Genomic DNA, 53,276 nt, shown 5'->3' on the forward strand with positions numbered 1-53,276 from the left:
TGGCGCCACATCGGCCACCTCGTCGAAACAATCGAGGCAGCCGAATGCAAGAACTACTTCGAAAACGCCGGATACGCTTCCGTCAAAACGTGAAAGGCTCTAGATGGAAGCATTGTTCGGTCCGTCTTTGTGGACCCTGAGCTGCAAGGCCGTGGTATCGGCAAACGACTTATGGCGGAGGTCGAGGAAGCGGCGCACGCTGGCGGTGTTAGGGTGCTGACCGTGCCGTCCTCGGTTACCGCAGAGCCATTTTACGCCGGGCTTGGATTCAAGGCAGCTCGAGACAGCTACTATGGCAATGAACGCACCATCATCATGGAACGCTCGCTAAACGATCCCCGTCAACGACGCTAACGCATGTCGCTCAAAAGTGGCTCCGGTTGGGACCACGACATGGATTGAATCCGTGTCGACGCGAACGCGCTTCCGCCCGATGTTGCATTGTTGGCGTATGCTGCAGGACGCCGACTCGCCGACCCCCGCCGCTCGCTGGCGGCTGGGTTTTCCGCTTCTGGCCATTGCTCGATCGCGCCTGATCGGTCAACACTGCCGGCCTGCAAAACAGGAAACCGATCATGCCCAGACTGCTCTATGCGTCCACCTCTCCCTACAGTTCCAAAGTGCGCATGGCCGCAGCCTATGCCGGCATCGACATCGAAACGGTGGCGGTCAAAACCGAGGACAAACCGGCCGAACTGGTCGACGCCAACCCGCTCGGCAAGATCCCGGTTCTGGTGCTCGACGACGGTCGCTCCATCCATGACAGTCGCGCCATCACCCAGCATCTCAACCGTTTGTCGAAGAACGCGCTTTTTCCACGCAATCCCGACAAGCGGCTCGAGGCGGAAGTGCTGGAGGCATTGGCCGACGGCATTTGCGACTGCGCGCTGTCGATGGTCTATGAACGGCGCACGCGGCCCGAGGAGATGGTCTATCAGCCTTGGCTCGATCGCCAGTGGGCGAAGATCACGGCGGCACTCGACCTGCTCAACGCCAACCCGCCGAAGCTGCCGAAGAAGATCACCGCCGGCCAGATGGCGCTGCGCGCCTGCCTTGGCTATCTCTCGCTGCGCTTTGCCGGAAAATGGGAAAAGGGCCGCGCCCGGCTGACACGGTGGGCTGCGCGCTTCGACGAGAAGTTTCCAGAGCTGAAGCCCTGCATTCCCGGTTGATAGCCGATTACCCCGGAATTGATTTCCCGATCACCCGGGAAAATCACTCAGACACAAAAAAAGCCGGGCGCGAGGCCCGGCTTTTTCGTGTCGTGGCTTGAACGACTTAGAACTTCATACCAACGCCGAAGGTGACGCGGTTGTCGGTGGCCTTGACCTTGCCGATGCCGTCGAAGCTCTTGCTGCCAAAGTCGGTGTAGCGGTACTCGACGCGGCCGAAGACATTGTCGGTCAACTTGATGTCGGTGCCAACACCGGCGGTCCAGCCGAGCATCGTTGCGCGATCACTGGCCCCAAGGACGGTGTCTTCCACCTTCAGGCTTCTGCCGGCGAGACCGCCGGTGCCATAGAGCAGGATTTCTGGGCTGACCGCGTAGCCGAGACGGGCACGCAGCGAACCTTCAAAGCCGGCCTTGGAGTCGATGCCGTTGTCGTCGCCCTTGACGCCGTTGTAGCCGAGTTCGGCTTCAGCGCCGTAGACGAAGTTCTCCTGCTGCCACTGATAGCCGCCGAAGACACTGCCGACGAAACCCTTGGTATCGGTTTCAACGTCGAAATCCTTTTCCTTGGTCCGGCCGCTGAAGCCATAGCCGACGTTGAGACCGGCGTAGGGGCCGGCCCACGAAGCGACCGGAAGTTCAGCGATCGGCGCAGGTGCCGGCGGCTCTTCCGAAACCACGTCAGCAGCATAGGCAGTTCCGCTGAGGGCGAAGAGGCCGAGCGCAACGGCCAGCGGCCGTGCGAATTTGAGATTGGCTTGCATTGTTCTTTACTCCTTAAGCCACAGGACACAGGCTTGTTTCTCACGATCGCCATCTACCCGTCCGGGGGGTGAAACGGATCTGGCGTTCGTCGGTTCCAAATGTCGTGTCAAAATGCGGCTGAAGCGAACCTGAACTTGGGTCATTCCCCGGCACGAATGAGGCAGAACCTTGACGTTGCATCTTCGCAACAGCGAAATGGCAGGAACCATCCCGTGCTGCGCTGCACACCGCTTGGTGCAAGGACTCCAGCACCCTATATTGCGGTCGGGCGCGCCCGAGTCCAGGGCGGGCCGGGATGTCCAAACGGCCGTTTCGCCACAATGCTGCCCAAGGTGCGAACACCATTTAACGCATGCCGGGCCATATTTCGCCGGCACCGCTTTTTCGGGCCGAAATTGAGGATTGACACCATATGAGCAAAGCCACTGTCACGGCGCTGGTGACGGGCGGGGCCAGGCGGATCGGCAGGGCGATCGTCGAGGATCTCGCCGCGCACGGTTTTGCCGTCGCCATCCATTGCAACCGCTCGCGCATCGAGGCCGATGCGTTGGCTGCCAAAATCATCGCCGGAGGTGGCCGCGCCGCCGTGGTCGCCGCCGACCTGACCGATATGGACGCCGTCGACGATCTCGTCGGCCAGGCGCAAGCAGCGCTCGGACCGATCCCGTTGCTGGTCAACAATGCGTCGCTGTTCGAGGACGATTCGGTTCTGGATTTCGACTGGCGGGCCTGGGACCGGCACTTTGCCGTCCATGTGAAAGCGCCCGCGCTCCTGGCGCAGAATTTCGCCCGGGCGTTGCCGGCAGGGCAGGAGGGCCTGATCGTCAACATGATCGACCAGCGCGTCTGGCGTCCGACGCCGCGCTACTTCTCCTATGCGCTGTCCAAGTCGACGCTGTGGACGGCCACGCAGATGATGGCGCAAGCGCTCGGCCCCAGCATCCGCGTCAATGCCATCGGCCCGGGGCCGACACTGAAGAACGCGCGTCAGGATGACAGCGATTTTGCAGCCCAAGTCGATGGCTTGGTCCTGAAGCGCGGCCCGGATTTGCCGGAATTCGGCGCCACGATCCGCTATCTCTGGGAAGCGCGCTCGGTCACCGGCCAGATGATCGCGCTTGATGGCGGCCAGCATCTTGCGTGGCAGACGCCCGATGTGACAGGCATGACGGAATGAGTCCTGTAGACCACAAAAGCAAGCCGCGCGGCGGCGCCGACGATCTGCCCCCCGATATCGACGTCGAGGACGAGGCAGTCGAGGAGATCGTTGAAACCGTCGGTCCCGATGTCGCCTTCACCGCCATCGACTGGACGCCGCATGCCGGCGACGCGGAAGGCATGATCGGCGCCGAGGTGATCCAGACGCTGGTCAAGCGGCTGCCCAACGCGCCCGGCGTCTACCGCATGATGAACGCTGCCGGCGATGTGCTCTATGTCGGCAAGGCGCGCAGCCTGAAGAAGCGCGTCACCAACTACGCGCAAGGCCGCTTCCACACCACCCGCATCGGCCGCATGGTGCGCGAAACGTCGACGATGGAGTTCGTCGTCACCCGCACCGAGATCGAAGCGCTGCTGCTCGAAGCCAACCTTATCAAGCGCTTGCGGCCGCGATTCAACGTCCTGATGCGCGACGACAAGTCGTTTCCCTACATTCTCTTGACCGGCGACCATGTCTCGCCGGGCATCTACAAGCATCGCGGCGCGCGCTCGCGCAAAGGCGATTATTTCGGCCCCTTTGCCTCGGCCGGTGCCGTTGGCCGTACCATCAACTCCCTGCAGCGCGCCTTCCTGCTCAGGAGTTGCACCAACTCGTTCTACGAGAACCGCACGCGGCCATGCCTGCTTTATCAGATCAAGCGCTGCGCTGGTCCCTGCACCGGCGAAGTCTCGCATCAGGACTATGCGGAACTGGTCAATGAGGCGAAGGACTTCTTGTCCGGCCGCAGCCAAAAGGTGAAGACGGAAATCTCGGCCGCCATGCAGCAGGCGTCGGAAGCTCTCGATTTCGAGCGCGCCGCGATCTATCGCGATCGACTTGCGGCCCTGTCGCATGTGCAGAGCCACCAGGGCATCAATCCGGCTACCGTCGACGAAGCCGATGTCTTCGCCATCCATCAGGAAGGCGGCCAGGTCTGCATCCAGGTGTTCTTCTTCCGCACCGGCCAGAACTGGGGCAACCGCGCCTATTTCCCCAAGGCCGATCCGGCGTTGGAAGCAGCCGAGGTGTTGGGTTCGTTCCTGGCGCAGTTCTATGACGACAAGCCGACGCCGCGGAACATTCTTCTGTCGCATGGCGTCGAGGATCAGGAACTGTTGGCCGAGGCGCTCTCCACCCGCGCCGGCCGCAAGGTCGCGATCTCCGTGCCGCAGCGTGGCGAGAAGAAGGACCTGACCGACAACGCCCTGCAGAATGCCCGCGAGGCGCTCGGACGCCGGTTGGCTGAAACCTCCACCCAGGGACGCCTGCTTGCCGGTTTCGCCGAGACATTCGGCCTGGCCAAGCCGCCGGTGCGCATCGAGGTCTACGACAATTCGCACATCATGGGCACCAATGCCGTTGGCGCCATGGTCGTCGCCGGGCCGGAAGGTTTTGTGAAGAACCAGTACCGGAAATTCAACATCCGCTCGACCGAGATCACGCCTGGTGACGATTTCGGCATGATGCGCGAGGTGATGGAGCGACGGTTTTCGCGGTTGCTCAAGGAGCATGGCGATGTCCCGGCTGGGGATGCGGTTGATGGTTCGGCAGACGATATGGAGGACGATATCTCCGGCAGCTTCCCGGCCTGGCCCGATGTCATCCTGATCGACGGTGGCCAGGGCCAGATGACCGCGGTGCGCAAGATCCTTTCGGATCTCGGCATCGAGGACCGCGTGGTTGCCATCGGCATCGCCAAGGGCCAGGACCGCGACGCCGGCCGCGAACGGTTCTTCGTCAAAGGCAGGGACTCGTTTTCGCTGCCGGTTCGCGATCCCGTGCTCTATTTCGTCCAGCGGCTGCGCGATGAGGTCCACCGTTTCGCGATCGGTTCCCACCGGGCTCGCCGCAAGAAAGAGATGGTCAAGAGCCCGCTCGACGAGATCAGCGGCATCGGTCCCGGTCGCAAGCGGGCATTGCTGCTGGCATTCGGCACCGCCAAGGCGGTCAGCCGTGCTGCTGTCGAGGATTTGAGGAAAGTCGACGGTATTTCCGAGCAGGTGGCGAAACTGGTCTACAATCATTTCCATGAGAGCTGACAGCAAGGATGCTATTTTCGTCTGGTCAATCGATTCTCGCCTGTTGACCCCCTACATTCGCTTCTGATTTGAGTAGGCAGGCAGAAAGAGTTTTCCAGATATGGCCAAGCGCGCGTTCAACCTGCCCAACATGCTCACCTACGCCCGCATCGTCGCGGTGCCGCTGGTGGTGCTGTGCTTTTTTCTCGAAGGACATCTGAAGTCGAGCGACTTCGCCCGTTGGTCGGCGCTGATCATCTTCCTGCTCGCCTCGATCACCGATTATCTGGACGGCTACCTGGCGCGCGCCTGGCAGCAGACCTCCAACATCGGCAAGATGCTCGACCCGATCGCCGACAAGCTGCTAGTCGCCACCTGCCTGCTGCTGCTGGCCGCCGATACCGATCGCCATGCGGGCATTGCCGGCTGGTCGCTGTGGGCGGCGATCATCATCCTGTGCCGCGAAATCCTCGTCTCGGGCCTGCGCGAATATCTGGCGGCGCTCAAGGTCTCGGTGCCGGTGACGCAGCTGGCAAAATGGAAGACCGCGATCCAGATGGTCGCCATCGCCTTCCTGCTGGCCGGGCCGGCCGGCGACAAGATCTTCCCGCTGACCACCCAGACCGGACTGGTGCTGCTGTGGATCGCGGCGCTGGTGACGCTCTATACGGGCTACGACTATTTCCGCGCCGGCCTCAAGCACATCATGGACGAGTGAGATGACGACCCGGCTCATCTATTTTGCCTGGGTGCGCGAACGCATCGGCATGGCTGAGGAGGATGTCGACCTGCCTGCCGGCATCGAGACGGTGACCGATCTCCTGCGCTGGCTGAAATCGCGCGGCGAGGGCTACGAGCACGCTCTGCAATATCCCGACGTGATCCGCGTCGCCATCAACCAGGAACATGTCGAGCACCGCGAGAAGATCGCGGGCGCCCGCGAAATCGCGCTGTTCCCGCCGATGACCGGGGGCTGACATGAGCGGCGCGGTCTTGCCTGTGGTGCGCATTCAGCGCCAGGATTTTGACGTCGCCGCCGAGATCGCCAGACTGACGCAAAGCCGCGCCGATATCGGCGCCGTGGTGACCTTCTCAGGCCTTTGCCGCGACGAGCAGGGCGCGCTCTCAGCGCTCGAGCTCGAACACTATCCCGGCATGGCCGAAGCGGAAATCGCCCGCATCGCTGCTGAAGCGGTTGAGCGTTGGCCGCTGCAGGGCCTTACCGCCATCCACCGTCACGGCAAGATCGCGCCCGGCGAGAACATCGTGCTGGTCGTGGCAGCCTCGGCGCATCGCCATGCGGCGTTCGAGGCGGCGAACTTTCTCATGGACTATCTCAAATCGCGCGCGCCCTTCTGGAAGAAGGAGCATCGCGCGGACGGTTCCGAGGGCGGCTGGGTCGAGGCCAAGGAGGCCGACGACGAGGCGGCCGGTCGCTGGGAATCGTCAGACTAAAATACCGCCGCAGCCATGTATTGACCGCAATCATTTGGCCAATTGAGCGCGGCTGGTCAGCTTGGGCACTGGCAGCCCGGGAGCATTGGCGGCTCGGGGCCTTGGCCAGCCTGGGCAAGGGAGATGGTCATGCTGGACAGGATCGCGGAGTTCTTCATCTTCGGTTTCGTGCCGCTGGTCGTCGGCATATTGGCCGTTCCGGACCAGTCTGTTGCCGCCGAACAGGCCGTGAGAGGCGAGGTGATCTATCGCGAGCGCATTGCCTTGCCGCCCAGTGCCGTGCTCTCCGTACAACTTGCCGATGTGTCGCTGGCCGATGCGCCTGCCACCATCATCGGCGAGCAGAAAGTGCAGCCGGCCGGCCAGGTGCCGATCAGCTTCGAGATCAAATTCGACCCTTCCGTCATCCGGTCGCGGATGACTTACGCATTGCAAGCCCGCATCACCGTCGATGACAAGCTCCTGTTCATCTCCGATATGCGCCATCAGGTCGATCCGCTGGCCGACGTGCCGCAGACCATCATGCTGAAGATGGTCACCCCGAGCGCCGAGCCCATGGTTTCGGTCTTCGATCAGCTCTGGCTGGTCGACTATGTCGACGGCATCGGCGCCATTGCTGCCCCGCAAGCGACATTCAGGGTCAGCGAGGCCGGCAAGGCGGGCGGCAGCGGCCCCTGCAACACCTATTTCGCCACTGCCAAACTCGATGGCCAAACGATCGTGATCAGAGACATCGGTTCTACCTACAAGGCCTGTGCGCCCGAGGTGATGGCCGAGGAAAAGGCGCTGTTCGATGCGCTGGCCAAGGCGGCGTCATACCGTGTCGATGCCGGCAAGCTCATCATATCGGACAAGGACGGCCGCGAGATCCTGCGCTTTAGCGCGGCGAGCTGACCCCCAACGAAGAAGGCCGGCGAAACGCCGGCCTTCTTTTTACGGGATCCAAGGTCTTGACTATCGGCTCAGCCGACGATCTCGGTGTCCGAGAACCAGTACTTGATCTCTTCTGCCGCGGTCTCCGGTGCGTCGGAGCCGTGCACGGAGTTTTCGCCGATCGACAGCGCATGAACCTTGCGGATGGTGCCTTCGGCGGCGTTGGCCGGGTTCGTGGCGCCCATCACTTCGCGGTTCCTGGCAATGGCGTTCTCGCCTTCCAGCACCTGGACGACCGTCGGTGCCGACGACATGAATTCCACCAATTCGCCGAAGAAAGGGCGGTCCTTGTGGACGGCATAGAAGCCTTCCGCTTCGCGGCGGCTCATCCAGACCCGGCGCGAGGCGATGACGCGCAGGCCTGCCTCTTCCAGCATCCTGGTGATGGCGCCGGTGAGGTTGCGCCGGGTCGCGTCCGGCTTGATCATGGAAAATGTGCGTTCGAGCGCCATGGGTCGTCCTTGTCTGAGAATGGAATTGAGAGTGGCGGGCTCTATACAAGCCGCCCGGCCCATTGCCAAGGGGTGAGGAACGGTCCGCGCGGCGGACGGAAAGCCAACTGCTTGGCTTTCCGAGTGACGAACGGTGAAAGCCCGGTCCGCCTTCGGGCGGATTGAAAGGTCCAGTGGACCTTTCAAAGGGTTTGAACGCCCGAAGGGCAGGGAGCGAGAGCGAAGGGCCGGACGGCTGCGCGTTTCTGCGGCAAGCCGGCCCCGTTCAGACGGCTGCACAGCAACGCTTTGCTTGCTATAGTCGCGTGTCGGCGCCGCGCTGAGGTCGGGCCGTATGGAGACAACATGACCATGACAGACGATCGTCAGGAACGCATTCGCAACCGTGCGCACCAGATCTGGCTGCAGGAGGGCCAGCCGGCTGGCCATCATGAGCGCCATTGGCATCAGGCGGCCACCGATGTCGACCAGGAGGACGCCGCGGGCAAGTCGGCAGCCAAAAAGCCAACCAGGAAGGCAGCTGGCGCAGGCAAGGCAAAGGCAGCCCCCAAGGAAGCAAAGGCTGCCACGAAGGCCGGCAAGCCAAAGAAGGTGGCCAAGTAAGTTACTGCTTTACGGCGTCAAGCCGCGGCGGCGACCTTTCGTCCCAGCCCGTCATGCAGGTCGAGGCAGCGAGCGAACCACTGCGCCACCACGTCGCCGTCGTCGAGCAGTTGGTAGGGAGAGGCTATGCGCGCCCATTGCAAGGCGCCGAAGACGATATAGTCGCCAAACAGCGGCGACGCGCCGCCGATGAATGGCTGATAGCCGAGCATTGAACGCAGCGGCTCCAGCGCGGCGCGGAATGTCGCCAGCCCGGCGTCGCGCGCGGTGACGACGTCCTCCAGCGTCTTGCCAAAGCGTTGCTCGCGGCTCCGGCGGAAATAAGCGGCGTTCTCCTCGTCCTGCATGGTGTGGAGGTCGATGATCGCGGCGGTGGTCACGTAGGGATGGATGGTCAGTTGCGACCAGCGCTCGATGAAACGAGCCATCGCCTTGCCGCCTTCACCGCCAAACAGCGTCGGCCGGTCCGGATAGGCTTCATCGAGATAGAGCGCGATGGCGAAGGAATCCCCGACGACCGTCTCGCCGTCCCGGATCACCGGAACGGTTTTCGAAACGCCGCCCTCGACGGCGGGCACATCGAGAAAGCGCGTCGGCACGGTCGAGATGTCGAGCCCCTTGTGGGCAAGCGCCATCGCCACCTTCCAGCAATGCGGACTGAACGGACGTGTGGTGTCGCGTCCGACGAGGTCATAGAGCAGAATGGTCATTGGCGGCAGGCCCTTCAAGCGTTAGGTGGGCCCCGCATCGACGCGAGCCGAGGGGAAGCCATGAGACAGCATTTCATGATGTTTGCGGCCTACAATCAATGGGCCAATGGCCGCATCTATGAGGCCGCCGCCGAGCTCGATGATGAGGAATTCAACCGCGATGTCGGTGCCTTCTTCGGCTCGATGATGGGCACGCTCAATCACCTTTTGACTGCCGACCGCATCTGGATGAAGCGCTTCACCGGCGAGGGCGACGCGCCGACGACACTGGATGCCATCCTGCATCGGGGGTTGGCCGGCCTGCGGGCGGCGCGTGAAGCCGAGGACAGGAGGATCATCGATTGGGTCGGCGGCCTCAATGACAAGGCGTTGACGGGCCGCTTCACCTATATGACCGTCTCGGATATGCGCACCGTCTCGCAAAGGCTGGCGCCGGCGCTGGACCATGTCTTCAACCACCAGACCCACCATCGCGGCCAGGCGCATACGATCCTGACCATCCTGGGACGGCCAAGCCTGGGGTTGGACCTGATGCTTTTCCAGCGGACCGAGGAGGGCAGGGCTTTCGCCTGATCCGGTGGCGTTTTGCATAGTCAGTCCGAGGTTGAAGAGCCCCGCGCTCATCTCTGCATTTTGTGCTGCAGCATTGTCTTTACATCAGAAATTAACGGGCACACCGGATGCTTGCCCGAGATTCAGGCAGCCGTCGAAGCTTCGCCCCTGATTTCGCTGTCCAGCTGGCACTGCGTCAGAGCCGCTTCCGCCATCACCCACTGCTTGAACAACTGGACCTTGCGTGCGGCAAGGCCTTTCTGCGGAGAGACAAAATACCAGCCAGCCGTGTTGGGATGGTGGACGGCGAAGGGAGCCACCAGCCTTTCGGCGCGGATGTCGCTGGCCATATAGGCACGGTTGGCCACCGCAAATCCCATCCCGGAATTGGCTGCCTCGTAGGACATCATGCACGAGTCGAAATAGATGCTCTTGGTCTCGCTGAGCACGAAGCTGGCGCCGGCGAAACCAAGCCAGGATTGCCAATTCTGGGTGCAGGTGTCGGAATGCAGCAGGGTGAAGTGCTTGAGGTCGTCCGGTGTCACCTTCGACAGCCGCTTATCGCCGAGGACTTCGTGGAACAGCTTGCGGCTGCACACCGGTGTCAGGTCTTCGCGAAACAGCAGATCGGATTGCAGCCCGTGAAAGTGACCGTCGCCATAACGGATTTCGAGATCGAATTCCGAGGCCGTGAACTCATGCGTCGCGTAGGAGGTCGAGACCCGCATCACGATATCGGGATATTGCTGCTGGAACAGCGGCAGGCGCGGAAACAGCCAGCGTGCCGCAAAGGTCGGCAGCACCGATATTTTTAGCACATGCTCCTGCGATTGCCCGGTCGCTTCCATGCTGGCGGCGACGATTCGCTCCAGCGCCTCGCGAACGCGCGAGACATAGGTCTCACCCTCCGGCGTCAACGAGACCGCATTGCCGCCGCGCTGGAAAATCTTGAAACGAAGCTGATCCTCCAGGCTTTTCACCCGCTGGCTGACCGCTGAAGCGGTAATGAACTGTTCTTCGCCGGCACGCGTGAAATTACCGTGCCTTGCAGCACTTTCCACGATTTTAAGCGAATTGAGGTTGACCTGACTGAGCAGACGCACGGTTTCGACCTTAAGCTTGGCTTACACTAGCACCAGCATTCCTAATTTTACAGGGGTGGGTGAATTAATCGACTGTTTACCAAGTGTTGCCCCCATCCTGGAGAAGTACAATGAACGCCCATACCATTCCCGAACTGCGTTATGCGATGAGCCGCGAAGCCATTATAGGCCATGAAACCGCCTGGAAAGTGTCGAGTTTCGGTGTCGCGCAATATCTGCACGGCTATGTCCCGGCACTGCTTGCCGCGATCGAGGAGGCTGCCCTGAAGCTCAAGGCCAGCCATGCCGTGCACAAGCACCTCGATCTGACCTTCATCACCGGGGCCGACCGTTTCATCCCCGAGATCAAGGAATTGCTGCATGACAAGCTGCGGCTGGAGCGGCTGTCCGACATGATGGGCACCAAGCTGGAGCCCTATCCGCTGTCGATCGTCGGCTCGACGGTCACCTTCATGAATCCCAAGGACGGCGCCGTGGAGTGGCATTGCGATGGCGTTCCGGTCACCGAGCTCATTCCATTGTCGATCAGCAATCCGCTGGTCGGCGGCCACCTCGAAATCTACTGCGACGACTCCGAAACCGGCCGCGCCATTCTCGAAGCCGGCCGCGAGATCCCGCGCAACAGTGTCATGCGCATCGATCACAAGATGAACTACGCGACGCTCGGGCAATTCCTGGGCGTCCTGCATCGCACCGCTCCGATCCGGTTCGGCGAGCGCGTCACGCTGGTGCTCAACCAGCGCTCGGTGTCCAAGCCCTATGTCGACGACAACAGAATGTTCTATCTCGCCGCCGACAACGACCACGACCGTGAGTGGGTCAGCGAACTGGCCGAAGATGTCTGGACCAACCAGTTGCCGGCCTATCGTCGGTTCGAGGCAGAGCATCCCGTGCCCGCGGCCGTCGATGCACCGGTTCCGGGCGGCGCCAGGGAATCATGGTAATGAACCAAGATCCCGAAAAGTCGGAACCGGTTTTCGGACAGGATCATGGTCGAACAGCAAAATAGAATCCCATGCCGATTGTTTCGGCAGGGATCCGGCTCGATATCCGCGTTGGTCTTCGCTGCCGGTGCGGTGGCGTTGTGGTCCACCAATGCGCTGGTCGGCAAATCCCTGCTGGCCAGCCACCCGGTGTCGCAGGTCCAGTTCCTGCAATTTGCAGGCGCTGCACTCGTCTTCGCCGCCATCCGATTGATGAGCCGGGAAAGAGTAGCACCGGTCACGCCCGGGGCGGCGCTCATCTCTGTCGCGGTCGGCTTCATCGGTCTGGTCGGCACCATGGTGCTGCAATACATCGCCTTCGCTTCGATGCCGGTCATCGAGGCCAATCTGATGGCCTACACCTGGCCGTTGATGGTCGCGGTGGCAGTCATCGCCTTGGAAAATCCGCGGCGTCCGGCACTGTTGGGCCTCGCCACGGTGGTAGGCTTCATCGGCGTCGCACTGGTGATTTCGGGAGGGCGCAGCCAATCCTGGTTCCAGGGCGATCTGGCCGGCTATCTCGCCGCATTCGGATCCGCACTGTGCATGGCCTTCTACTCGATCATGGTGGGACGGGTCGCCACCCCAGCGGATCGCCTGTTGCTGCCATCGTCTTTGATTGGCGTCGCTTTGACGTTTCTGTGGTGCGCTCGCGACGGTTTCACCTGGCCCGTCGGTACGGATCTGGCTCTCGGCCTCTATCTCGGCGCTGGTCCGATGGGGCTGGGCTACTATTTCTGGTCACGCGCCCTGAAGCTAGAAGGCAGCGGCAAGGTCGCGGTCGTCGCCTATCTCACCCCGATCGCTTCGACCCTGCTTTTGACCCTGTCCGGTGAGCGGCTGACGATGACGGCCATTGTCGGAGCCATCCTCGTCATCGGCAGTTGCGTCGCGGTCGGTGTGGAACGTTCGGAGGCCGAAAACCATGTTTGACGAAAATGAACGTCTGGCCATTCAGGAAGCGCATTGGCTGGTCAAGGAGTTTGGCGCCGAGGCGCCGCTCTACGCCGCGATGAAGGCCGAAAAGGCGATAGAACAAAAGGATTTCGCGCGTTGCGCCCGGTGGAAGCGTATTCTGGAGATATTGGACGAAAGTCCTGCCGCTAAGTCTGCTGGTTCCAAGTATTAGATTTTCTAATTTGCACAGCGTCGATTTTGCATGAATGCTATTTTTGCCGATTCTTGATTCTTTTATGAGGCTTGGCGGTCCGTTGGGGGACGCGGTTAAAGAGATACATCGACACAAGTCTTCGCTGGGGTGGATGATTTTGTCGCAAATAAGGTGAAAGAATTGTCAAATATCGATGATAAGACCGTTATCGAGCTGACGGCCGATATTGTCTCGGCCTATGTAGGCAACAATCCGCTTCCGGCTGCCGGCCTGCCCGAGCTGATTGCCAGCGTCAGCGCCTCGGTTCGCAAGCTCGCCGGTGCGGCTGTCGCGGAAGTCCCAAACCTGGTTCCGGCCGTCAATCCGAAGAAGTCGGTGTTTCCCGACTACATCATCTGCCTTGAGGATGGAAAGAAGTTCAAGTCGCTCAAGCGGCACCTGCGGACCGACTACGGCCTGAGCCCGGACGACTACCGGGCCAAATGGAGCTTGCCGCCGGACTATCCGATGGTAGCGCCAAACTATTCGGCGACGCGATCGGCGCTGGCAAAGTCGACGGGACTTGGCCGCAAGCCGGCAGCAGCGCCGGCCGCTGTCGCCAAGGCAACGAAGCGCAAGGCGACTGCCTGAGAGCAGGCAAGCCACTGTTCGGCTGCTTTGACGACGCCCTCGCGGGCGTCGTTTCGAGGCCTTGTGCGGCCAACTGGCCCGCAAGGCCTTGCGAAGCGTTGATGTCCGGTGCAAAAGCGCGGCCATGCTGATCATCAACGACCTATCGCTCCGCATGGCCGGACGCTTGCTTCTCGACCATGCCTCGCTGACGTTGCCGGCCGGCACCAAGGCCGGGCTTGTCGGCCGCAACGGCACCGGCAAGACGACGCTGTTCAAGGCCATCACCGGCGATTTCCCGTCCGAGACAGGATCGATCAGCCTGCCCAAGAGCACCCGCATCGGCCAGGTGGCGCAGGAAGCGCCAGGCACCGAGGATCCGTTGATCGAGATCGTGCTCAAGGCCGATCTCGAACGCACGGCGCTGCTCGAAGAAGAAAAGACGGCGACCGATCCGCACCGTATCGCCGATATTCATATGCGGCTGGCCGATATTGACGCGCACTCAGCCGAATCCCGCGCCGCCACCATTCTCGCAGGCCTTGGCTTCGATGACGCCGCGCAACGGCGTCCGGCCTCGTCCTTCTCCGGCGGCTGGCGCATGCGCGTGGCGCTCGCTGCGGTGCTGTTTGCCGAGCCCGACCTGCTGCTGCTCGACGAGCCGACCAACTATCTCGATCTCGAAGGCACGCTGTGGCTGGAAAACTATGTGTCGAAATACCCGCACACCGTGCTTTTGATCTCGCATGATCGCGACCTGCTCAATCGCGCCGTCAACTCGATCGTTCACCTCGACCAGAAAAAGCTGACCTTCTGGCGCGGCGGCTACGATCAGTTCGAGCGTCAATATACAGAGCAGAAGGAATTGCAGGAGAAGGGCCGGGTCAAGCAGGAAGCAGCCCGCAAGCATATGGAATCCTTCGTCGAACGCTTCCGCGCCAAGGCCTCCAAGGCGAGACAGGCACAGTCGCGCATCAAGGCGTTGGAAAAGATGAAGCCGATCGCGGCCCTCGTGAACGATTCGGTGCGGCCGTTCTCCTTCCCTGAGCCGGTGAAGACGGTGGCCTCGCCGATCGTGGCGCTGAACAACGTCAATGTCGGCTACACGGACGGGCAGCCGATCCTCAAGAAGATGACGCTGCGCATCGACGCCGACGACCGCATCGCGCTGCTCGGCGCCAACGGCAACGGCAAGTCGACCTTCGCCAAGTTGCTGTCGGGCCGGCTGAAGCAGGAGAGTGGCACCATGACGGTTGCGCCCGGGTTGAAGGTGGCGATCTTTGCCCAGCATCAGCTCGACGATCTCCGGCCGGACGAAAACGCCTACGAGCATGTCCGCCGGCTGATGCCGGAGGCCCCGGAATCGAAGGTACGCGGCCGCGTCGCCCAGTTCGGCCTCACCACCGAGAAGATGAACACCGCCGCCAAGGATCTGTCGGGCGGCGAGAAGGCGCGCCTGCTGATGGGGCTGTCGGCCTTCGAGGGTCCAAACCTGTTCATCCTCGACGAACCGACCAACCACCTCGACATCGACAGCCGCGAATCGCTGATCCATGCGCTGAACGAATTTCCCGGTGCCGTCATCCTGATCTCGCATGATCGCCATCTGCTGGAGGCGACCGCCGACCGGCTGTGGCTGGTCAAGGACGGCGCGGTCAACCCGTATGATGGCGACTTGGAAGACTACAAGACGCTGGTCACCGGCGTGTCCGGCGACCGCCGCGGCAAGCGCGAGGCCGACAAGGCGTCAAAGGCCGATCGCCGCCGCGATGCAGCGGCACGCCGCGCCGCCTTCGAGCCGCTCGCCAAGGAAATCCGCGCCACCGAAGCGCTGATGGACCGCATCCGCAAGCGCATCGACGGAATCGAGGACGAACTGTCCAATCCTGCGGTGTACGAGAAGGATCCCTCGACCGCGACACGGCTGGCCAAGGAGCGCTCGCAACTGGCGCAGACGCTTGCCGGCCACGAGGAGAAATGGCTGACCATGTCGGCCGAATACGAGGAAGGCACGGCGGAGTAAGCAGCCGGCTATGCAAGCGAATTCATCGTGCCAGCCGCACGATGAATTGCCTACGAACGCCGGGACGGTGTAGAGTAGCGGCGGATCCGGCAGATGGCTGAAGGCCTGTGGCACAGATGCACTTGCTGCGGCTTGTCTTGCTCGACCGGACGACGCTGCCCGGCATCTATTGCCGCCTTTGGCGTTTAGAAGCGGACCGCGGATCACAAACTCTTCCGCGACCATGCACGAGTTCCTGCTTTTTTCAGGCGGCTTTCCGCTCGTCTTTCCATGTCTCGTGCCGCTTTCCCCATGCCGACATAGCGGTGACCGCATCGTTCAGACTCATGCCCAGGGTCGTGACCGAGTATTCCACGCGTGGCGGTACCTCGTCATAGGCGCGCCGGCTGACGAGTCCGTCGGCCTCCATCTGTCGCAATTGTTGCGCGAGCATCTTCTCACTGATTCCAGGCAACCGCCGGTGCAGTTCGGCGAAGCGGTGCGGCCGCAGGTGCAATTCCCACAATAGCGAGGTTTTCCACTTTCCGCCGATTGCCTGCATCGCGGCGGCAAAGCCGCAACTGTCGGGCTCCTTGCTCCTCATGTGACAACTCCTGACATGATTCCAATAGCTTACCTCAAGGTGCGTACTTCTCAACACAGCAAGAATATATATCTTTGGATCAGCGCGCCAAACACAAACCAATCCCTCGTCGAGAGGGCTATCGGAGAAGTCACCATGAAATCCAATGTCTGCGTGCTCGGCGCGGGCCGCATGGGCTCGTCCATCGTTCGAACGTTGCTCGACCGAAATTATCCAACATCCGTGTGGAATCGCACTGCGGCCAAGTGCCAGCCCCTGGCTGCTCTTGGCGCGAGGTTGGCCTCTTCAGTAGAGGACGGAATCCGGTCGGCCGATGTCTTGATCATAAACGTTCTGGATTATGCCGCCAGCGATGCACTGCTCAAGCAGGGCAACGTCGCTTCGGCGCTGGCCGGCAAAGCCGTCATACAACTCACCTCCGGCTCAGCGCGTTTGGCGCGGGAGGAGGCGCGCTGGATCGAAGCGCATGGCGCCGGCTATCTGGACGGCGCGATCCTGGCGACTCCGGATTTTATTGGCAAACCGGACACCGCATTGCTGTATTCAGGATCCCACGCCGTCTACGAAGCAAACAAGACCCTGCTTTTTGCCCTTGGTGGCGGCACGAGTTATGTCGGCGAGGTGCCTGGCCAAGCCTCCGCGCTTGACACCGCGCTGCTCACCCAGATGTGGGGCGGGCTGTTCGGCGCGCTCCAGGGCATGGCTGTCGCCGAGGCCGAAGGTCTCGATCTGGATACGTTCGGGAGCCATCTGTCCGCATTCAAGCCGGTTGTCGATGCCGCTTTGTTCGATGTGGTTGACCGGACAAAGGCGCGCCTCTTTGCCGGCGACGACGCAACGCTCGCGTCATTGGGCGCCCACTACAGCGCCTTCCGGCATCTTCTCGAAGCATGCCAGGAGCGAGGTCTTGACGCGGCCATGCCGCGCGCAATGGACGGGATTTTTCAGCAGGCGCTCGCGCGCGGGCGCGCGGATGATGATTTTGCATCTCTCTCACCCCTGTTTGGAAATGGCTCGCCCCGTCCGGGCAGGGAGCCCGCGAATGCGTGATGGCAAGACGGAGCGAAGGGCGACCTGCTCGTGTCGCGGCGCGGAACTGGTTCTCGCCGGAGAGCCTCGGCGCGTCTATGCCTGCAGTTGCCTGGAATGCCAGAGATGCACCGGGGCAGCGTTCTCATACCGAGCCATCTATGCCGACTCCGCCATAGTCGCCCAGAAAGGCGAGACGAAATCCTGGCGACGAACCGGTTCGTCGGGGCAATGGCTGGAGCAGACATTTTGTACCACATGCGGATCGATCGTCTTCATGCGTGCAGAAGGCCTGACGGAAGCGCTGTCGGTATCTGTCGGCTGTCTGGAGGACCTGGAATTTCCGGCTCCGGCAATTCTCCATTGGCCCAACAGGAAGCACAAATGGCTCTGCCTGGAAGGCGTGCCCCTGGCGGAAGTCTCCTGAAGCAATGACGCCCCAGCATTGAGTGGCCGATCGGCTTCTTCCAAAGAGGAGAAGGCAGGGGGCTTGCTCGCCGAGGCAAAACCGTGCGCCGCATCTGGCCCTACACGCGGCGTTCTGAACCCGTTAGTCTTGCAGAATGAACCAGCACGCGCACCTCCGCATCGGCCATTCGGCCTGTCCGCATGATTGCCCCTCGACCTGTGCGCTCGAGGTCGAGCTGCTCGATGACAAGCGCATCGGCCGCGTCCACGGCGCCAAGTCCAACAGCTACACGGCTGGCGTCGTCTGCGCCAAGGTCGCGCGTTATGCCGACCGCGTCCACCATCCCGACCGTTTGCTGAAGCCGCTTCTTCGTGCCGGCGCCAAGGGCGATGGCCTGTGGAAGGAAGCAAGCTGGGAGGCCGCGCTCGACCTCGTCGCCGAAAATTTCATCGCGGCCGAGGCGAGATACGGCTCGGAGACGGTCTGGCCCTACTATTATGCCGGAACGATGGGGCTGGTGCAGCGCGACGGCATCGACCGGCTGCGCCACGCGAAAAAGTATTCCGGCTTCTTCGGTTCGATCTGCACCAACCTCGCCTGGACCGGCTGGATGATGGGAGCCGGCGCGCTGCGCGGCCCCGACCCGCGCGAGATGGCGAAATCCGACTGCGTGGTGATCTGGGGCACCAATGCCGTTGTCACGCAGGTCAACGTCATGACCCACGCCATCAAGGCGCGCAAGGAGCGCGGCGCCAAGATCGTCGTCATCGACGTCTACGAGAACGCGACGATGAAGCAGGCCGATCTCGGCCTGGTGCTGAAGCCCGGCACGGATGGCGCGCTGGCCTGCGCGGTCATGCATGTGTTGTTCAGGGAAGGGATGGCCGATCGCGCCTATCTCTCGAAATACACCGACGACCCGAAGGGGCTGGAAGCGCATCTGCGGACACGCACGCCGGAGTGGGCGGCGGAGATCACCGGCTTGACGGTCGCCGAGATCGAGGCCTTCGCTCGGCTCGTCGGCACGACGAAAAAGACCTATTTCCGGCTCGGCTACGGCTTCGCGCGCCAGCGCAATGGCGCCGTTAACATGCATGCCGCGTCGTGCATCGCGGCCGTCACCGGCAGCTGGCAATATGAGGGCGGCGGCGCCTTCCATTCCAATTCCGGCATCTTCAAGCTCAACCAGGAAGTGCTGGAAGGCACCAGGATGCGCGATCCCTCGATCCGCTATCTCGACCATTCGCGCATCGGCCCGGTGCTGACCGGAGCCAGCGACGCGCTTTATGGCGGCCCGCCGGTGACGGCGATGCTGATCCAGAACACCAACCCGGTAAATGTCGCGCCGGAGCAGCGGCTGGTGAAACAGGGTTTTATGCGCGACGACCTGTTCTCTTGCGTGCACGAGCAGTTCATGACCGACACGGCCAAGCTCGCCGATGTCGTTCTGCCGGCGACGATGTTCCTCGAGCACAACGACGTCTACAAGGGCGGCGGCAACCAGCACATCACGCTCGGCCCGAAGCTGATCGAGCCGCCGGAGGGGCCGCGCACCAACCATTTCGTCATCGAGCAATTGGCTGATCGCCTCGGCGTCGCCGATCGCCCGGGCTTCGGCCTGACCGAGCAGCAGCATATCGACATCATCCTGGGCAAGCGTGGGCTGGGCAGCTTCGACAGCTTGAAGGAAGACAAGTGGATCGACCTGCAGCCGGATTTCGAGGCAGCACACTTCATCAATGGATTTGGCCACGCGGATGGAAAGTTCCGTTTCCGCGCCGATTGGACGGGACAGGCAGCGCCCAATCGGCCGCCGAAAAGCATGGGCCTGTTCGGCCCGGTGGCGCGGCTGCCGGAATTTCCTGATCATGTCGATCTGATCGAGGTTGCCGACGAGGCGCACCCGTTCCGGCTGACGACGTCGCCGGCGCGCAACTTCCTCAATTCGACATTCTCGGAAACGCCGGTGTCGAAGGCCAGGGAGGGCCGCCCGGAACTCCTTCTGCATCCCGACGATGCCGCAGCCCTTGGGCTCGCCGACGGCGATCGCGTCGAGGTCGGCAACACGCGCGGCGAAGTCGTCCTGCATGCAAAGCTGTTTGACGGTATTAAGCGCGGCGTGGTGATCGCCGAAGGCATCTGGCCAAACAGCGCCCATGAGCGCGGCGAGGGGATCAATGTCCTGACCGGTGCCGACGCGCCTGCACCCTATGGGGGGGCTGCCTTCCACGACAACAAGGTGTGGCTGCGCGCGGCAAGCTGAGATAGGTGAGAATTCCGCTCGCCTCGCGCCAGATCACACCGTTCAGGGATACGCTCAGCCGGGCAAGGGCACCGTCAACCCGACCTTGACCCTGTCCATCGCAACAAACGTGCGGAACTTGCGGACATTGTTGCTGTCGAAGAACAGCTTTCGCGTCAGCGTTTCATAGGCGGCCATGTCGCCCACGGTGATGACCAGGATGAAATCGGCCTCGCCGGTGACGTAGTAGCATTGCTGAACCTCGGGGGTTGCCGAGAATTGCCGCTTGGCCGCGTCGATCAGTTCGGCACGTTCGCTCTCGAGTTCCACCTCGACGAAGATGGTGATGGGCTGGCCGACAGCCGCGGGCTCGATGACCGCGACATTGCCGGCAATGACGCCGGTCTGCTCCATGCGCTTGATGCGGCGCTGCACCGCCGGCGCCGACAGGTTCACGGCCTCGCCGATCAGCCGCTGCGGCGTCGTGTTGTCGCGCTGCAGGATGGCAAGGATGGCAAGATCGAAACTGTCGAGCGAGGGTGGCAATACAGGCAATGGAGATATCCTCGGCGAAACAAATTTGCATTTGGGAGGCCATATTACAGCGCTCTTTGCGGTCATCCTGCAATATATTCTCGCCGAACGCCAAGGAGGCCGCCAGTGTTCCTGCTCAACCGCAATGCTTTGCATCGCCTGCCACTCGATCCTACCGATGCCGAAACCCTCGGCGTGGCCGGCGCTGACACGGTCGAGCGTTTTCTTTCCCATCGCGACAATCACCTGAAAACGCCGCTGCATGCGCTGCCGGCGTTTGCCAGCGAACTCGGAATTAGCGCTATCCATATCAAGGATGAAGGTTTTCGCCTCGGCCTCGGCAGCTTCAAGGCTCTGGGCGGCGCCTACGCCGTTTGTCGCGTGGTGCTGGAGGAGGCTGGCAACCGGCTTGGCCGGCCCGTCGATGTTGCCGATCTCGGTCGGCCCGACGTGCGGGCCGTCGCCGCGGCGATGACATTTGCCTGTGCGACCGACGGCAACCATGGCCGCTCCGTCGCGCAAGGCGCGCAACTCCTCGGCGCGCGGGCGGCGATCTTCGTCCACGCCGGCGTCAGCGAGGAGCGCATCGCCGCGATCGCCCGTTATGGCGCCGAGATGATCCGCGTTGACGGCAACTATGATGATTCGGTCAGGCAAGCTGCCCAGGTTTCGGCCGAGAAGGGCTGGACCGTTGTGTCCGACACCTCGTGGCCCGGTTATGAACGGATTCCTGGCCTGGTCATGCAGGGCTATACGGCGATCGTGCGCGAAGCCTTGCGCCAGCTCTCTCGGACGCCAACCCACGTCTTCGTGCAGGCCGGTGTCGGTGGCATTGCCGCCGCGCTGGCCGGCCATCTGGCCATCGTGCTCGGTGACGCCAGGCCGACCTTCATCGTGGTCGAGCCGGCGCGTGCCGGCTGTGTTTTTGCAGCCGCCCAGATTGGGCACCCGGTCAAAGTCGCGCACGGCCAGCCGACGGTGATGGCCATGCTTGAATGCTACGAGGCGTCGCCCGTCGCCTGGCGGGTGCTGGCGCGCGCCGCCGATGCCTTCATGACGGTGGATGAGGACGACGCCGTCGCGGTCATGCGGCGGCTGGCACGGCCGGCCGCCGGCGATCCGGCGATCGTCGCCGGCGAAAGCGGCGGTGTTGGTCTTGCCGGGCTGATCCGGGCGATGGCCGACAACCCGACCGAGCTTGGACTGGACGGCAAATCGCGGGTGCTGGTGATCAACACCGAAGGTGCCACCGACCCGCATCGCTATGCCGAGCTGGTTGGCATGAGCCCGGCCGATGTGCTGGAAGGCAAGATGAAAGCCGAGGCAACGGCATGACCGCGATCGATGCACAGCGCCTGCTTGGCCGTATCCGCGAACTCGGTGCCGTCGGTCGCGACGGCGAGGGCAGGCTGATCCGGCTGGCCGCCTCCGACACCGACAAGCAGGGCCGCGATCTCTTCGTCGGCTGGCTGCGGCAGGTGGGGCTCGATGTCGCCATCGACCGGGTCGGCAATATTTTCGGCATCTGGCAAAGCCCGGACAACAGGGAGCAGGCGCCGCTGCTCATCGGCTCCCACATCGACACTGTCATCGATGCGGGCATCTATGACGGCTGTTATGGCGTGCTTGCCGGGCTGGAGGTGATCGAGACGCTCAAGGCATCAGGCTTTTCGCCGTCGCGTCCGGTCGCGGTCGCCGCTTTCACCAATGAAGAGGGCGTGCGCTACACTCCCGACATGATGGGCTCGCTGGTCCATGCCGGCGGCATCGATGCCGAAACGGTGCTGGCGGCTGTCGGCACCGACGGCAGCGTGCCGGGCCAGGAGCTCGCCCGCATCGGCTATGCCGGCGACCGGGAACCCGGGTTCCTCAAACCGCATGCTTATCTCGAACTGCATATCGAACAGGGGCCGGTGCTGGAGCGTGAAAGCGTGCCGATCGGCGCGGTGGAGAATCTGCAAGGCATCTCCTGGCAGCGTATCACCATAGACGGCGTCGCCAATCATGCCGGCACCACGCCGATGTCGATGCGCAACGATGCCGGCCATGCCGCCGCCCGGACCATCACCTTCCTGCTCGACCGGATCAAAGCCTCGAACGCGCCGACGGTGGCGACCGTGGGTACGATCCGCTTCGAGCCGAATGCCATCAACGTCATTCCCTCACGCGCCGTCTTCACCATCGATCTGCGCGATCCCGACGAACAACGCCTGCAGGCGGAGGAGGCGGCGCTTGCCGCCTATCTCGAGCAGCTTGCCACCGAGAACCTGACGGTCTCGGTCGAGCAACTGGCCCGCTTCGAGCCGGTGATCTTCGACCCCCGCATCGTCGAACGGATCGAGGCCGCCGCGAAAAACCGTGGTCTCGGCGTCAGGCGCATGACATCCGGTGCCGGCCACGATGCACAGATGCTGGCGCGTATCGCACCGGCAGCGATGATCTTCGTGCCGAGCGCCGGCGGCATCAGCCACAGTCCGCGCGAGCACACCGATGACGCCGAGCTTGTTGCCGGTGCCAACATCCTGCTTGATGTGGCCGCGCAACTTGTGAAGTAACAGGGCGAAAAATGTCTGAACTCGATCGCGACGCGCTGAGGCGCGAGATGATTTTCTGGCGGCGCGATTTGCACGCGCACCCCGAATTCGGCTTCGAGGAGAAGCGCACCGCAGCCTTCGTCGCCGCCAAACTGCGTGAGTTCGGCCTCGACGACGTCAGCGAAGGCGTCGGCGGCACCGGCGTCGTCGGCACGTTGAAGCGCGGCAGCGGCAACCGGGCGATCGCGCTCAGGGCCGACATGGATGCGCTGCGCATATCAGAGCGGTCGGACGCATCCTACCGTTCCTGCAACCCTGGCATCATGCATGCCTGCGGCCATGACGGCCACACAACCATGCTGCTCGGCGCGGCAAAGCTGCTGGCAGAGCAGGGCGGTTTCGACGGCACCGTGCGCTTCGTCTTCCAGCCAGCCGAGGAATGGGGCAGGGGCGCGCTCGCCATGCTCGAGGATGGGCTGATGCAGCGCTTTCCCTTCGACGAGATCTTCGGCCTGCACAATATGCCCGGCCTGCCGATCGGGCATTTCGAGACCCGTGCCGGCCCCATAATGTCGGCCGAGGATATCTTCGAGATCGTGCTTAAAGGGCTCGGCGGCCATGCCGCGCGACCGCATGCGGGCAACGAGACGCTGGTCGCCGCCTGCGCGCTGGTCACCAATCTGCAGACCATCGTCTCGCGCCGGCTGAGCCCGGCCGACATATCGGTGGTTTCGGTGACCGAGCTGATCACCGACGGCACCCGCAACGCTCTGCCCGGCCTTGCCCGCATCCTCGGCGATGCGCGCAGCTTCCGCCCCGAGGTCAGCACCGAGATCGAGCGGCAGATGCGCATCATTACGCAGGGCACCGCCGCCGCCTACAATGTCGCGGCCGAGGTCAATTACAGCAGGGAGTTCGTGCCGCTGCGCAACGATGCCGAACTGGTCGATGCGGCATTTGCCGCCGCAAGGCACGTCTTCGAACCCGGCAACATCGCCGTCGCCCGCGAGCCGATGACCGCCTCCGAGGATTTCGCCCGCTTCCTCGACCATGTGCCGGGTTGCTTCGTCTTCCTCGGCAATGGCGAGGCTTCCGCGCCGTTGCACAATTCCAGCTACGACTTCAACGATGAGGGGCTGTTGTTCGGCACGGACTTCCATGTCGCCGTGGTCAGGCAAAGGCTGGGTGGCGAGGCGGGAAGATGATCGCGTTTTGATCGCCAACTCCCGGGTTTATTGAGATTGCGGGGATGATGGTCAAGACAAGCTTGTGACGGATCGGCGACCGATAGGGGCCGTGCGCATCGGTACGTTTTTAACAAAGATATTCCCCCAATGACGCAGGGGAAAGACTCAGCTAGCCTCACCTATGCGGCGGACCTAATTATCCGCTTGGCCGGCGCTTCATTCCTCCTCCCAAGCGGCGCCGGCCTTCTTCCCCAAAAGCCTGTCCGGGACGCCACAGCGGCATGCGGCAGGACACGAGCCCCGCAAACGCCAAGTTCCGCCTCCGGTGCCCCGAGAATGCATCGGGAAAGCGCTGGCGAAACCCATAGCCGTCCTCCAACTTCGACTGCGCGCGTGGACGATTGGCAAGGGAACCAAAGGCGGTTTCCCCGGTTGGTTCTGCTCCAAAGGAGTGTTGCACCATGTTCCGTCTGCTCGTCGTCGGCGCCTTCGCCTATGTCACCTATCGTATCGCCAGGAAGATGGTCGAAAACGTGCCCGATACGGTCGACCCGCTGCTGTTGCCGCCGTCGCAATATGATCGCGAGACCTTGCGGCGGCAGTCGGCCGACATGGGTGTCGATCCGCAACGCTAAAGACACGGACGTCACGCTTCGGCCTGTCGAGCACGAGGCCAGCCTCGCATCGACGTTGCGAACAAAGCAGAAACGATGCTTGATGGGCGATGAACCTCGCCACTGCTGATTCGACCTTTCGGGACCCGACCGTCAAGCCTGCCTATCTCGCCCGGCTCAACGATGCCCAGCGCCAGGCAGTCGAGCACGGCGACGGCCAAATAGCCGGTCCGCTGCTGGTCATTGCCGGCGCGGGTTCGGGCAAGACCAACACGCTGGCTCACCGCGTCGCCCATTTGGTCGTCAAGGGGGCCGACCCGCGCCGCATCCTGCTGATTACTTTCTCGCGCCGCGCCGCGTCCGAAATGGCCAGGCGCGTCGAGCGTATCGCCGGCGAAGTGCTCGGCCGCGATGCAGCTGTCATCACCGATGCGCTGACCTGGGCGGGAACCTTTCACGGCATCGGCGCGCGGCTGCTTCGCGACTATGCGCTGGAGATCGGCCTCGACCCTGCCTTCACCATCCATGATCGCGAGGATTCCGCCGACCTGATGAACCTGGTCCGCCACGAACTCGGCTTCTCGAAGACGGAAGCGCGCTTCCCCACCAAGGGAACCTGCCTTGCCATCTATTCGCGCGCCGTCAACGCACAGGCGCCGCTCAACGAGGTCTTGGGTTCTGCCTTTCCCTGGTGCGCCGGCTGGGCGGAGCAACTGAAAGAATTGTTCGCCGGTTATGTCGAGGCCAAGCAGGCACAGAACGTGCTCGATTACGACGATTTGCTGCTCTACTGGGCGCAGATGGCGGCGGAGCCCGAGATAGCGGCGCATCTGGGCGGGCGTTTCGACCATGTGCTGGTCGACGAATACCAGGACACCAACCGCTTGCAGGCTTCGATCCTGATGGCACTGAAACCCGACGGCGCCGGGCTGACGGTGGTGGGCGACGATGCACAGTCGATCTATTCGTTCCGTGCCGCCGAGGTGCGCAACATCCTCGACTTCCCCAACCAGTTCGCGCAAGCCGCCGACGTCGTGATGCTGGAGCGCAATTACCGCTCCACCGAAACCATCCTGGCGGCCGCCAATGCGGTGATCGGCGAAGCCTCGGAGCGCTTCACCAAAAACCTGTGGTCGGAGCGCAAGTCGACCGACAGGCCAAAACTGGTGAGCGTGCGCGACGAGGTCGAGCAGGCCAATTTCGTCTGCGATACCATCCTGGCCGAGCGCGAGGCCGGCACGGCACTGAAATCTCAGGCGGTGCTGTTTCGCGCCTCGCACCACAGCGGCCCGCTGGAGATCGAGCTGACGCGGCGCAACATTCCCTTCGTCAAGTTCGGCGGGCTGAAATTCCTCGATGCAGCCCATGTCAAGGACGTGCTGGCGGTGCTGCGCTTCGCCGAGAACCCGCGCGACCGCGTCGCCGGCTTCCGCGTGCTGCAGCTGATGCCAGGCATCGGCCCTTCGGCTGCCGCGCAGATCGTCGAGACCATGACGACGGCGCTGGACGAGGCCATGGGGCTGGCCGGCTGGCGTCCGCCGCAACGCGCGGCGGATGACTGGCCGGGCTTTGTCTCGCTCTATTCCGGCCTGCGCGCCGGCGCCAAATGGCCTGCCGACCTCGAACAGATCAGGCTGTGGTATGAGCCGCATCTGGAGCGCATCCACGAAGATGCGACGACGCGGCGCGCCGATCTCTTGCAACTTGAGCAGATCGGTTCGGGCTATGCTTCGCGCGAACGCTTCCTGACAGAATTGACGCTCGATCCGCCCGACGCCACCAGTGACCAGGCCGGGCCGCCGCATCGCGACGAGGACTATCTGATCCTGTCGACCATCCATTCGGCCAAAGGCCAGGAATGGAAGAACGTCTTCGTGCTCAACACGGTCGACGGCTGTATCCCGGCCGATCTCGGCGTCGGCACCAAGGAAGACATCGAGGAGGAGCGCCGGCTGCTCTACGTGGCGATGACGCGGGCCAAGGACAATCTCAACCTGGTCATGCCGCAACGCTTCTTTCCGCACGGCCAGGCGGCGCGCGGCGACCGCCATCTCTATGCCTCGCGCACCCGCTTCATCCCGGCTTCGATCCTTGCCGCGTTCCAGCAGGTGTCGTGGCCGAGCGCACAGGTGGCACAGGGCAGGGCGGCCCGGCCGGAGGTGCGCGTCGACATCGGCGCGCGCATGCGCGGCATGTGGAAATAAACAGCCGCGGGATAGCGCCATGTCGAAACCACCGGTCAGGGTCGCCATCGCGGGTGCGCTGGGCCGCATGGGCCGCGAGATGGCGGCGGCCGTGCAGGGCGACGCGCGGCTGGCGCTCGCCGCCCGCTTCCACCGGCCGGGCAGTATCGGCGAAGGGCTGGTGAGCCGCGACGAGGCGCTTGCCGTGGCCAACGTGGTCATCGACTTTACCACGCCGGCTGCCTCGGCTGATCTGGCCAGCATTTGCGCCGAACGCGGCGGGCCGGCCCTGGTCATCGGCTCAACGGGCTTCGATGCTGATGAATCGGCTGCGATCGCCGACGCCGCGAAAACAATTGCCATCGTGCGCTCCGGCAGCTTTTCGCTCGGGCTCAACATGTTGATCGGACTGGTCGAGCAGGCGGCGCGGGCACTCGATCCCGATGACTGGGACGTGGAGATTGTCGAGGCGCATCATCGCCACAAGGTCGATGCGCCATCGGGGACGGCGTTGATGCTGGGCCATGCCGCAGCCGGCGGACGCGGCATCGATCTGAAGACGGTCGCAAGGCGTGCACGCGATGGCACCATTGGCGCGCGGCCTCCCGGTGAGATCGGCTTTGCGGTGCTGCGTGGCGGCAGCATCATCGGCGAACACAGCGTGAGCTTCTGCGCCGACGGCGAGCTTGTGACCCTGTCGCATGCGGCCGGCGACCGCGTCATGTTCGCCCGTGGCGCCATCGCCGCCGCGCTCTGGCTCGAGGGACGCCCGCCAGGCGAATACGATATGCGCGACGTGCTGGGCCTGAACGGCTCATAGCAGGGCCGATTTGTCGCCCCGGGTGGATGTCCGGACCCATACCTCGTCCACGTTCTCCACCCTAAAAGATCGCCTGACGCGGCCAGACTGCTTCAAACCGAACCGTTCAGTTCGATTTCTGTTGACGCGCTGTGTAGCAGATGGTGAACGCCGGCCTGGTGAATGGTCGCAGCCGGTGATGAGTGTTTTCGGGTAAATATCTGATTTTAAATAGTTAAATTATGACCGCCGAGACCCTGTGTCAAATTTCAAGGCCTGGATTCGAGCCGCGGGGGAACATCTTCGTGATTGGAATCCGCGACAGGGCAAGCCCATCTCGGGGTGGTCCGAGCGACGCGAAATTCCTCCCAAGGGCAGCCACTAGACGGACATGACAAATACTGGAGTAATTAAAATGACCAAGATCGCTCTTACCGCCGCCGCCATCCTCGTTGCCACGGGCACCGCTTTTGCCGGCAGCGACAATTATGGCTCTTACAATGCCAACCAGCCGGTTGCGAACCAGTCCGTGTCCAACATCGACACCACGCACACCGGCTCGATCCCGAAGTCCGTGAAGACGCAGGGTGATGCCAATGCCAACGTGCCGGCTCAGTCGGGCCAAGGCATCTGGGGTCGTTGATTTTCTGAAGTCTGCGACCACAAAGAGCGGTGGGCTTTGCCCGCCGCTCTTGTTTTTATGCATGAGCAGGATTTCGGCCGACGGCGCCAGTGTCGGGCGCCGATCGTAAATCGAACCAACTGGTTCAATTTACGTCGACGAATCGTGAACGGATGGCGAGCGCTGGCTCGACGAACCGCCGCACCATGCGTCAGGTATCCCCTTATAAACGTTTGAGATCGATTGATAAAACAGGGTGAGCTCAACACCTTGGCCCACGTTCGAGGTCCGGATTTCGCGCGTGAGGGAACGTCTTCGTGATTGGAAGTCGGCGCACGAAAAACCCAGATCGAGGCTGTCCGAGCGACGCGAAATTCCTCCCAAGGGCACGCCACTGGACGGACAGGAACAGGAATACCGGAGTAAATAAAATGACCAGGATCGCTCTTACCGCCGCCGCCATCCTCGTTGCCACTGGCACCGCTTATGCCGGCAGCGACAACTATGGTTCGGACAATGTCAATCAGCCGGCCGTCACCTCGCACGCGGTCAATGTCGACCACAGTTACACGGCTTCGACCCACAGGCTGGTCAAGCGCGACCTCACGCTGAGGCCCGATTCGGTCCAGCCGGAATCCGGCCAGGGCAACTGGGGAAACTGACGGCTCAAGCGGGCGTGCGGTGGGCTTGGCCTGCCGCACCTGCCATGGACGCTAGCCCAGGTCCTTCGGCCGCAGGCCCAGGTCCTTCGGCCGCAGGCAATGTGTCAACCGGGCGGGGGACACGACGGACCAATCGCCTTCGAAGACCACCCGGGCCAGGGCTGCCGTCGGGAATTTCTCCTCAAGTCTCTTGAGCGCCTTGGCGTCTGACCCCGGCCCGGCAAGCTGTCTGGCCACAAGTTCCAGGCCCGGATTGTGGCCAATTACCAGCAAGCTGCCGCTTGAAGCGTCGGTTTGACCAATCTGGCTCAGAATGTCCGCCGCTGAAGCATCGTACAGCGCCTTGACGAATGCGATCCGGGGTGGCAAGGGCAGATCCGCCGCCACCAGCCGCCAGGTGTCGCGGCTGCGCAGTGCCGCCGACACCAGCGCCAGGTCCGGCAGCCAGCCGCGCGCCGCAAGCTCGCGTCCCATCAAGCACGCCGCCTTAACCCCGCGTTCGGCCAAAGGCCGGTCGAAATCATCGAGATCAGGGTCGTCCCAGCTCGATTTGGCGTGACGGAGGAGGAGTAGTTGTCTCATCGATGTCGGTCAGGACCAGGGAGACTGGTCAGACGAGTGCGGGCCTTTTGTTTGATCGCTTCAATGTCGAAGGGATCTAACGGGCCGCTTTCCAATCCTTCCAGCCAAGCTCTGCGCAGCCGGTCCGTTTCGGCCTGGCACCGAGTCTGATTTGGCGGTTCCAGGCTAAGTGCCGTTGTCATTCCCGATCTAGGTTCAAGGCGTAATGCGCGCCAGATGTTCGAGGTCGGTTTCTTCGCGCAGCGGGTCGGGGGCCATCACCACCGAAGTGCCGTTGTCGGCATCGTCGGCAAAGTGGGCAAGTACGGTGCGGCCGGCCTCCATGCGCGCCTTGCCCTCGGCGACCAGCCCCAATGCCAGCGGATAAAGCCGGTGCTCGGCCTTCAGCACGCGGGCTGCCAAAGTATCGGCGGTGTCGCCGACCATCACCGGTACGGCTGCCTGCGCGATGATCGGACCGTCATCCATCTCGGAGGTGACGAAGTGCACGGTGCAGCCATGAATGCGGATGCCGGCGGCCAGTGCGCGCACATGGGTGTCGAGCCCCTTGAAAGCCGGCAGCAGGGCAGGGTGGATGTTGATCATGCGGCCCTGCCATCTCTGGACGAAGCCGGGGGTGAGGATGCGCATATAGCCGGCCAGCGCCACGATCTCGGCGTTGAAGGCCGCGAGCGCCGCGTCTATTGCCGCGTCATGCGCCTGCTTGCTGCCATGGTCGGCACGCGAGACGACCTGCGTGGCGATGCCGCGCGCCCTGGCGATGCCGAGCCCGGCGGCATCCGCCTTGTCGGAAATGACACCGACGATCTCGGCCGGGAACGCCGGGTCGCTGGCCGCGGCAATCAGCGCGGTCATGTTGGAGCCGCGTCCCGAGATCAGGACAACGGTGCGTTTCCTCTGCGCGCTCATAGGCCGATCGAGCCCCGATAGATGACCCCGGCGTCGCGGCGCGGCACGATGCGGCCGATCGGCGTCACCGTCTCGCCGGCCTCCTGCAGCACGGCGGCGACCTGTGCTGCCTGGCCGGATGCGACGGCCAGAATCATGCCGATGCCGCAATTGAAAGTGCGCATCATCTCTTCCGGCGCCACGCCGCCGGTCTTGGCCAGCCACGAAAACACGGCAGGAACGTCGATCGCTTCGAGGTCGAGTTCGGCCGAAAAATCCTTGGGCAGCACGCGCGGGATGTTTTCCGGGAAGCCGCCGCCGGTGATGTGGGCGAGCGCCTTGATACCATGCGTGTTGCGGATCGCCTTGAGAATCGACTTGACGTAGATGCGGGTCGGCTCGAGCAGCGCCTCGGCCAGCGTGGCCTCGTCGGCGAACGGCGCCGGATCGCTCCACGACAGACCGCTGACGGCGACGATGCGGCGCACCAGCGAAAATCCGTTCGAATGCAGGCCCGAGGACGCCAGGCCCAGGAGCACATCGCCTTCGACGATGTCGTCGGTGGGCAAGAGCTGGCCGCGTTCGGCTGCGCCCACCGCAAAGCCGGCAAGGTCGTAGTCGTTGCCGTGATACATGCCGGGCATTTCGGCCGTTTCGCCGCCGATCAGCGCGCAGCCGGCCTGGCGGCAGCCCTCGGCAATGCCGCCGACGATCGCGGCACCCTGGTCGGGATCGAGCTTGCCGGTGGCGAAATAGTCGAGGAAGAACAGCGGTTCGGCACCTTGCACGACGATGTCGTTGACGCACATGGCGACGAGGTCGATGCCGATTGTGTCGTGCTTGCCGGCATCGATGGCGATCTTGAGCTTGGTGCCGACGCCGTCATTGGCCGCCACCAGCACCGGGTCGGTAAAGCCCGCGGCCTTGAGGTCGAACAGGCCTCCGAAACCGCCGATCTCGCCGTCGGCGCCCGGCCGGCGCGTCGCGCGCACCAGCGGCTTGATCTTCTCGACCATGAGATTGCCCGCGTCGATATCGACACCGGCCTCGGCATAGGTGAGCCCGTTCTTGCGCTTGTTCACGTCGCGCTTGCTCATTTCTGGTGCCCGTTCAACAATTTTCCTTGTCGCGGGCTCTTCGCATGAACGGTTTCTGTCCGCAAGGATAACGGCCATCTCGGCCCATAAAACCGTGGATGGCGCGCGCGTACAGGCGCTCGTGATTGGCGAAAGCCGGGCTGAAAGCCGCTCTCCCGTGCGGGAGATCGGCAGCTTCTCCCTTGTTGCCACCCGCCATCTTCATCATCTATCTCCGACCAAGAGGAGGTGCCAAGCATTTGACCATCCCCAACCTGATCACCATCCTGCGCCTTATCCTGGTGCCGGCGGTGGTGCTGGCGATGCTGCAGGCGCGCTGGGACTGGGCTTTTGCCGGGTTCCTCGTCGCCGGTATTTCCGACGGCGTCGACGGGTTCATCGCCCGCCGTTTCAACCAGCAATCCACCCTCGGCGCCTATCTCGACCCGGTGGCGGACAAGCTGCTGCTGGTTTCGGTGTTCGTTGTCATGAGCTTCATCGGGCAATTGCCGCTGTGGCTTGTCGTCATCATGGTGTCGCGCGACGCGTTGATCGTCTGCGCGGTGGTGTTGTCCGCCGTCATGACCCATCCGGTCGAGATGAAACCGTTGTTCGTGTCGAAGGCCAACACCGCGATCCAGATCGTGCTGGCCGCGCTTGTGCTGGGAGAACTTGCCCTTGCCGTTCACCTCGACCCGCTGAGGTCAGTTCTCATATTGCTGTCCGGGGTCTTGACCGTGGCTTCGGCCGCAGCCTATCTCGTGACTTGGCTGAGGCACATGAGCGGCTATGGCGAAGGCTCCACTCCGGACATCTGAGACAGAAGCGACAGCGATCGAGGCCGCGGCCGCCGACACCGCCGCGTCCGCGACCTTTCGCCGCCAGATCTTCTTCTGGCTGGCCGGTGCCGCGCTGCTGGCGCTTTTCCTCTATGTTTTCAGCGCCATCCTGCTGCCCTTCGTCGCCGGCATGGTGCTTGCCTATTTCCTCGATCCCGTTGCCGACCGGCTGCAGCGGCTCGGCCTGTCCCGTTTCATGGCGACGGTGGTCATCCTCATCACCTTTCTCATCGTGCTGGTGCTGGCCTTTGTCATCCTCATTCCGGTTCTGGCCACGCAGATGGCCGATTTCGCCGGCAAATTGCCGGAATATCTGACCCGGCTGCAAAGCCTGATCACCTCGTTCGATCCGAAATGGCTTGAACAGAAGTTCGGCGTCAACGCCAATAGCTTGCGCGACGGACTGAATTCGCTGCTGACCTCGGGCTTCGGTCTGATCACCACCGTCTTCACCTCACTGTGGAGTTCCGGCATGGCGCTGGTCTCGGTGGTCAGCCTGTTCGTGGTGACGCCGGTGGTCGCCTTCTACATGCTGCTCGACTGGGACCGCATGGTGGCGGTCATCGACGGTTGGGTGCCGCGCGACAACGTCGCGACCGTGCGCGCCATCGCGCGTGACATCAACACCGCCACAGCCGGCTTCGTGCGTGGCCAAGGCACGCTGTGCCTGGTGCTGGGCGCCATTTATGCCACCGGGCTGACGCTGACCGGACTGAATTTCGGCATCCTCATCGGCCTGTTCGCCGGGCTGATTTCCTTCATCCCCTATGTCGGCTCGCTGACCGGGCTGGTGCTGGCCGTCGGCGTCGCCTTCGTCCAGTTCTGGCCGGACTGGACGATGATCGTCGCCGTCGCGGTCGTGTTCTTCATCGGTCAGTTCATCGAGGGCAACATCCTGCAGCCGCGGCTGGTCGGCAAAAGCGTCGGCCTGCACCCGGTATGGCTGATGTTTTCGCTTTTTGCCTTCGGTGCGCTGTTCGGCTTCGTCGGCTTGTTGATCGCGGTGCCGGCTTCTGCGGCCGTCGCCGTGCTGGTGCGGTTCGCCATTGCCCGCTATCTCGAATCGCCGCTCTACAAGGGCCGCGGCGCGGCACCTGTGCCGCAGCTTCCGGCCGATCGCGGCGGCGGCCACCGCACGCAACCGCGTCGCTGAAGTGACTGCCCAGCCAACCGACCCGCCACGCCAGTTGCCGCTCGATCTCGGCCATGGCACCGGCTATTCGCGCGACGAACTCGTGGTCTCCGGCACCAACAACCAGGCGGTGGCGCTGGTCGACCGCTGGCCGGACTGGCCATCGCCGGTGGTGGTGCTGGCCGGTCCCGCGGGTTCGGGCAAGACGCATCTGGCCTCGATCTGGCGCGCGCGTGCCGATGCGGTGGCGGTCGACGCCAGGCGCATCGGCGACAGCATTGCCAATCTCGGCGCGCGGCCGGCACTGATCGACGATGTCGATACCGGCGCGGTCGATGAACAGGGCCTGTTCCATCTGATCAATGCGGTGCGTGGTGCCGGGTCGGCGCTGCTTCTGACGGCGCGCCGCTTCCCGTCCGCCTGGGGCGTCACGCTGCCTGATCTCGCCTCACGGCTGAAAGCGGCGGCGACAGTGGAAATTCATGAGCCCGACGATCTCCTGCTCGCCGGCGTCATCACAAAACTCTTCGCCGACCGTCAGATCGAGGTCGAACCGCATGTCGTGCAGTATCTGGTCCGCCGTATCGAGCGCTCGCTGGCGACAGCGATGCGCGTGGTTGAGCGGCTCGACCGGACCGCGCTCGAACGCAAGACCCCGATCACCAGGGCGCTGGCAGCCGAAACCGTCAACGCCATGGACGAAGGGCAGGGCGAATTCGAGATTTAGCCTGAGAGGCCAGTCTCAGAGCCACATTCTGGCGAAATGACGCACCGCGAGGTAGACGGCAGAGTGAGCGGCGATATAGCCGGCGGCGACCAGCACAAACATTCCGATACTGATACGCCAGGAGCGGGAGACGACAGCGCCTGGGGCCTGCCTCGCCTGTCTGCGGCTTTCACGGTTGTTCCACATCGCCAGTGCGGCGCAGGCAATTGCCCACGTCACCATGAACGGAACGGTGATGCCGGCATAGGCAAAGTAGGCCGGTCCGAAAAGCGACACCCAGGCATCGATTCCAAGCATCTGAACCCCTGTTTGCCGAACCGGCCCGCGGCTGCCGGATGCACGACCGGAGCCGGAGCAAGTGAGCATATGGCTGCGCCGGGCATTGGGCTGTGAGGGGATGGTCGGAGTGGAGAGATTCGAACTCCCGACCCTCTGGTCCCAAACCAGATGCGCTACCAGGCTGCGCTACACTCCGAACGGTCTGTTGCCTATTCATTTCGGTGGTGCATGGCAAGTGCAAAAACCTGCGAGAGCAAAAACCTTGCCGCCATGCGCATTGCGCAGTAATGACGGGCAAAGGGTGGCGATGCTGCCTTGCACAAGAACGAGGTGGCCATGTCCGCGCGCATTTTCAGCCCAGCCAAAACCGCGATGCAGTCCGGCAAGGCCAAGACCGGCCACTGGGTGCTGGAATTCGATCCCGAGTCGCGCAAGAAGATCGACCCGCTGATGGGCTATACGACGTCGGCAGACATGAGAAGCCAGATCAGGCTTAGCTTCGACACGCGGGAAGAGGCGGTGGCCTACGCCGAAAAGCAAGGGCTCGCTTTCCGCGTCGAAGAGCCGAAAGAGACCAAGCGCCGCCAGATTTCCTATGCGGAGAATTTCCGCTATGACCGCAGGACGCCCTGGACGCATTGAACGGCGCCCAGCGCCAGAATATCCAGCCGGTCCAAAGGCCGGCCAGCGGTCCCGTAGCTCAGCTGGATAGAGCACCGGCCTTCTAAGCCGATGGTCACAGGTTCGAATCCTGTCGGGATCGCCAAAGCCTTTCGGGTCCATTCCGGACACATAGGTCGCGGTTTATACCAGAGACATGGGCTTTCAGAGAGCGTCACCAGGCCTCGTGCGCTCAAACCGCCGCCGCCAGAAGCAGCGTTACCCCCAGGACCGTCGACGCATAGATCGTGGCTAGAAGCACGATCGGGCGAGGATATTCGGCGGGTGTCGCGAGGCCGGCAAAGTGGGGATTTCGAAATGTTTCGGTGCCGGGCGACGGGCCGTCGGCGGCAGCGGGAGTGTTGTCATTGCAAGCGAGCAGAGAAAGACGCTGGGCAATATCGGCGGCGATCAGAGGATCGTCCGCCACCAATTTCGACCAGTCCGAAACAATGCCGATTTCACCTTTGAACATCGCGCGCCTCCCGTTTGGGGTCTAACAGCGATATCTAAATTATGTTCCGCCGATAGTTTGACGAGGCGGACCGCTCTTGGTCCTTGCAACCTTCTGATCGATGAAAACCACGCCCGCTGCCTCCAACCCTCGACGGATGGCAGCCAGCTTGGCCGAACTCGGAATCCTTCGTCCGCTCTCGAAACTGCCGATCGTTCCTTCGCTAAGGCCGCACTTCGCGGCGAGTCGCACCTGCGACCATTTCAGCATCGCTCGTGCGGCTCTGCACTGCTGGGACGTAAGGGGCTGGATCCCTGAGACGGTGGAGCTTCGCGTGTTCACATCCTCAGATCCCTTCGCTTCGGCGGGAGATGGCTTTGCACCAGGTGCACCTTGTCCAGACCCACGGTGACCATTGTCCGAACGACACCGTGACCTTGTCGCCCTCGATCTGCGTAACGTCGCCGGATAATTCCATCGGCTGGCCCTCGGTCAGCTTGGTCGCTGGACCAATGACCGAATGCGGAAAATCGTAACCGGGGATCGACACGCTGACGCGGTCTTCCGTGACGCGCTTCAGCACCGTCGCCATGACCGCCACTTCGTCGCCGACCTTTATTGCCATGCTTCTGATTCTGGGGCGGCATCCGGCTGGCGTCAAGGATTAGCTATGCCTTATATAGCAAGTCACGGAATCACCTCTTTCCATCCAGGAACGCCACGACAGCGGTAAATACCGCAAGCTGTTCAGCTCTGTCATGGTGATGAGGGGATTTAGCGTGGCCGGGCAGTCGGCTGGGGGCCAGCGTATTATTTCGTTACTCTGCCTTTTCGGAACCTTCCCGCGCACGGCGCGTTCGGCCCGCTGTATTCGCGGACCCTCATATAAAAGTGGACAGGCGGGAGGCAAACAAGGGTGGGGAGGAGTGTTGCCATGTCGAAGCGAGAAATAGGCATATCTTCGGCTCTGGATCGGCGCATCGCCGACCTCAAGGCCAGGATGCAGGACGCCCGGATCACGGAATATGAAATGAAGACCTTTCAAAAAGTGGCTTCAGCCATGGGAGGCGACGGAGGCTCCCTACGCCTCGATGCCGACGACCTGATCGCGGCATCCTTTGTCGTCGATGCGCTGAGTGAGCCGACGCTCAACTGACGACGAGCGGTCTGGCTTCGCGCGCCGTTTTGCCCTTGCTCGGCCGGCAATTGGCCCACGCCTTCAAGCTCTGAAACAGGATGGCTGCTTTCCAGCGGCCGTCTTGTGGCGTCTGTCGCAAGTCATCGACAGGGCCGGCGGGTTGGTTCCGCCGCCCGATATCGAATTGGAGGGAAAGTCTTATCAATTTGTTGGGGTTGGTGCGTCATAGTAGCGACGGCTAACGGAGTTGAACGCGATGAAGCTCGATCTGTCGCCGACGAGCTGGGGCAGGGTGATCGCTGTCACGGCAGTCGGTACGGCATTCTTCATTGCCGTGGCGTTCTTCGTCGATTCCTTCAATTTTCCCTATCTTTCGCCCGAGGCCGTGTGGCGGGCGCAGATGACCGACCTGATGCTGCCTTTGGTGCTGGGCGGCTCCTTTTTGTTTTTCCTGATGTGGAAGATTCGCCAGCTGGCCATCGCGCAGCGCGATCTCAGCGTCATCGCCGCGACCGACAGCCTGACGGCGGTGCTGAACCGTGGCGCTTTCTCGATGCTGGTCGAAGCCTATCTCGAGCAGACCCGAAAGCAGGAGCAGACCCGTTCGGGCGCGCTGCTGATCATCGACGCCGACCACTTCAAGTCGATCAATGACCGCCTGGGCCATGACTGCGGCGACCAGGCGCTCAAACTGATAGCGCAGGCGATCAAAGGGCAACTGCGTGGCGGCGATATCGTCGGCCGCATCGGCGGCGAAGAATTCGGCGTGTTTCTGCCCGGCGTGGATCCCTCGCAATCCTGGATGGTTGCCGAAAGCATCCGCCGGCGTATCAGGGAGATGGAATTCTCACCCGGCGGCAGGCCTTGTCCGCTTTCCGTCAGCATCGGCGGCACAAGCTTTACCGGCCCGATCACCTACGAGGAAATCTTCTCCGCTGCCGACAAAAGGCTTTACACGGCCAAGTCGAACGGACGCGATCAAGTCAGCTTCGATCCGGCCGGAACGTCTCCGGCGCCTCCGCCGGGGGTCGCCACCGTGCATTGACGGCATAAACTTGCGGATGGCTGATCGGGAAGCTCTCGAAATCGACGCAGGCCGCTTTCTCGACGCTTCAATGCTTACAGTCATATGCCGGGATTCCGATCTTTATGGATAGCATGCCGGCTCGATAGGCCATGGACTGCAACCGCTTACCGGTATACTCCCCCCGCGTTGGCGATGTTTCGTTGTCGGCAGAAACGGTTCTCACTCCTGAGTTTCCAAGGGTTACGGCCGACGTGCGATCATGATTTTTCACGCCGGCGAACAATGGCGGAAACGGTCAGGTAAGCACAGCTATTATGATCCATTTGTTCAACGGCTTTCAGGATCCTTTCGGTGGCAGTGACCTCAAGACTTTGGAACTCCATCGGCTGTTGAGCGCCGATTCGGAGGTGCGCCTTTGGGCTGCGTCATCGCGCGCTTCAGATGAATTAATGCGGCAATTCCCGATACGTCGTATTTCCCCGCTTACGCGAAAAGTTCCGGATGGCGGCACTTACGTTTTTCTCGGAGCGCATTGGCGCAACAAGGTGTGGCCTTACCTGATCCCGCGGCCGCGCCGGCTGATTTACGACTTCAACACCCTTCATCCGAAGGTTCTCAACCTCACCACGCGCATGCCTCGGAGCTTGGGATGGCCCGCCGCCGAGATAGTGCTTGTTTCCGACTTTCAGAAGCGATTGCTCCAAATCGACGGCACGGTGCACCCCTCTCCGATCGAGATCGAACGTTTTTCACCACGGCGTCTGGATTCGGATCGTCCGTTCACCGTCGGACGCTTGAGCCGCGATGGGCCGGGCAAACATCATCCCGATGACATACCCCTTTACGAGACATTGCTGGCCGAAGGTACAGCCTTGCGGATTCAGGGAGGGACAGGGCTCAACGGCAGCCTCATGCCGCATCCGCAACTCGAGCTGTTGCCACCCGGCCAATTTATCGCCGAAGCGTTTCTGCAGACGCTCGACGTGTTTTATTATCGCACCGGTTGGCATGTCGAAACCTTCGGTCGCGTCGTGTTCGAGGCGATGGCCTGCGGGTTGCCCGTGGTCTGCCATTCATATGGAGGCTATTCCGACCATATCAGGCATGGCGAAAACGGTTTCTTGTTCGAAACGACGCAGCAGGCGGCGCGGATCCTGGCCGATCTCAAAGCCGATCCGGCGCTGCGGGCGGCAGTGGGCCTCAAGGCCCGGCAGACCGTCGAGCAGCTGTTTTCGCCGCAGGCACTGCGACAAAGGCTGGATTTCTATCTGCGTTAGCGCCCTTGGGCAGTGCTTGACGCAACAACATGCCTGGCTGTCTGTCATCGGTCTCGGCATCGCGCTAAAGCAGGCACGCAAAGCGGACCATTGGGGCTGACAGGCAGCGGCGCGCCACAGACTGGGCAGGACTTCTATCGATGACATTGATGGGCGCGGCGGCACTGCTGATCCTGATCCTGACTTACGCCGGTGTTGCCATCGGCCGCATCCCCGGCCTGCGCCTCGACCGGGCGGGGATCGCGCTTCTCGGCGGGGCCGCGATGATCGCCATCGGCGCGCTCAGCATGGAGGATGCCTACCGGGCGATCAATTTCGACACCATCACGCTTCTGCTCGGCATGATGATCGTGGTGGCGCATCTGAAAGTGTCGGGCGCCTTTCGCGGCCTTGGCGCCATCGCCATCGAGCACGCGCACGCGCCCTTGATGCTTTTGGTGATGGTGACGCTGCTGACCGGCGTGTTGTCGGCCTTTCTGGTCAACGACGCCATCTGCCTCGTCATGGCGCCGATCGTCGTCCATGTCACCCGTGTGATCAAGCGCAACCCGATCCCTTATCTGATCGCCACCGCCACCGCGTCGAATTGCGGCAGCGTCGCCACCATCACCGGCAATCCGCAAAACATGGTCATCGGCGCGCTGTCGGGCATTTCCTATCCGGCCTTTTCGGCAGCGCTGGCTCCGGTCGCCCTGTTCGGCCTCGTCGCGGCCGTTGTCATCATCCGCATCGTCTACCGGGCCGAATTTGCCCGCACGGTCCAACTGACGCCCGAAGTCTCGCGTGGCCGCATGCACAAGGGGCAGGTGCTGAAGGCGGTGGTGGTCTGCATCGGACTGGCAATCGCCTTCTTCGCCGGCGTGCCCGTCGCCAAGGCCGCACTCATCGGCGGCGCCATCCTCTTGCTCACCCGGGCGATCAAGCCGGAACGCATCTACCGCGAGATCGACGGTCCGCTGCTGTTCATGTTCGCCGGTCTGTTCGTTGTGGTCGCCGGCGCCGAAAAGACGCTTCTTTCGCCCGACATGATCGCCTCGGCCAAGAACCTCGGGCTGGGCGACGTCTGGCGCCTGTCCGGTTTCACCGCGGTGCTCTCCAACATCATGAGCAATGTCCCGGCCGTGCTGGCGCTTCGGCCCTTCATACCGGGCCTCGAAAATCCCGAGCGCGCCTGGCTGGTCGTCGCCATGAGTTCGACGCTGGCCGGCAATTTCACGCTGCTGGGTTCGGTCGCCAATCTGATCGTCGCCGAACAGGCACGCGCCGCCGGCACGACGCTGTCGTTCGGCGCTTTTTTCAAGGTCGGCTTGCCGTTGACGCTGATAACGCTGGCCGCCGGTACGGCATGGCTGGCTTTCGGGTTCTAGACCGGGCTGCCTGAAATTCGCGCCCGCACCAGCGTCGCCGCGGCGCGGCCGGCGGCCTCGATGTAATCGGGGTTGCGGTGGATCAGCATGATCGAAAAGCAGCCGTCGATCAAAAGCACGATCTCGCGTGCCAAGGCGGGCGGCTCGCCGATGCCATGGTCCGACAAGGCGCCGGCCAGCCATGTTTCGAAATTCAGCTTGTGCCGCGCGCCGACCTTGACCGCCGGATGTCCGGGCATCGAGGCGAGTTCGGCGGCCGTGCGCAGGAAGCCGCATCCTTTCCATTTCGGGTGACGAGCGGACCTCGCCAGATTGGTGAAGATCGCCTCGACCTTGCGATCCGCGCCGCCTTCGGCAGCATCGAACCAGCCAGCCATCCGCTTCAGATTGGGTTGGTCGCGGCCATCGAGATAGGCGGCGATGAGGTCGTCCTTGCTCTTGAAATGGTAGTAGAGCGTGCGCTTGGTGAGACCCGCTTCCTCGGCGACGGCATCGACGCTGACGCGACCGATTCCTTCGGCATAGAAGAGCCTGGTCGCGGCATCGACAATGCGTTTGCGGGTAGGACTTTGCGTGTCAGGCATGAGCTTAGGTATACCGACTAGTGAATATACACAAGCGGAAAGAGGCATAGTCTTCCGGTCATCAGCATGATGAAGAAGGAAGAGCCAATGACCGATCTTGTCCTTAACGAAACCCGGGATGGGATTGCCATCCTCACCCTCAACCGGCCGGAGAAGCTGAACGCGTTGAACTATGCCCTGATCGATCGCCTGCTTGCGATCCTCGACGACATTGACGTCGATGACAGCGTCCGCGCAATCATTCTGACCGGAGCAGGGGAGCGGGCGTTTTCGGCCGGCGGCGACATTCATGAGTTCTCGGCCAGCGTGGCGGTCGGCGTCGATGTCGCGATGCGTGATTTCGTCATGCGCGGGCAACGGCTGACGGCAAGGCTGGAAGCGTTTCGCAAGCCCATCATCGCTGCCGTCAACGGCATTGCCTTTGGTGGCGGTTGCGAAATCACCGAGGCGGTGCCGCTGGCCATCGCCAGCGACCGCGCTTTGTTCGCCAAGCCGGAAATCAGCCTTGCAATGCCGCCGACCTTTGGCGGAACACAGCGTCTGCCGAGGCTCGCCGGGCGCAAGCGGGCGCTCGAACTGCTGTTGACCGGCGACTGGTTTGCGCCGCCGCGTGCGCTTGAGCTGGGTCTCGTCAACGAGGTTGTGCCGCATGCCGAGTTGATGCCGGCCGCAATCGGCTTGGCCAGGCGTATCCTGCGGCACTCCGATCTGGCGATCGCCAGCATCCTCACGGCAGTGGCGCGCGGCCTCAACCAGAGCATCGCCGAAGGCTTGGCTGTCGAGGCCGAGCAGTTCGCCCGCATGGCCCCGACCGCCGATCTGCGCGAAGGGCTGAATGCCTGGATTGCACGCCGCGAGCCGGGCTATGACGGCTCGTGGACGCATATCGCGCGCCCCGACGAGGCCAGGCGAGCCTCGTTGGCGCTGGATCAGGGCGCCACCACCAAACGGCCTTTCATGTTGGGGTGAAAGCGGCAGAAATAGTCGACCGGTCCCGCGGCCTTCAATGTCAGGCTTGCGGATTTCTTCGGCGGGATCATCACTTCCCAGCCGCCTTTCACGGTGGCCGTGTGGGCGAACACATCCTTGTTCACCCACTCGATCGTGTCGCCGACCTTGGCCTCGACGGTGGCTGGCGAGAACACCAGCCTGTCGATGATGACCTGGATGGTTTCTGCTCGCGCCGGAACGGTACCGACGGCCAGCGCCAACGCAATCCACAGATGGCGTTTCGGCATGCTCCGGGTCCTTACTTGAGCATGCCGGCGACGTGCTCGGCGTGCTGCTCATGGCCCTGGAAAATCTTCAGGCCGGTTTCCAGCAGGCTCTTCAGTTCGGCATTCTGCGCCGACGGGATCAAAAGGGTTTCGAGCGCGCCGTTGACCTGCTTGTGGTAGGCGACCTCATTGTCGACATAGGCCTTGTCGAAGGCAGCGCCGTCGAGTTTGGCAAGCTTGGCCCGCTCCTCCGCCGCAGCTTTGGTCAGCGCCTGGCTGGTGGCGTTGTCTTCCGGCGTGACCTTGAGCTTCTTCACCAGGTCGAGCGCCTGAACATTTACAGCCTCGTGATCCCGGACCATGTCCTTGGCGAAATCGACAACCTCCTTGTTCTTCGATTTCTCGATCGCCAGCTTGGCCGCTTCGACGTCGATGACCCCGGCCGTGTAGGCGATGTGGGCGATCTGCGGATCGGTCGGCTTGTCGGCGGCTTGTGCGAACGGGGACGCGCCAAGCAGCAGCAGGGCGGCGAGCGCGGCAGTGTGTCGGATAGACATGGCATCTCCTTCGTCCGGACGCTGAAAATCGCGCCGGACTGTGTTTTTCGGTTGACGGTCATTGGATGCTGGTCGGCGGCAAACGTTCCCGCCAAAATCAACTGAATCCGGTGAGGGTCAGCTTTCCAGCCCTAGCCGCCGCATCACTGCGCTAGTCAGTCGTTCGCAACGCCGGCCGGCGAAGGGGAAGGCATCGAGCAGCACCGGTCCGATCTGGTCGTCCAGCGCTTTGCGTACCAGGGCGCGCGCGCGGTGCAGCCTTGTCTTGACGGTTTGCGGCCGCACGCCGAGGAGATCGGCGGTCTCCTCGATGCTCAGCCCCTCGATCACCCGCGCCACGAACACCGTCCGGTAGACGTCGGGAAGGCTGTCGGTGGCCTGTTCGACCAGTTGGAGGATCTGCCTTTGCGCCATCGTCCGTTCCGGATCGTCGCTGGGGTTGAGAGGGAACCGGATGATCTCGGCTTGCGGATTTTCCGGCAGTGCCACCGTTCTGCGCCTTTTGCGCAGGCGGCCAAGCGCCTCGTTGATGACGATGCGCGACAGCCATGTGGCGAGCGAGGAGTCGCCGCGAAACGCATCGAGATGGGCGAAAGCCTTGACGTAGGCCTCCTGCACGATGTCCTCGGCCTCGCTGTCATTGCGCACGACGCCACGCGCGATCCGGTAGAGCCGCTGATTGTGTGTCTTGATGATGGTGCGGAAGGCATCGCCGTCGCGCGCCAAGGCGCGGCGCACAAGCTGCATCTCGCCTGGCACAGCAGAAGGCACGGCCGTCAAGACAGCAGGCATGGCCAGTTTCCTCAACCCAATCTCCGGACCGAACCTCGATTGAGAGATTGGACGCTGTCGCCGGCAAAAGGTTCCCGAAGACTTTTCGCGGGGCCCGGCGGCGGTACCCTACCGCGCGAGTGAAGGCTTGTCAGGCAGCCTGCAGGCGCGCCGTGGCCGCCAACAGATCGGTCTGGGTGATCAGCCCGAGAATCCGTTTGTCGTCGTCGACGATGATGACCGCATGGCTGCGGCCGTCGGTGAGCACCGGCAGCAGACCCATGGCGGCGAAGCCGGCGGCGGCTGTTGCCGCGGGCGATACAACGGATCCGACCGTCCCGGAGGCCTGGGTGAGTTCGCGCAACCCCACGGTGCCTGCCAGCCTGGCCTCCGCATTGACGACCGGCAAGGTCCGGATGTTGTGGTCAAGCAGCAATTGGCGCGCCGCCTCGGTGGAGGTGTGAGCATCGACCGAGATCACATCGCGCGACATGATATCCTCGCACAGAAGCGTCTTGTGCGCGCGTACCATCGCCTGCAATTCGACCTGCCGCAGCAGCCGGTCGAGATCGTTGCGATCGATATCGAATGTCTCGTCGAGTGCGCCAAGCGCGGCATCGATGTCTTCGGACCGGAAGCCCACGCGCAGCTGCGCCGGCGGGTCGCCGGTGCCGTGGCTGTTCGCCGGCGCTGCAACCGGTACATGCGGATAATTGCGCCGGGCCAGCCTGTGGAAGCCGTAGCCGAGCGTCACCAGCAGGATCGAGTTCAGCGCCACCGGCACGAATGGAAACAGGAAGCCGGCGCTGATGACGGCAGGCCCTCCCAGCACCGCGGTCAGCGCGGCCGCTCCGCCCGGCGGATGCAGGCAGCGCGTGAACGACATGGCGGCGATGGCCAGTGCCACCGCGATGCCGCTGGCAAGGGCGGTTTCGTGGATGAAATGCGCCACGATCACGCCGACCAGGGCCGATATCGTGTTGCCGCCGATGATCGACCATGGCTGTGCCAGCGGACTGGCGGGCACGGCGAACAGGAGCACCGCCGACGCCCCCATCGGCGCCACCAGCAGCGGCACATGCGGGCCGTTGCCGAGCACAAGGCTGGCGATCACGCCGGTGAGTGCAATCCCGATCGTCGCGCCGATACAGGCGACGAGACGCTCGCGCAGCGTTGCGCCGGCAAGAATGGGAACAAAAAGGCGGAAAGCCATGGGGTCGAAAACTCTGCCGGTATTCCAGGGGAAGTCGAAAATGTGCTGATCGCACCGCAATGACGCGGCAGCGCTGAATTTGAAAGCCAAACTGATCCGGGAAACCGCAATTTGAGGGAATAGAATTTCGCTAGCGCATGTCGCCCAAATGTGACCTCGGTTTTGGGAGAACGACATGCACAAAAACAAAACCTGAAGCGGGTCGCCTGAAAATCTTCAGGCGCGACACGCTTTAGGCCGCTGCTGCGGCGGTCAGGCCGCGCGAAATATCGGCCTTCAGGTCGTCGACATCCTCGAGGCCGATCTGCAGGCGGATCAACGGACCCTCATAGGGGGCTTTTGCAACGACACGGTCGCCAAGCCAGACCGGCACGGCAAGGCTCTCATAGCCGCCCCAGGAATAGCCGAGGCCGAAGATCCGCAGCGCGTCGAGGAAGGCGTGCTGCTGCTTCTGGCCGCCACCGGCAAGAACGATGGAAAAGATGCCGCTCGAGCCGGAAAAGTCGCGCTTCCACAGAGCGTGATCCGGATGGCTGGGCAGGGCCGGGTGGAGCACGCGCGCCACGCCCTTCTGGCCCTCGAGCCAGGAGGCGATGGCAAGCGTACTGCGCTGATGGTGTTCGAGGCGCACGCCCATGCTGCGCAGGCCACGCAGCACCTGGTAGACGTCGTCGGGCCCGGCGCAACAGCCAAGCGTGCAGAAGCTTTCGTAGAGGTGCGTCCAGCAGCTCTCCTTGGCCGACACCGTGCCAAGCAGCACGTCGGAATGGCCGGCCGGGTATTTGGTCGCCGCATGGATCGATATGTCGACACCGTGGTCGAGTGGGCGGAAATAGAGTGGCGTCGCCCAGGTGTTGTCCATCATGACGATGGCGCCCGCGGCGTGCGCCGCCTTGACGATGGCCGGGATGTCCTGCACCTCGAACGTGTTGGAGGCCGGCGATTCCGTGAACACCACCTTGGTGTTGGGCTTGATCAACGCCGCGATGCCGGCGCCGACATCGGGAGCGTAATACTCGACCTCGACGCCCAGCCGCTTCAGCATCGTGTCGGCGAAATTGCGGGTCGGATGATAGACGGTATCGACGATCAGCAGATGGTCGCCGGCCGAGACGAAGGCGAGCAGCGGCACCGTCACCGCCGCAAGGCCCGACGGCACCACGATCGTGCCTGCCGAGCCTTCCAGCGCGTCTATGGCATGGGCAAGCGCATCGGTCGTCGGTGTGCCGCGCGTGCCGTAAGTGTATTTCTGGCTGCGTGCCGCCATCGAAGCCGCGTCGCGAAACAGCACGGTCGAAGCATGCACCACCGGCGGATTGACGAAGCCAAAATAGTCATGCGGGTTGTTGCCCGAATGGGCAAGCCGCGTGTTGATGCCCATCCCGCCGTGCTCGCTGCCGTCTTTCGCCATTCTGCGTCGCCTTGTTTGACAAGCCGCTAGCCATAGTGCGGCGCTATGGACCGTGCAACAGCCACCGTCCGCCAGGAGGCGGACTTCGAATATGCCAATTCGTCGCGGCAAAAACAGCGATGCTGGGACAGGGTATCAAACGAAAAACCCGCCTGTGCGGCGGGTTATCGGCGCAAATCAGCACCATGGACGAATATGTACCATAGCTGAGGGCAGGGAGTCAAGAAAAAATTCCTATCGCAAAAGGCGGCCTTTTATTGAACTGCGTTCGGAGCCCTTGTCTCAGCCGATCGGTCTATTGTGGGCGGCTGTGGATGGTATATGATCGTCGGCTAATGTTAATCGCCGGATTGCTTCGATCAGATGCTGCCGGATGGTTGCTGCCGGTTGACCTCTGGTCCTCCACGATCCGGATCGCGCTCACGAAGCGTGAGCGCGGCAAGGGAGGAATGCCATGCCGGATGTCAAATGGGCCATGAAGGCGAGCGAATTCATCAACTGCAACTGCGCCTATGGCTGCCCGTGCCAGTTCAACGCCATGCCGACATACGGATTCTGCCAGGCGGTCGCCGGCATGGAAATCGAGAGCGGCCATCACGGCGACACCAAGCTCGACGGGTTGCGGTTCGTCGGGATTCTCAGCTGGCCCGGCGCCATACACCAGGGCGGGGGTGAAGCCGCGGTGGTCATCGACGAGAGGGCGACGGAAGCCCAACGTGGCGCGCTGCTTCGCATATTGGGTGGTCTGGACACCGAGCCAGGTGCAACGATATTTCAGGTCTTTTCGACCACTCTGGAGAAATTCCACGATCCGATCTTCGCGCCGATCGAGTTCAAGATCGACGTCGACGCGCGAACCGGTCAGTTGCATGTCGAGGGTATAACCGACGGTCGCGGCGAGCCGATCCGGAATCCGGTCACCGGCGCCGCGCACCAGGCGCGCATCGACTTGCCGCACGGCTTCGAATACGCGATCGCCGAGGTCGGGCGCGGCTGGACCAAGGCGACGGGCCCGATCAAGTTCGAGCTGGCCGATACGCACAGCCATTTCGCCAATCTGCATCTCACGCAGAGCGGCATCGTGCATTGACCTGATCCAATGGGCGATACGGCCCTCGAGGCGGTGCTGAGGCGCGATCGCGCGGTCGTGACGGTCGCGCTCGTCGTGATTGCCGTGCTCGCCTGGGCCTATGTGCTGTGGCTCGCCGCCACCATGGTCATGCCCGGCTCCCCCTTGCCGGACGGCGGAGGCGGCGACATGGCCGGCATGGATATGTCCGGCATTGATATGGGCGCCGCCATGGCGCCCGGCTTCCGGCCCTGGGCATTGGGCGATTTCGCCTTCACCTTCACGATGTGGGCGGTGATGATGGTCGGCATGATGACGCCGTCGGTCGCGCCGATGTTGCTGCTTTATGCCGGGGTCGGCCGCAAGGCGCGGGCGGATGGCCGGCCCATCGCTTCGACGGGATGGTTTTTTGCCGGCTATCTCGCCGTCTGGGTCGTCTTCAGCCTCCTGGCGACCGGTGCGCAATGGCTTCTCGCCCGTCTAGCCTTGCTCGATCCCTCGATGGCGACCGGCAGCGCGATCCTCGGCGGCCTCGTTCTGATCGCCGCCGGTCTCTATCAATGGACGCCGATGAAGGGCGTCTGCCTGCGCCAATGTCAGGCGCCGATCGCGTTCCTGGCCGGCCGTGGCGGATTCCGCTCCGCTCCGCTCGGCGCGCTTCGGCTCGGCATGGATCACGGCGCTTATTGCCTGGGGTGCTGCTGGGCGCTGATGGCTCTGTTGTTCGTCGGTGGCGTCATGAACGTGCTGTGGATCGCCGGCATCGCCATCCTTGTTCTGCTGGAGAAGACGGTGCCGACCGGGCAGCTGATTCCGCGCGTTTCAGGTGCGTTTATGGCTGCCATCGGGATCTGGATCGTCTTTCAAGCCCTTTGAGAACAGTCTTCGTCGGCGGTCTGTATTGGTATGCAGCCGTCAGTAAATTGTCAGATGACAATCTTGGGACCTGGTAGTTCGTCGCACGCGGAGGTCAACAACGACGAGGTATTGCCCGGGATGGATTTCGCTGCCGCGGCCCGTATTGGCCCGGCGTTGGCGTTGCATGAGATTTGCCGCCTTTATTAGCCCTGCTGGCTAAATCGCGGGCGTGTTTGTCTGTAAATCGGGCATTTGCGGCAATCGGTTTTCAAACTCTTTGGGTTTCGGTCATTTCCCTTGACCTCACAGGAATTATCGCCTTCGATGACATTTGTGAACGGGAGGCGGCGCGTCGGTTACGATGCGGGGTTCCGGGATGGGCCGGGATGGGAGCCGCGTTCACACGGGAGAAAAAATCAGGATTTACTCCTGAAAAACAGAGAAAAGGGTCTGTGGGTCATGAAACATATTGCTATCGGCATTCTAGGCGCCGCCACGCTTGGATTGATGGCGTCCGCCGCGTCGGCGGCCACGCTCGACACCGTCAAGGCGAAGGGCTTCATCCAGTGCGGCGTCTCCACCGGCCTGGCCGGCTTTTCGGCGCCGGACGACAAGGGTGACTGGCAAGGCATCGATGCGGATTTCTGCCGCGCTGTCGCGGCCGCCGTCTTTGGTGACGGCTCCAAGGTCAAGTTCACGCCGCTCAGCGCCAAGGAGCGGTTCACCGCGCTGCAGTCGGGCGAAATCGACATCCTGTCGCGCAACACCACCTGGACCATCAACCGCGATACGGCGCTTGGCCTGAATTTCATCGGCGTCACCTACTATGACGGCCAGGGTTTCATGATCAACGCCAAGAAGCTGCCGGGCGTCAATTCGGCATTGCAGCTTTCGGGCGCCGCTGTCTGCGTGCAGAGCGGCACCACCACCGAGCTGAACCTCGCCGACTACTTCAAGGCCAACAAGATGGAGTACAATCCCGTCGTCTTCGAAAAGCTGGAAGAGGTCAACGCCGCCTATGATGCCGGCCGCTGCGACGTCTACACCACCGATCAGTCGGGCCTCTATGGCATCCGCCTGACGCTGGGAGCGCCGGCCGACCATGTCGTGCTGCCCGAGATCATCTCCAAGGAGCCGCTCGGACCGGCCGTTCGCCAGGGCGACGACCAGTGGTACCACATCGTCAAGTGGACCTATTTCGCGCTGCTGCAGGCTGAAGAGCTCGGCATCACCAAGGCCAATGTCGATGAGATGAAGAACTCGGCCAGCCCCGAGATCAAGCGCGTGCTCGGCCAGGAAGCCGATACCAAGATCGGTACCGATCTCGGCGTCTCCAATGACTGGGTGGTCAACATCGTCAAGGCCGTCGGCAATTATGGCGAAATGTTCGAGCGCAATGTCGGCTCGGGCAGCCCGCTGAAGATCGCGCGCGGCATCAACGCGCTGTGGACCAAGGGCGGCCTGCAATACGCGCCGCCGATCCGCTGATCGAAATGTGATCCGGGAGGCAGATCATCTGCCTCCCGGTTTCTCTTTCCAGGGGACGGTCGAATGGCATCGCAGGACATACTTCGCGAGGAGCCCAGCCGCGGTTCCTTCATCAACGATCCGAAGATCCGGGGCATATTCTTCCAGGTGCTGGTCGTCGTGCTGCTGGTGGCGGGCGTCTGGTGGATTGCCCACAATGTCATCGACAACCTGACGCGGCTGCGCATCGCTTCGGGCTTCGGCTTCCTCAAGGGCCGCGCCGGCTTCGACATCAGCGAGAGCGCGATCGCCTATTCGTCGGATTCGACCTATGGCCGCGCGATTCTGGTCGGCCTCATCAACACCTTGATCGTCGCCATCGTCGGCATCATCACCGCGACAATCATCGGCTTCGTCATCGGCATCGGCCGGCTCTCGCAGAACTGGCTGATCAGGAAGATCTGCACCGTCTATGTCGAGGTCTTCCGCAACATCCCGCCGTTGCTGGTCATCTTCTTCTGGTATTCCGGCGTGCTGGCCGTGTTGCCGGCGCCGCGCGACAGCATCGGTTTGCCGTTCGGCTCCTTCCTCAACCAGCGCGGTTTCTATTTTCCACGCGCCGTATGGGGCGACGGCTCATGGCTGATCTTCGTCGCCCTGCTCGTCGGCATCGCCATGGCGTGGTTCGTCGCGCGCAGGGCGCGGCAACGGCAGATGGCGACCGGCCAGCAATTTCCGGTGTTTTGGACGTCCGCGGCGCTGATCGTCGGGCTGCCGCTGCTCGCCTATGCGCTGAGCGGCTTTCCCCTGAGTTTCGACTACCCGAAGCAGTCGACTTTCAACCTGACCGGCGGCTTCCAGGTCCGGCCGGAGTTCCTGTCGCTTTATCTGGCGCTGTCCTGCTATACCGCCGCCTTCATCGCCGAGATCGTGCGCGCCGGCATCAGGGGTGTCAGCGCGGGCCAGACGGAAGCTGCCGGTGCGTTGGGGTTGCGGTCCGGATCGATCCTGCGGCTGGTCGTCGTGCCGCAGGCCATGCGCATCGTTATTCCGCCGCTGACCAGCCAGTATCTCAACCTGACCAAGAACTCGTCGCTGGCTATCGCCATCGGCTATCCGGACCTGACGGCGACCGCCGGGACGGTGCTGAACCAGACCGGCCAGGCCGTCGAGGGCGTGGTGATCATGATGGTGATCTATCTCGCCATCAGTCTCCTGACCTCGCTGGTGATGAACTGGTTCAACGCCAAGATGGCGCTGGTGGAGAGGTGAGGTAAGGACATGCAAGAACATGATATGTCCTGGGTGCGCACCGAAATGGTGCTGGCGCAGCCGGCGCCCGCCAGCGTCACCGGCCTCGGCGCATGGGTGCGCAAGAACCTGATCGCTTCTGCCGGCGACACCATTTTGACCATCGTCGGCATCGCCCTGGTGGCGATGATCCTGCCGCAAATCATCAATTGGGCGTTCATCAACGCCGTGTGGACGGGACCGGACCGGACCGTATGCGCCACGGTGGCGCAAGGCGGCATCCAGCCGGATGGCTGGACCGGCGCCTGCTGGGCTTTCGTCAACGCCAAATTCGGCCAGTTCATGGTCGGACGCTATCCCATCGAGGAGCGCTGGCGGCCGATTCTGGTCGCCATACTGTTCGTGGCACTGCTGGTGCCGATGCTTATCCCGAAAGTGCCGCGCAAAGGGCTGAATGCGGTTCTGCTGTTCTTCGTGCTGCCGGTCGTCTCCTTCGTCCTGCTGGTCGGCGGCATGTTCGGCCTGCCGCATGTCGAGACCTCGCTGTGGGGCGGGCTGCTGGTAACGCTCAGCCTGTCTTTCGTCGGCATTGCCGTGTCGCTGCCGCTCGGCATCGTGCTGGCGCTCGGCCGCCGTTCCAAGATGCCGATCATCAAGACGCTGTGCGTCGTCTTCATCGAGACGGTGCGCGGCATCCCGCTGATCACCGTGCTGTTCTTTGCCAGCGTCATGCTGCCGCTGTTCCTGCCGGAGGGTGTCTCGTTCGACAAGTTCCTGCGCGCTTTGATCGGTGTGTCGCTGTTTGCCGCGGCCTATATGGCCGAAGTGGTGCGCGGCGGCCTGCAGGCGATCCCCAAGGGCCAGTATGAAGGTGCCGATTCGCTCGGTCTCGGCTATTGGCAGAAAATGTATTTCATCGTCATGCCGCAGGCGCTGAAACTGGTCATCCCGGGCATCGTCAACACCTTCATCGGCATGTTCAAGGACACCAGCCTGGTCATCATCATCTCGATGTTCGACCTGCTCGGCATCGTCAAACAGAATTTCTCCGATGCAAACTGGGCAACCGCGCAGACGGCGAGGTCCGGCCTGATCTTCGCGGCCTTCGTCTTCTGGCTGTTCTGCTTCGGCATGTCGCGCTATTCAATGTACACCGAACGCCGGCTCGACACCGGCCACAAACGCTAAACAAAAGAACAAGGGGACCCCTGTCATGGCCACCGAAAATGCCGTCAGCGCCGAAGAGATCAAGGTCAACGCCGCCAAGATGCAGATTTCCACCACCGATGTCGCCATCGACATCATCGCCATGCACAAATGGTATGGCGAGTTCCATGTGCTGAAGGACATCAACCTGAAAGTGATGCGCGGCGAGCGCATCGTCATCTGCGGCCCCTCCGGCTCCGGCAAATCGACGATGATCCGCTGCATCAATCGCCTGGAGGAGCACCAGAAGGGCAAGATCATTGTCGACGGCAAGGAATTGACCAACGATCTCAAGAAGATCGACGAGGTGCGCCGCGAGGTCGGCATGGTGTTCCAGCACTTCAACCTGTTTCCGCATCTGACCATCCTGGAGAACTGCACGCTGGCGCCGATCTGGGTGCGCAAGACGCCGAAGAAGCAGGCCGAGGAAATCGCCATGCATTTCCTCAAGCGCGTCAAGATTCCGGAACAGGCCAACAAATATCCCGGCCAGCTTTCCGGCGGCCAGCAGCAGCGTGTGGCGATTGCCCGCTCGCTGTGCATGAACCCGCGCATCATGCTGTTCGATGAGCCGACCTCGGCGCTCGATCCGGAGATGATCAAGGAAGTGCTGGAGACGATGGTTGGTCTTGCCGAGGAAGGCATGACCATGCTGTGCGTCACCCACGAGATGGGCTTCGCCCGCAAGGTCGCCAACCGGGTGATCTTCATGGACCAGGGCCAGATCGTCGAGCAGAACACGCCGGCCGAGTTCTTCGACCACCCGCGCCACGAGCGCACGAAGCTGTTCCTGTCGCAGATCCTGCACTAGGCCTCGACGGCCACGAAGAGCCCGGCTGAAGCACTGCCGGGCTCTTTTGCGTATGGGATAACAGGCGGGCGTTCGTGTCGCGCCGGAGCGCGTTTGCAGGGCCGCCTTTCATGAAAAGACTGGGACGTTTTCTAGGTCTTCTGTTGGTTGTCGTCGCACTCGCCGTGACGACGGGCACCTTCGTGCCACGGCCGCTGTGGCCGGCGGCCGCCGCCATGCCCGCGGCGACGCGCCACATCCTGGTGCTGAACAATCCGATACACACCGATATCGCCATCCCGGTCGATGACGCCGTGCGCCGGCGTTTCCATTTCCTGGTCGACGCGGGCAT

At 62.7% G+C, this 53,276-nt stretch carries 61 protein-coding genes, 2 tRNA genes and 1 pseudogene (1 of these 64 running past the window's edge); 43 read left to right on the forward strand and 21 right to left on the reverse strand.

The window, feature by feature from the left end:
- The first annotated feature begins 111 nt into the window (after positions 1 to 111).
- Both NKK51_RS27610 and NKK51_RS27615 read left to right on the forward strand, forming a co-directional pair.
- The gene (locus tag NKK51_RS27610; RefSeq protein ID WP_352555381.1) at positions 112 to 354 is read left to right on the forward strand and encodes a GNAT family N-acetyltransferase; all 243 of its coding nucleotides are present in this window, start codon (positions 112 to 114) and stop codon (positions 352 to 354) included.
- Between the two features lie 221 nt (positions 355 to 575).
- The gene (locus NKK51_RS27615; RefSeq protein WP_031213750.1) at positions 576 to 1,172 is read left to right on the forward strand and encodes a glutathione S-transferase family protein; all 597 of its coding nucleotides are present in this window, start codon (positions 576 to 578) and stop codon (positions 1,170 to 1,172) included.
- Between the two features lie 106 nt (positions 1,173 to 1,278).
- On the opposite strand, the gene NKK51_RS27620 is transcribed toward NKK51_RS27615, so the two are convergent.
- Entirely contained in the window at positions 1,279 to 1,935 is a 657-nt protein-coding gene (locus NKK51_RS27620; RefSeq protein ID WP_023812630.1) for an outer membrane protein, read from the reverse strand.
- Positions 1,936 to 2,348: 413 nt separating this feature from the next.
- Here NKK51_RS27620 and NKK51_RS27625 point away from each other — a divergent pair, with 413 nt between their 5' ends.
- From NKK51_RS27625 to NKK51_RS27650, 6 genes are all read left to right on the forward strand, one after another.
- On the forward strand, positions 2,349 to 3,113 hold the full coding sequence (locus NKK51_RS27625) for an SDR family oxidoreductase (RefSeq protein ID WP_352442191.1): 765 nt from the start codon (positions 2,349 to 2,351) through the stop codon (positions 3,111 to 3,113).
- Positions 3,110 to 5,173 (forward strand): excinuclease ABC subunit UvrC, encoded by a 2,064-nt coding sequence (gene uvrC / locus NKK51_RS27630; RefSeq protein WP_352555305.1) that lies wholly within the window; start codon positions 3,110 to 3,112, stop codon positions 5,171 to 5,173. The genes NKK51_RS27625 and uvrC overlap by 4 nt, the downstream gene beginning before the upstream one ends.
- Positions 5,174 to 5,273: 100 nt before the next feature.
- The gene (pgsA, locus tag NKK51_RS27635) at positions 5,274 to 5,870 is read left to right on the forward strand and encodes a CDP-diacylglycerol--glycerol-3-phosphate 3-phosphatidyltransferase (RefSeq protein WP_023673449.1); all 597 of its coding nucleotides are present in this window, start codon (positions 5,274 to 5,276) and stop codon (positions 5,868 to 5,870) included.
- 1 nt (position 5,871) lies between these two features.
- Positions 5,872 to 6,129, forward strand: a complete 258-nt coding sequence (moaD, locus tag NKK51_RS27640; RefSeq protein WP_352555307.1) for a molybdopterin converting factor subunit 1 — start codon at positions 5,872 to 5,874, stop codon at positions 6,127 to 6,129.
- A gap of 1 nt (position 6,130) precedes the next feature.
- Positions 6,131 to 6,607 (forward strand): molybdenum cofactor biosynthesis protein MoaE, encoded by a 477-nt coding sequence (locus NKK51_RS27645; RefSeq protein WP_352555308.1) that lies wholly within the window; start codon positions 6,131 to 6,133, stop codon positions 6,605 to 6,607.
- 129 nt (positions 6,608 to 6,736) lie between these two features.
- Positions 6,737 to 7,501, forward strand: coding sequence for a YbaY family lipoprotein (locus NKK51_RS27650; RefSeq protein WP_352555309.1), 765 nt, complete (start codon positions 6,737 to 6,739; stop codon positions 7,499 to 7,501).
- Between the two features lie 68 nt (positions 7,502 to 7,569).
- Here the strand turns inward: NKK51_RS27650 and ndk are convergent, their stop codons facing one another.
- A complete protein-coding gene (ndk, locus tag NKK51_RS27655; RefSeq protein WP_013532476.1) occupies positions 7,570 to 7,992 on the reverse strand; it encodes a nucleoside-diphosphate kinase in 423 nt (140 codons plus the stop codon).
- A gap of 345 nt (positions 7,993 to 8,337) precedes the next feature.
- On the opposite strand from ndk, the gene NKK51_RS27660 reads away from it, so the two are divergent.
- Positions 8,338 to 8,595 (forward strand): DUF2934 domain-containing protein, encoded by a 258-nt coding sequence (locus tag NKK51_RS27660; RefSeq protein ID WP_352555310.1) that lies wholly within the window; start codon positions 8,338 to 8,340, stop codon positions 8,593 to 8,595.
- Positions 8,596 to 8,612: 17 nt separating this feature from the next.
- Here the strand turns inward: NKK51_RS27660 and NKK51_RS27665 are convergent, their stop codons facing one another.
- Complete coding sequence (locus NKK51_RS27665) at positions 8,613 to 9,305, reverse strand: glutathione S-transferase family protein (RefSeq protein ID WP_352555311.1); 693 nt, start codon at positions 9,303 to 9,305, stop codon at positions 8,613 to 8,615.
- 60 nt (positions 9,306 to 9,365) lie between these two features.
- On the opposite strand from NKK51_RS27665, the gene NKK51_RS27670 reads away from it, so the two are divergent.
- Positions 9,366 to 9,878 carry a DinB family protein gene (locus NKK51_RS27670; protein ID WP_352555312.1) on the forward strand — a complete coding sequence of 171 codons (513 nt, stop codon included), beginning with the start codon at positions 9,366 to 9,368 and terminating at the stop codon, positions 9,876 to 9,878.
- Positions 9,879 to 10,000: 122 nt separating this feature from the next.
- Here NKK51_RS27670 and NKK51_RS27675 read toward each other — a convergent pair whose 3' ends face one another.
- Entirely contained in the window at positions 10,001 to 10,960 is a 960-nt protein-coding gene (locus tag NKK51_RS27675) for a LysR substrate-binding domain-containing protein (protein ID WP_023812620.1), read from the reverse strand.
- A gap of 110 nt (positions 10,961 to 11,070) precedes the next feature.
- On the opposite strand from NKK51_RS27675, the gene NKK51_RS27680 reads away from it, so the two are divergent.
- The 5 genes from NKK51_RS27680 to NKK51_RS27700 all read left to right on the forward strand — a co-directional run bounded on the left by NKK51_RS27680 (position 11,071) and on the right by NKK51_RS27700 (position 15,686).
- Complete coding sequence (locus tag NKK51_RS27680; protein ID WP_352555313.1) at positions 11,071 to 11,904, forward strand: hypothetical protein; 834 nt, start codon at positions 11,071 to 11,073, stop codon at positions 11,902 to 11,904.
- Positions 11,905 to 11,949: 45 nt separating this feature from the next.
- Positions 11,950 to 12,876, forward strand: coding sequence for a DMT family transporter (locus NKK51_RS27685; protein ID WP_352555315.1), 927 nt, complete (start codon positions 11,950 to 11,952; stop codon positions 12,874 to 12,876).
- Positions 12,869 to 13,072 (forward strand): hypothetical protein, encoded by a 204-nt coding sequence (locus NKK51_RS27690; protein ID WP_352555317.1) that lies wholly within the window; start codon positions 12,869 to 12,871, stop codon positions 13,070 to 13,072. Before NKK51_RS27685 ends, NKK51_RS27690 begins: the two co-directional genes overlap by 8 nt.
- Before the next feature lie 162 nt (positions 13,073 to 13,234).
- Positions 13,235 to 13,684 carry a Ros/MucR family transcriptional regulator gene (locus NKK51_RS27695; protein WP_127289180.1) on the forward strand — a complete coding sequence of 150 codons (450 nt, stop codon included), beginning with the start codon at positions 13,235 to 13,237 and terminating at the stop codon, positions 13,682 to 13,684.
- 124 nt (positions 13,685 to 13,808) lie between these two features.
- A complete protein-coding gene (locus NKK51_RS27700) occupies positions 13,809 to 15,686 on the forward strand; it encodes an ABC-F family ATP-binding cassette domain-containing protein (protein WP_352555319.1) in 1,878 nt (625 codons plus the stop codon).
- A gap of 244 nt (positions 15,687 to 15,930) precedes the next feature.
- Here NKK51_RS27700 and NKK51_RS27705 read toward each other — a convergent pair whose 3' ends face one another.
- Complete coding sequence (locus tag NKK51_RS27705; RefSeq protein WP_023812614.1) at positions 15,931 to 16,269, reverse strand: winged helix-turn-helix transcriptional regulator; 339 nt, start codon at positions 16,267 to 16,269, stop codon at positions 15,931 to 15,933.
- 135 nt (positions 16,270 to 16,404) lie between these two features.
- On the opposite strand from NKK51_RS27705, the gene NKK51_RS27710 reads away from it, so the two are divergent.
- The 3 genes from NKK51_RS27710 to NKK51_RS27720 all read left to right on the forward strand — a co-directional run bounded on the left by NKK51_RS27710 (position 16,405) and on the right by NKK51_RS27720 (position 19,970).
- Positions 16,405 to 17,319 carry an NAD(P)-dependent oxidoreductase gene (locus tag NKK51_RS27710; protein ID WP_352555321.1) on the forward strand — a complete coding sequence of 305 codons (915 nt, stop codon included), beginning with the start codon at positions 16,405 to 16,407 and terminating at the stop codon, positions 17,317 to 17,319.
- Positions 17,312 to 17,725 (forward strand): GFA family protein, encoded by a 414-nt coding sequence (locus NKK51_RS27715; RefSeq protein WP_031213540.1) that lies wholly within the window; start codon positions 17,312 to 17,314, stop codon positions 17,723 to 17,725. The genes NKK51_RS27710 and NKK51_RS27715 overlap by 8 nt, the downstream gene beginning before the upstream one ends.
- A gap of 136 nt (positions 17,726 to 17,861) precedes the next feature.
- Positions 17,862 to 19,970, forward strand: a complete 2,109-nt coding sequence (locus NKK51_RS27720; protein ID WP_352555323.1) for a molybdopterin-containing oxidoreductase family protein — start codon at positions 17,862 to 17,864, stop codon at positions 19,968 to 19,970.
- Positions 19,971 to 20,024: 54 nt separating this feature from the next.
- On the opposite strand, the gene NKK51_RS27725 is transcribed toward NKK51_RS27720, so the two are convergent.
- On the reverse strand, positions 20,025 to 20,504 hold the full coding sequence (locus NKK51_RS27725) for an Lrp/AsnC family transcriptional regulator (protein WP_352555324.1): 480 nt from the start codon (positions 20,502 to 20,504) through the stop codon (positions 20,025 to 20,027).
- Positions 20,505 to 20,609: 105 nt separating this feature from the next.
- Here NKK51_RS27725 and NKK51_RS27730 point away from each other — a divergent pair, with 105 nt between their 5' ends.
- The 8 genes and pseudogenes from NKK51_RS27730 (at position 20,610) to NKK51_RS27765 (ending at position 29,084) form a co-directional block, all read left to right on the forward strand.
- Positions 20,610 to 21,818: a diaminopropionate ammonia-lyase gene (locus tag NKK51_RS27730; protein ID WP_352555326.1), complete on the forward strand. Its 1,209-nt coding sequence runs from the start codon at positions 20,610 to 20,612 to the stop codon at positions 21,816 to 21,818.
- Positions 21,815 to 23,038, forward strand: a complete 1,224-nt coding sequence (locus NKK51_RS27735) for a Zn-dependent hydrolase (protein WP_352555328.1) — start codon at positions 21,815 to 21,817, stop codon at positions 23,036 to 23,038. The genes NKK51_RS27730 and NKK51_RS27735 overlap by 4 nt, the downstream gene beginning before the upstream one ends.
- An 11-nt stretch (positions 23,039 to 23,049) precedes the next feature.
- Positions 23,050 to 24,222, forward strand: a complete 1,173-nt coding sequence (locus tag NKK51_RS27740) for a M20 aminoacylase family protein (protein WP_352555330.1) — start codon at positions 23,050 to 23,052, stop codon at positions 24,220 to 24,222.
- A gap of 443 nt (positions 24,223 to 24,665) precedes the next feature.
- Complete coding sequence (locus NKK51_RS27745; protein WP_023812604.1) at positions 24,666 to 24,839, forward strand: hypothetical protein; 174 nt, start codon at positions 24,666 to 24,668, stop codon at positions 24,837 to 24,839.
- A gap of 89 nt (positions 24,840 to 24,928) precedes the next feature.
- Positions 24,929 to 26,906: pseudogene (locus tag NKK51_RS27750) on the forward strand (ATP-dependent helicase); the annotation flags it as partial.
- Positions 26,907 to 27,041: 135 nt separating this feature from the next.
- Positions 27,042 to 27,821, forward strand: coding sequence for a 4-hydroxy-tetrahydrodipicolinate reductase (gene dapB, locus NKK51_RS27755; protein ID WP_352555334.1), 780 nt, complete (start codon positions 27,042 to 27,044; stop codon positions 27,819 to 27,821).
- A 394-nt stretch (positions 27,822 to 28,215) separates the two neighbouring features.
- The gene (locus NKK51_RS27760; protein WP_023812599.1) at positions 28,216 to 28,443 is read left to right on the forward strand and encodes a DUF680 domain-containing protein; all 228 of its coding nucleotides are present in this window, start codon (positions 28,216 to 28,218) and stop codon (positions 28,441 to 28,443) included.
- 410 nt (positions 28,444 to 28,853) lie between these two features.
- A complete protein-coding gene (locus NKK51_RS27765; protein WP_352555336.1) occupies positions 28,854 to 29,084 on the forward strand; it encodes a DUF680 domain-containing protein in 231 nt (76 codons plus the stop codon).
- 51 nt (positions 29,085 to 29,135) lie between these two features.
- Here the strand turns inward: NKK51_RS27765 and NKK51_RS27770 are convergent, their stop codons facing one another.
- From NKK51_RS27770 to NKK51_RS27785, 4 genes are all read right to left on the reverse strand, one after another.
- Positions 29,136 to 29,666: a SixA phosphatase family protein gene (locus tag NKK51_RS27770; RefSeq protein ID WP_352555337.1), complete on the reverse strand. Its 531-nt coding sequence runs from the start codon at positions 29,664 to 29,666 to the stop codon at positions 29,136 to 29,138.
- 195 nt (positions 29,667 to 29,861) lie between these two features.
- On the reverse strand, positions 29,862 to 30,575 hold the full coding sequence (gene purN, locus NKK51_RS27775) for a phosphoribosylglycinamide formyltransferase (protein ID WP_352555339.1): 714 nt from the start codon (positions 30,573 to 30,575) through the stop codon (positions 29,862 to 29,864).
- The gene (gene purM, locus NKK51_RS27780; RefSeq protein ID WP_352555341.1) at positions 30,572 to 31,651 is read right to left on the reverse strand and encodes a phosphoribosylformylglycinamidine cyclo-ligase; all 1,080 of its coding nucleotides are present in this window, start codon (positions 31,649 to 31,651) and stop codon (positions 30,572 to 30,574) included. The genes purN and purM overlap by 4 nt, the downstream gene beginning before the upstream one ends.
- Positions 31,652 to 31,664: 13 nt before the next feature.
- On the reverse strand, positions 31,665 to 31,859 hold the full coding sequence (locus tag NKK51_RS27785; protein WP_352555343.1) for a hypothetical protein: 195 nt from the start codon (positions 31,857 to 31,859) through the stop codon (positions 31,665 to 31,667).
- A gap of 31 nt (positions 31,860 to 31,890) precedes the next feature.
- Here NKK51_RS27785 and NKK51_RS27790 point away from each other — a divergent pair, with 31 nt between their 5' ends.
- Genes NKK51_RS27790 through hdaA form a run of 3 tightly spaced genes read left to right on the forward strand, consistent with a single transcriptional unit; the run spans position 31,891 to position 34,328 of the window.
- Positions 31,891 to 32,448, forward strand: a complete 558-nt coding sequence (locus tag NKK51_RS27790; RefSeq protein ID WP_023812594.1) for a CDP-alcohol phosphatidyltransferase family protein — start codon at positions 31,891 to 31,893, stop codon at positions 32,446 to 32,448.
- Positions 32,420 to 33,622, forward strand: coding sequence for an AI-2E family transporter (locus NKK51_RS27795; protein WP_352555345.1), 1,203 nt, complete (start codon positions 32,420 to 32,422; stop codon positions 33,620 to 33,622). Before NKK51_RS27790 ends, NKK51_RS27795 begins: the two co-directional genes overlap by 29 nt.
- A gap of 1 nt (position 33,623) precedes the next feature.
- On the forward strand, positions 33,624 to 34,328 hold the full coding sequence (gene hdaA, locus NKK51_RS27800) for a DnaA regulatory inactivator HdaA (RefSeq protein WP_352555346.1): 705 nt from the start codon (positions 33,624 to 33,626) through the stop codon (positions 34,326 to 34,328).
- Positions 34,329 to 34,343: 15 nt separating this feature from the next.
- Here hdaA and NKK51_RS27805 read toward each other — a convergent pair whose 3' ends face one another.
- Both NKK51_RS27805 and NKK51_RS27810 read right to left on the reverse strand, forming a co-directional pair.
- On the reverse strand, positions 34,344 to 34,625 hold the full coding sequence (locus NKK51_RS27805) for a hypothetical protein (protein WP_023812591.1): 282 nt from the start codon (positions 34,623 to 34,625) through the stop codon (positions 34,344 to 34,346).
- Between the two features lie 101 nt (positions 34,626 to 34,726).
- Positions 34,727 to 34,803, reverse strand: a tRNA-Pro gene (locus NKK51_RS27810).
- Between the two features lie 140 nt (positions 34,804 to 34,943).
- Here NKK51_RS27810 and NKK51_RS27815 point away from each other — a divergent pair.
- A complete protein-coding gene (locus NKK51_RS27815) occupies positions 34,944 to 35,249 on the forward strand; it encodes an ETC complex I subunit (protein WP_127260675.1) in 306 nt (101 codons plus the stop codon).
- Between the two features lie 47 nt (positions 35,250 to 35,296).
- Positions 35,297 to 35,373: transfer RNA gene (locus NKK51_RS27820), tRNA-Arg, on the forward strand.
- Between the two features lie 87 nt (positions 35,374 to 35,460).
- On the opposite strand, the gene NKK51_RS27825 is transcribed toward NKK51_RS27820, so the two are convergent.
- Genes NKK51_RS27825 through NKK51_RS27835 form a run of 3 tightly spaced genes read right to left on the reverse strand, consistent with a single transcriptional unit; the run spans position 35,461 to position 36,346 of the window.
- Positions 35,461 to 35,742 (reverse strand): hypothetical protein, encoded by a 282-nt coding sequence (locus NKK51_RS27825; protein ID WP_023812589.1) that lies wholly within the window; start codon positions 35,740 to 35,742, stop codon positions 35,461 to 35,463.
- A 39-nt stretch (positions 35,743 to 35,781) separates the two neighbouring features.
- On the reverse strand, positions 35,782 to 36,063 hold the full coding sequence (locus NKK51_RS27830; protein ID WP_031213538.1) for a helix-turn-helix domain-containing protein: 282 nt from the start codon (positions 36,061 to 36,063) through the stop codon (positions 35,782 to 35,784).
- A 4-nt stretch (positions 36,064 to 36,067) separates the two neighbouring features.
- Positions 36,068 to 36,346 carry a hypothetical protein gene (locus NKK51_RS27835; protein ID WP_352555348.1) on the reverse strand — a complete coding sequence of 93 codons (279 nt, stop codon included), beginning with the start codon at positions 36,344 to 36,346 and terminating at the stop codon, positions 36,068 to 36,070.
- A 309-nt stretch (positions 36,347 to 36,655) separates the two neighbouring features.
- On the opposite strand from NKK51_RS27835, the gene NKK51_RS27840 reads away from it, so the two are divergent.
- From NKK51_RS27840 to NKK51_RS27855, 4 genes are all read left to right on the forward strand, one after another.
- Positions 36,656 to 36,877 (forward strand): hypothetical protein, encoded by a 222-nt coding sequence (locus NKK51_RS27840; RefSeq protein ID WP_023814103.1) that lies wholly within the window; start codon positions 36,656 to 36,658, stop codon positions 36,875 to 36,877.
- A gap of 238 nt (positions 36,878 to 37,115) precedes the next feature.
- A complete protein-coding gene (locus NKK51_RS27845; protein ID WP_352555350.1) occupies positions 37,116 to 37,904 on the forward strand; it encodes a GGDEF domain-containing protein in 789 nt (262 codons plus the stop codon).
- A gap of 296 nt (positions 37,905 to 38,200) precedes the next feature.
- Complete coding sequence (locus tag NKK51_RS27850) at positions 38,201 to 39,163, forward strand: glycosyltransferase family 4 protein (RefSeq protein ID WP_352555352.1); 963 nt, start codon at positions 38,201 to 38,203, stop codon at positions 39,161 to 39,163.
- Between the two features lie 140 nt (positions 39,164 to 39,303).
- Positions 39,304 to 40,530, forward strand: coding sequence for an anion transporter (locus NKK51_RS27855; protein WP_352555354.1), 1,227 nt, complete (start codon positions 39,304 to 39,306; stop codon positions 40,528 to 40,530).
- Here the strand turns inward: NKK51_RS27855 and NKK51_RS27860 are convergent.
- The gene (locus tag NKK51_RS27860) at positions 40,527 to 41,114 is read right to left on the reverse strand and encodes a TetR/AcrR family transcriptional regulator (protein ID WP_352555356.1); all 588 of its coding nucleotides are present in this window, start codon (positions 41,112 to 41,114) and stop codon (positions 40,527 to 40,529) included. The two genes, NKK51_RS27855 and NKK51_RS27860, sit on opposite strands and share 4 nt — an antisense overlap.
- An 87-nt stretch (positions 41,115 to 41,201) precedes the next feature.
- Between NKK51_RS27860 and NKK51_RS27865 the strand changes: the two genes are divergently transcribed.
- Positions 41,202 to 42,083 carry a crotonase/enoyl-CoA hydratase family protein gene (locus tag NKK51_RS27865; protein ID WP_352555358.1) on the forward strand — a complete coding sequence of 294 codons (882 nt, stop codon included), beginning with the start codon at positions 41,202 to 41,204 and terminating at the stop codon, positions 42,081 to 42,083.
- Here the strand turns inward: NKK51_RS27865 and NKK51_RS27870 are convergent.
- The 5 genes from NKK51_RS27870 to NKK51_RS27890 form a co-directional block, all read right to left on the reverse strand.
- On the reverse strand, positions 42,044 to 42,352 hold the full coding sequence (locus NKK51_RS27870) for a cupredoxin domain-containing protein (protein ID WP_352555360.1): 309 nt from the start codon (positions 42,350 to 42,352) through the stop codon (positions 42,044 to 42,046). The genes NKK51_RS27865 and NKK51_RS27870 overlap by 40 nt on opposite strands.
- 11 nt (positions 42,353 to 42,363) lie before the next feature.
- Positions 42,364 to 42,888 (reverse strand): DUF4142 domain-containing protein, encoded by a 525-nt coding sequence (locus NKK51_RS27875; protein ID WP_352555362.1) that lies wholly within the window; start codon positions 42,886 to 42,888, stop codon positions 42,364 to 42,366.
- Between the two features lie 117 nt (positions 42,889 to 43,005).
- On the reverse strand, positions 43,006 to 43,680 hold the full coding sequence (locus NKK51_RS27880) for an RNA polymerase sigma factor (protein ID WP_127289128.1): 675 nt from the start codon (positions 43,678 to 43,680) through the stop codon (positions 43,006 to 43,008).
- Positions 43,681 to 43,810: 130 nt separating this feature from the next.
- Positions 43,811 to 44,872 (reverse strand): HPP family protein, encoded by a 1,062-nt coding sequence (locus NKK51_RS27885; RefSeq protein WP_352555364.1) that lies wholly within the window; start codon positions 44,870 to 44,872, stop codon positions 43,811 to 43,813.
- Between the two features lie 232 nt (positions 44,873 to 45,104).
- Positions 45,105 to 46,283, reverse strand: coding sequence for a cystathionine beta-lyase (locus NKK51_RS27890; protein ID WP_352555366.1), 1,179 nt, complete (start codon positions 46,281 to 46,283; stop codon positions 45,105 to 45,107).
- A 454-nt stretch (positions 46,284 to 46,737) separates the two neighbouring features.
- Here NKK51_RS27890 and NKK51_RS27895 point away from each other — a divergent pair, with 454 nt between their 5' ends.
- The 7 genes from NKK51_RS27895 to NKK51_RS27925 all read left to right on the forward strand — a co-directional run.
- Positions 46,738 to 47,373, forward strand: a complete 636-nt coding sequence (locus tag NKK51_RS27895; protein ID WP_352555368.1) for a DUF1326 domain-containing protein — start codon at positions 46,738 to 46,740, stop codon at positions 47,371 to 47,373.
- A 9-nt stretch (positions 47,374 to 47,382) separates the two neighbouring features.
- Positions 47,383 to 48,228 (forward strand): DUF2182 domain-containing protein, encoded by an 846-nt coding sequence (locus NKK51_RS27900; protein ID WP_352555370.1) that lies wholly within the window; start codon positions 47,383 to 47,385, stop codon positions 48,226 to 48,228.
- A gap of 441 nt (positions 48,229 to 48,669) precedes the next feature.
- The gene (locus NKK51_RS27905) at positions 48,670 to 49,698 is read left to right on the forward strand and encodes an amino acid ABC transporter substrate-binding protein (RefSeq protein ID WP_023814120.1); all 1,029 of its coding nucleotides are present in this window, start codon (positions 48,670 to 48,672) and stop codon (positions 49,696 to 49,698) included.
- Between the two features lie 63 nt (positions 49,699 to 49,761).
- Positions 49,762 to 50,949, forward strand: a complete 1,188-nt coding sequence (locus tag NKK51_RS27910; protein ID WP_352555372.1) for an amino acid ABC transporter permease — start codon at positions 49,762 to 49,764, stop codon at positions 50,947 to 50,949.
- Between the two features lie 9 nt (positions 50,950 to 50,958).
- Positions 50,959 to 52,116: an amino acid ABC transporter permease gene (locus tag NKK51_RS27915; RefSeq protein WP_127289116.1), complete on the forward strand. Its 1,158-nt coding sequence runs from the start codon at positions 50,959 to 50,961 to the stop codon at positions 52,114 to 52,116.
- Positions 52,117 to 52,195: 79 nt separating this feature from the next.
- Positions 52,196 to 52,945, forward strand: coding sequence for an amino acid ABC transporter ATP-binding protein (locus tag NKK51_RS27920; protein WP_031213892.1), 750 nt, complete (start codon positions 52,196 to 52,198; stop codon positions 52,943 to 52,945).
- A 110-nt stretch (positions 52,946 to 53,055) separates the two neighbouring features.
- Positions 53,056 to 53,276, forward strand: partial view of a TIGR02117 family protein gene (locus NKK51_RS27925; protein WP_352555373.1) — the 5' portion only. Its footprint extends 448 nt past the window's final position; 221 of the gene's 669 nt are visible here — the first part of the coding sequence; it begins with the start codon at positions 53,056 to 53,058; its stop codon lies beyond the right edge, outside the window.

Source organism: Mesorhizobium sp. M0011 (assembly GCF_040324155.1).
In the GTDB taxonomy this organism is placed as follows: domain Bacteria; phylum Pseudomonadota; class Alphaproteobacteria; order Rhizobiales; family Rhizobiaceae; genus Mesorhizobium.

Excerpts from the sequence above, each read along its gene's own strand:
- NKK51_RS27615 (WP_031213750.1), top strand. The coding sequence starts at position 576 with ATGCCCAGACTGCTCTATGCGTCCACCTCTCCCTACAGTTCCAAAGTG.
- NKK51_RS27620 (WP_023812630.1), bottom strand. The coding sequence starts at position 1,935 with ATGCAAGCCAATCTCAAATTCGCACGGCCGCTGGCCGTTGCGCTCGGC.
- NKK51_RS27625 (WP_352442191.1), top strand. The coding sequence starts at position 2,349 with ATGAGCAAAGCCACTGTCACGGCGCTGGTGACGGGCGGGGCCAGGCGG.
- uvrC (WP_352555305.1), top strand. The coding sequence starts at position 3,110 with ATGAGTCCTGTAGACCACAAAAGCAAGCCGCGCGGCGGCGCCGACGAT.
- pgsA (WP_023673449.1), top strand. The coding sequence starts at position 5,274 with ATGGCCAAGCGCGCGTTCAACCTGCCCAACATGCTCACCTACGCCCGC.
- moaD (WP_352555307.1), top strand. The coding sequence starts at position 5,872 with ATGACGACCCGGCTCATCTATTTTGCCTGGGTGCGCGAACGCATCGGC.
- NKK51_RS27645 (WP_352555308.1), top strand. The coding sequence starts at position 6,131 with ATGAGCGGCGCGGTCTTGCCTGTGGTGCGCATTCAGCGCCAGGATTTT.
- NKK51_RS27650 (WP_352555309.1), top strand. The coding sequence starts at position 6,737 with ATGCTGGACAGGATCGCGGAGTTCTTCATCTTCGGTTTCGTGCCGCTG.
- ndk (WP_013532476.1), bottom strand. The coding sequence starts at position 7,992 with ATGGCGCTCGAACGCACATTTTCCATGATCAAGCCGGACGCGACCCGG.
- NKK51_RS27660 (WP_352555310.1), top strand. The coding sequence starts at position 8,338 with ATGACCATGACAGACGATCGTCAGGAACGCATTCGCAACCGTGCGCAC.
- NKK51_RS27665 (WP_352555311.1), bottom strand. The coding sequence starts at position 9,305 with ATGACCATTCTGCTCTATGACCTCGTCGGACGCGACACCACACGTCCG.
- NKK51_RS27670 (WP_352555312.1), top strand. The coding sequence starts at position 9,366 with ATGAGACAGCATTTCATGATGTTTGCGGCCTACAATCAATGGGCCAAT.
- NKK51_RS27680 (WP_352555313.1), top strand. The coding sequence starts at position 11,071 with ATGAACGCCCATACCATTCCCGAACTGCGTTATGCGATGAGCCGCGAA.
- NKK51_RS27685 (WP_352555315.1), top strand. The coding sequence starts at position 11,950 with ATGGTCGAACAGCAAAATAGAATCCCATGCCGATTGTTTCGGCAGGGA.
- NKK51_RS27690 (WP_352555317.1), top strand. The coding sequence starts at position 12,869 with ATGTTTGACGAAAATGAACGTCTGGCCATTCAGGAAGCGCATTGGCTG.
- NKK51_RS27700 (WP_352555319.1), top strand. The coding sequence starts at position 13,809 with ATGCTGATCATCAACGACCTATCGCTCCGCATGGCCGGACGCTTGCTT.
- NKK51_RS27705 (WP_023812614.1), bottom strand. The coding sequence starts at position 16,269 with ATGAGGAGCAAGGAGCCCGACAGTTGCGGCTTTGCCGCCGCGATGCAG.
- NKK51_RS27710 (WP_352555321.1), top strand. The coding sequence starts at position 16,405 with ATGAAATCCAATGTCTGCGTGCTCGGCGCGGGCCGCATGGGCTCGTCC.
- NKK51_RS27715 (WP_031213540.1), top strand. The coding sequence starts at position 17,312 with ATGCGTGATGGCAAGACGGAGCGAAGGGCGACCTGCTCGTGTCGCGGC.
- NKK51_RS27720 (WP_352555323.1), top strand. The coding sequence starts at position 17,862 with ATGAACCAGCACGCGCACCTCCGCATCGGCCATTCGGCCTGTCCGCAT.
- NKK51_RS27735 (WP_352555328.1), top strand. The coding sequence starts at position 21,815 with ATGACCGCGATCGATGCACAGCGCCTGCTTGGCCGTATCCGCGAACTC.
- NKK51_RS27740 (WP_352555330.1), top strand. The coding sequence starts at position 23,050 with ATGTCTGAACTCGATCGCGACGCGCTGAGGCGCGAGATGATTTTCTGG.
- NKK51_RS27745 (WP_023812604.1), top strand. The coding sequence starts at position 24,666 with ATGTTCCGTCTGCTCGTCGTCGGCGCCTTCGCCTATGTCACCTATCGT.
- dapB (WP_352555334.1), top strand. The coding sequence starts at position 27,042 with ATGTCGAAACCACCGGTCAGGGTCGCCATCGCGGGTGCGCTGGGCCGC.
- NKK51_RS27760 (WP_023812599.1), top strand. The coding sequence starts at position 28,216 with ATGACCAAGATCGCTCTTACCGCCGCCGCCATCCTCGTTGCCACGGGC.
- NKK51_RS27765 (WP_352555336.1), top strand. The coding sequence starts at position 28,854 with ATGACCAGGATCGCTCTTACCGCCGCCGCCATCCTCGTTGCCACTGGC.
- NKK51_RS27770 (WP_352555337.1), bottom strand. The coding sequence starts at position 29,666 with ATGAGACAACTACTCCTCCTCCGTCACGCCAAATCGAGCTGGGACGAC.
- purN (WP_352555339.1), bottom strand. The coding sequence starts at position 30,575 with ATGAGCGCGCAGAGGAAACGCACCGTTGTCCTGATCTCGGGACGCGGC.
- purM (WP_352555341.1), bottom strand. The coding sequence starts at position 31,651 with ATGAGCAAGCGCGACGTGAACAAGCGCAAGAACGGGCTCACCTATGCC.
- NKK51_RS27785 (WP_352555343.1), bottom strand. The coding sequence starts at position 31,859 with ATGATGAAGATGGCGGGTGGCAACAAGGGAGAAGCTGCCGATCTCCCG.
- NKK51_RS27795 (WP_352555345.1), top strand. The coding sequence starts at position 32,420 with ATGGCGAAGGCTCCACTCCGGACATCTGAGACAGAAGCGACAGCGATC.
- NKK51_RS27805 (WP_023812591.1), bottom strand. The coding sequence starts at position 34,625 with ATGCTTGGAATCGATGCCTGGGTGTCGCTTTTCGGACCGGCCTACTTT.
- NKK51_RS27815 (WP_127260675.1), top strand. The coding sequence starts at position 34,944 with ATGTCCGCGCGCATTTTCAGCCCAGCCAAAACCGCGATGCAGTCCGGC.
- NKK51_RS27825 (WP_023812589.1), bottom strand. The coding sequence starts at position 35,742 with ATGTTCAAAGGTGAAATCGGCATTGTTTCGGACTGGTCGAAATTGGTG.
- NKK51_RS27835 (WP_352555348.1), bottom strand. The coding sequence starts at position 36,346 with ATGGCAATAAAGGTCGGCGACGAAGTGGCGGTCATGGCGACGGTGCTG.
- NKK51_RS27840 (WP_023814103.1), top strand. The coding sequence starts at position 36,656 with ATGTCGAAGCGAGAAATAGGCATATCTTCGGCTCTGGATCGGCGCATC.
- NKK51_RS27845 (WP_352555350.1), top strand. The coding sequence starts at position 37,116 with ATGAAGCTCGATCTGTCGCCGACGAGCTGGGGCAGGGTGATCGCTGTC.
- NKK51_RS27850 (WP_352555352.1), top strand. The coding sequence starts at position 38,201 with ATGATCCATTTGTTCAACGGCTTTCAGGATCCTTTCGGTGGCAGTGAC.
- NKK51_RS27855 (WP_352555354.1), top strand. The coding sequence starts at position 39,304 with ATGACATTGATGGGCGCGGCGGCACTGCTGATCCTGATCCTGACTTAC.
- NKK51_RS27860 (WP_352555356.1), bottom strand. The coding sequence starts at position 41,114 with ATGCCTGACACGCAAAGTCCTACCCGCAAACGCATTGTCGATGCCGCG.
- NKK51_RS27865 (WP_352555358.1), top strand. The coding sequence starts at position 41,202 with ATGACCGATCTTGTCCTTAACGAAACCCGGGATGGGATTGCCATCCTC.
- NKK51_RS27870 (WP_352555360.1), bottom strand. The coding sequence starts at position 42,352 with ATGCCGAAACGCCATCTGTGGATTGCGTTGGCGCTGGCCGTCGGTACC.
- NKK51_RS27875 (WP_352555362.1), bottom strand. The coding sequence starts at position 42,888 with ATGTCTATCCGACACACTGCCGCGCTCGCCGCCCTGCTGCTGCTTGGC.
- NKK51_RS27880 (WP_127289128.1), bottom strand. The coding sequence starts at position 43,680 with ATGCCTGCTGTCTTGACGGCCGTGCCTTCTGCTGTGCCAGGCGAGATG.
- NKK51_RS27885 (WP_352555364.1), bottom strand. The coding sequence starts at position 44,872 with ATGGCTTTCCGCCTTTTTGTTCCCATTCTTGCCGGCGCAACGCTGCGC.
- NKK51_RS27890 (WP_352555366.1), bottom strand. The coding sequence starts at position 46,283 with ATGGCGAAAGACGGCAGCGAGCACGGCGGGATGGGCATCAACACGCGG.
- NKK51_RS27895 (WP_352555368.1), top strand. The coding sequence starts at position 46,738 with ATGCCGGATGTCAAATGGGCCATGAAGGCGAGCGAATTCATCAACTGC.
- NKK51_RS27900 (WP_352555370.1), top strand. The coding sequence starts at position 47,383 with ATGGGCGATACGGCCCTCGAGGCGGTGCTGAGGCGCGATCGCGCGGTC.
- NKK51_RS27905 (WP_023814120.1), top strand. The coding sequence starts at position 48,670 with ATGAAACATATTGCTATCGGCATTCTAGGCGCCGCCACGCTTGGATTG.
- NKK51_RS27910 (WP_352555372.1), top strand. The coding sequence starts at position 49,762 with ATGGCATCGCAGGACATACTTCGCGAGGAGCCCAGCCGCGGTTCCTTC.
- NKK51_RS27915 (WP_127289116.1), top strand. The coding sequence starts at position 50,959 with ATGCAAGAACATGATATGTCCTGGGTGCGCACCGAAATGGTGCTGGCG.
- NKK51_RS27920 (WP_031213892.1), top strand. The coding sequence starts at position 52,196 with ATGCAGATTTCCACCACCGATGTCGCCATCGACATCATCGCCATGCAC.